General features: G+C 53.4%; 30 protein-coding genes. 3 read left to right on the top strand and 27 right to left on the bottom strand.

The genetic code is table 11. The annotated features are described in order from the left end of the window. Window positions 1–286: 286 nt before the first annotated feature. Window positions 287–2,533 (top strand): hypothetical protein, encoded by a 2,247-nt coding sequence (locus tag WC515_08465; protein MFA5147395.1) that lies wholly within the window; start codon window positions 287–289, stop codon window positions 2,531–2,533. Between the two features lie 21 nt (window positions 2,534–2,554). Here WC515_08465 and amrS read toward each other — a convergent pair whose 3' ends face one another. From amrS to WC515_08445, 4 genes are read right to left on the bottom strand one after another with little or no spacing between them, the layout of a single operon-like run. Further along, window positions 2,555–3,685 (bottom strand): AmmeMemoRadiSam system radical SAM enzyme, encoded by a 1,131-nt coding sequence (gene amrS / locus WC515_08460; GenBank protein ID MFA5147394.1) that lies wholly within the window; start codon window positions 3,683–3,685, stop codon window positions 2,555–2,557. Then, window positions 3,685–4,065, bottom strand: coding sequence for an OsmC family protein (locus tag WC515_08455; protein ID MFA5147393.1), 381 nt, complete (start codon window positions 4,063–4,065; stop codon window positions 3,685–3,687). Before WC515_08455 ends, amrS begins: the two co-directional genes overlap by 1 nt. Before the next feature lie 14 nt (window positions 4,066–4,079). Beyond that, window positions 4,080–4,298, bottom strand: a complete 219-nt coding sequence (locus WC515_08450) for a DUF167 domain-containing protein (protein MFA5147392.1) — start codon at window positions 4,296–4,298, stop codon at window positions 4,080–4,082. A gap of 8 nt (window positions 4,299–4,306) precedes the next feature. Beyond that, the gene (locus tag WC515_08445) at window positions 4,307–4,864 is read right to left on the bottom strand and encodes a DUF3786 domain-containing protein (GenBank protein MFA5147391.1); all 558 of its coding nucleotides are present in this window, start codon (window positions 4,862–4,864) and stop codon (window positions 4,307–4,309) included. Between the two features lie 94 nt (window positions 4,865–4,958). Between WC515_08445 and WC515_08440 the strand changes: the two genes are divergently transcribed. Both WC515_08440 and WC515_08435 read left to right on the top strand, forming a co-directional pair. Further along, a complete protein-coding gene (locus WC515_08440; protein ID MFA5147390.1) occupies window positions 4,959–5,318 on the top strand; it encodes a hypothetical protein in 360 nt (119 codons plus the stop codon). A gap of 41 nt (window positions 5,319–5,359) precedes the next feature. Continuing rightward, window positions 5,360–5,722: a hypothetical protein gene (locus tag WC515_08435; protein MFA5147389.1), complete on the top strand. Its 363-nt coding sequence runs from the start codon at window positions 5,360–5,362 to the stop codon at window positions 5,720–5,722. On the opposite strand, the gene WC515_08430 is transcribed toward WC515_08435, so the two are convergent. The 23 genes from WC515_08430 to WC515_08320 all read right to left on the bottom strand — a co-directional run bounded on the left by WC515_08430 (window position 5,709) and on the right by WC515_08320 (window position 40,576). Further along, entirely contained in the window at window positions 5,709–6,587 is an 879-nt protein-coding gene (locus WC515_08430) for a tetratricopeptide repeat protein (GenBank protein MFA5147388.1), read from the bottom strand. The genes WC515_08435 and WC515_08430 overlap by 14 nt on opposite strands. A gap of 21 nt (window positions 6,588–6,608) precedes the next feature. Then, window positions 6,609–7,019, bottom strand: a complete 411-nt coding sequence (locus tag WC515_08425; protein ID MFA5147387.1) for a hypothetical protein — start codon at window positions 7,017–7,019, stop codon at window positions 6,609–6,611. 19 nt (window positions 7,020–7,038) lie between these two features. After that, complete coding sequence (locus tag WC515_08420; protein ID MFA5147386.1) at window positions 7,039–7,521, bottom strand: hypothetical protein; 483 nt, start codon at window positions 7,519–7,521, stop codon at window positions 7,039–7,041. A gap of 21 nt (window positions 7,522–7,542) precedes the next feature. Continuing rightward, window positions 7,543–8,100, bottom strand: coding sequence for a type 4a pilus biogenesis protein PilO (pilO, locus tag WC515_08415; protein ID MFA5147385.1), 558 nt, complete (start codon window positions 8,098–8,100; stop codon window positions 7,543–7,545). Then, entirely contained in the window at window positions 8,097–9,569 is a 1,473-nt protein-coding gene (pilM, locus tag WC515_08410) for a pilus assembly protein PilM (protein MFA5147384.1), read from the bottom strand. The genes pilO and pilM overlap by 4 nt, the downstream gene beginning before the upstream one ends. Window positions 9,570–9,571: 2 nt before the next feature. Further along, the gene (locus WC515_08405) at window positions 9,572–10,621 is read right to left on the bottom strand and encodes a hypothetical protein (GenBank protein ID MFA5147383.1); all 1,050 of its coding nucleotides are present in this window, start codon (window positions 10,619–10,621) and stop codon (window positions 9,572–9,574) included. Beyond that, the gene (locus WC515_08400) at window positions 10,569–11,159 is read right to left on the bottom strand and encodes a type II secretion system protein GspJ (protein ID MFA5147382.1); all 591 of its coding nucleotides are present in this window, start codon (window positions 11,157–11,159) and stop codon (window positions 10,569–10,571) included. Before WC515_08400 ends, WC515_08405 begins: the two co-directional genes overlap by 53 nt. Next, complete coding sequence (locus WC515_08395; GenBank protein ID MFA5147381.1) at window positions 11,131–11,535, bottom strand: type II secretion system protein; 405 nt, start codon at window positions 11,533–11,535, stop codon at window positions 11,131–11,133. The genes WC515_08400 and WC515_08395 overlap by 29 nt, the downstream gene beginning before the upstream one ends. Beyond that, on the bottom strand, window positions 11,513–11,923 hold the full coding sequence (gene gspG / locus WC515_08390) for a type II secretion system major pseudopilin GspG (GenBank protein ID MFA5147380.1): 411 nt from the start codon (window positions 11,921–11,923) through the stop codon (window positions 11,513–11,515). The genes WC515_08395 and gspG overlap by 23 nt, the downstream gene beginning before the upstream one ends. A 118-nt stretch (window positions 11,924–12,041) precedes the next feature. Next, a complete protein-coding gene (locus tag WC515_08385) occupies window positions 12,042–12,911 on the bottom strand; it encodes a hypothetical protein (protein ID MFA5147379.1) in 870 nt (289 codons plus the stop codon). Continuing rightward, entirely contained in the window at window positions 12,901–15,456 is a 2,556-nt protein-coding gene (locus tag WC515_08380) for a PAS domain S-box protein (protein ID MFA5147378.1), read from the bottom strand. Before WC515_08380 ends, WC515_08385 begins: the two co-directional genes overlap by 11 nt. A gap of 18 nt (window positions 15,457–15,474) precedes the next feature. Next, on the bottom strand, window positions 15,475–17,007 hold the full coding sequence (locus WC515_08375) for a hypothetical protein (GenBank protein ID MFA5147377.1): 1,533 nt from the start codon (window positions 17,005–17,007) through the stop codon (window positions 15,475–15,477). Between the two features lie 20 nt (window positions 17,008–17,027). Continuing rightward, window positions 17,028–17,417, bottom strand: a complete 390-nt coding sequence (locus tag WC515_08370) for a response regulator (protein ID MFA5147376.1) — start codon at window positions 17,415–17,417, stop codon at window positions 17,028–17,030. A 4-nt stretch (window positions 17,418–17,421) separates the two neighbouring features. Further along, window positions 17,422–18,645 carry a type II secretion system F family protein gene (locus tag WC515_08365; protein MFA5147375.1) on the bottom strand — a complete coding sequence of 408 codons (1,224 nt, stop codon included), beginning with the start codon at window positions 18,643–18,645 and terminating at the stop codon, window positions 17,422–17,424. Window positions 18,646–18,665: 20 nt separating this feature from the next. Continuing rightward, window positions 18,666–20,828 carry an ATPase, T2SS/T4P/T4SS family gene (locus tag WC515_08360; GenBank protein MFA5147374.1) on the bottom strand — a complete coding sequence of 721 codons (2,163 nt, stop codon included), beginning with the start codon at window positions 20,826–20,828 and terminating at the stop codon, window positions 18,666–18,668. A 20-nt stretch (window positions 20,829–20,848) separates the two neighbouring features. Then, window positions 20,849–21,316 (bottom strand): hypothetical protein, encoded by a 468-nt coding sequence (locus WC515_08355; GenBank protein MFA5147373.1) that lies wholly within the window; start codon window positions 21,314–21,316, stop codon window positions 20,849–20,851. A gap of 2 nt (window positions 21,317–21,318) precedes the next feature. Further along, entirely contained in the window at window positions 21,319–22,728 is a 1,410-nt protein-coding gene (gene atpD, locus WC515_08350) for a F0F1 ATP synthase subunit beta (protein MFA5147372.1), read from the bottom strand. Next, window positions 22,712–23,566: a FoF1 ATP synthase subunit gamma gene (locus tag WC515_08345; protein ID MFA5147371.1), complete on the bottom strand. Its 855-nt coding sequence runs from the start codon at window positions 23,564–23,566 to the stop codon at window positions 22,712–22,714. The genes atpD and WC515_08345 overlap by 17 nt, the downstream gene beginning before the upstream one ends. Before the next feature lie 3 nt (window positions 23,567–23,569). Continuing rightward, window positions 23,570–25,057: a F0F1 ATP synthase subunit alpha gene (locus WC515_08340; GenBank protein MFA5147370.1), complete on the bottom strand. Its 1,488-nt coding sequence runs from the start codon at window positions 25,055–25,057 to the stop codon at window positions 23,570–23,572. Beyond that, window positions 25,032–25,766 (bottom strand): F0F1 ATP synthase subunit delta, encoded by a 735-nt coding sequence (locus WC515_08335; GenBank protein ID MFA5147369.1) that lies wholly within the window; start codon window positions 25,764–25,766, stop codon window positions 25,032–25,034. The genes WC515_08340 and WC515_08335 overlap by 26 nt, the downstream gene beginning before the upstream one ends. Window positions 25,767–25,866: 100 nt before the next feature. Beyond that, entirely contained in the window at window positions 25,867–26,085 is a 219-nt protein-coding gene (locus tag WC515_08330) for an ATP synthase F0 subunit C (GenBank protein MFA5147368.1), read from the bottom strand. Further along, window positions 26,082–26,318, bottom strand: coding sequence for a hypothetical protein (locus tag WC515_08325; protein ID MFA5147367.1), 237 nt, complete (start codon window positions 26,316–26,318; stop codon window positions 26,082–26,084). The genes WC515_08330 and WC515_08325 overlap by 4 nt, the downstream gene beginning before the upstream one ends. Continuing rightward, window positions 26,318–40,576, bottom strand: coding sequence for a hypothetical protein (locus tag WC515_08320; GenBank protein MFA5147366.1), 14,259 nt, complete (start codon window positions 40,574–40,576; stop codon window positions 26,318–26,320). Before WC515_08320 ends, WC515_08325 begins: the two co-directional genes overlap by 1 nt. Window positions 40,577–40,601 lie beyond the last annotated feature (25 nt).

The following is a 40,601-nucleotide window of genomic DNA, read 5'->3' as shown; positions in this document are numbered from 1 at the left end:
TGCGATACAGAACGGACGATGAAACTGGACAATCGCTTTCCTTGTAACCAGGTTCATCGGCCATCAAAATTTTGGGACAGCAAATTTGGATGCCTAATCCAAATTTTGACAAAGCAAAATTTGGATATGCTATCTGCTGGAAAAGTCCAAAATTTTCTCTGTAAAATTTTGGGCTAATCCAAATTTGCGGCAAGCGGAAGGCGGGCACAAAAGTAAACGCCTGAGGGGTGGAGACGAAAAATTTACATTACCATCGCGATTACGCAATGTGATAAAATAACGGCATATGAAGAAGCGGTTCATATTCGCCTTCCTCCTCATGGGCTTCACGTCCCTGGCGGCCGAGACACTGCTGATCCGGGAATTCTTCGTCTCCTTTAACGGGAACGAACTCACCATAGGCATCATACTGGCCAACTGGATAATGCTGGTGGCGCTCGGCAGCCTCCTGGGGGGCCGTCTTGCCGCCAAAATAAGCCGCCCTGTCCTGGCATATTCCATATTACAGCTCCTGATCGCCGCATATCTCCCCATATGCATCTTCACCATACGGGTCCTGAAAAATATGCTTGGCCTCGCTGTAGGCGAAGGTGCCGGGATATCCGCCGTATTCCTCTCCTCCCTGCTCATACCCGCCTGCGCCGGCATATTCACCGGGATGCAATTCCCTTTCGGCTGCAGGATGGCACACGAGGCGTCCGGGCGGGCTGAGGAGGCCGCCGGGACCGTATACGCCGTCGAGTCTGCCGGTTTCATGATAGGAGGCCCTGTCATCACCTATTATCTCATAACCTTCCTGAACTCATTCGCCGCCGTCTCTGTCGTGGGGATCGCCAATGCGGTTTCGGCCGCGTCGCTCCTGAAACATGAAACACGGCCGGGCGGCAGAGGGTCCTCGCCGCTCTGGATAGGAGCGGCTTGCTGTGCATCTCTCGCGATCTTCTCGCTATCCGGGCCCGCCTCGGCCCTCCACGATCTCTCTCTCGCCGGCCAGTGGAAAGGCCGGGAGCTGGTCGCGTACCGGAATTCCGTCTACGGCAACCTGGCCCTGACCAGAAACGCCGGTCAATACACGTTTTACGGTAACGGCATCCCTATCATAACGACGCCGCTTCCGGATATCGCCTCCACCGAAGCCCTGGCGCATTTCGGCATGCTGAGCCACGCCTCGCCAAAGGATGTCCTCATCATAGGCGGCGGGGCCGGCGGGATGATACACGAGATACTGAAATATCCCGTAGAAAAACTTTCATATGTCGAGCTCGACCCATCCCTCATACGCCTGGTGAATGACTTCCCCACGCCCCTTACCGCCGGAGAGCTGGACGAGGCCAGATTGGATATAAGATATACCGACGGCAGATACTTCATTAAGATAACGAAAGAAGATTACGACGTTATCATGGTCAACCTGCCCGCGCCATCCACGCTGGCCATGAACCGTTTTTACACGACGGAATTTTTCAAGGAGGCGGGCAGGGTGCTTGGCACGAACGGCATCATCGTATTTTCCCTGCCGGGGTCTCTCAGCTACCTGGGGCCGGAGCTTCGCGATCTTAACGCGTCCGTCCTGGCGGCATTGGAAGGTCAGTACAGCGTAAATGTCATACCCGGATATTCCAATATATTCATCGCGTCAAAAGGCGGGATAACCCTCACCCCGGATATCCTGTTTCAACGCCTGGAAGAGAGAAAGATATCGACAAAGACGTTCAATAAGGCCTATCTCGCGGACCGCCTCGACAGACAGTGGCAGGAGTGGTTCTACGGTTCCGTAGGAAAGGCGAAGCCCTTAATAAAGAATTCGGATAGATCCCCTGCTGCAGCGTATTACGCCGCCGCTTATCTGAACACCATGGCCTCCCCGCGCTTCCGGGCCGCGGAAGACCATCTCGGCAAGATAACCCTGCATAACTCGCTCTTTGCCGTATTGATCTGCGGCCTGATCGTCGTGGCGCTCGGCCGGTACGGGAGACACCGCAAGGCCGTTGCCTCCGGGGCCGCCATATTTACCGCCGGCTTTGTCGGCATGAGCCTGAACCTTATACTGATCTACGCCTACCAGTCCTCTTACGGATTTTTATTCTCGCACATCGCGATGCTCATGGCATCATTCATGGCCGGGCTTGCCTTCGGAGGATGGCTGATGACGCGTTCTTTATCCCGTATCAAGCGGGATATGGACTGCCTTGCCGCTACAGAGCTCTCCGCAGCTGCCTTCGTCCTTGTGGCTGGTCTCTTCATGGCCGGCCCGGGCACAGCCAAAACGCCGATCCTGTTCTTCGTCCTCTTGGCCGCGAGCGGCTTTTTCGTCGGGGCGGAGTTCCCGCTGGCCAACAGGATAGCGCTCCGCGGGAGAGGTGCAGCCGATACTGCAGGTATGCTCTATGCGCTCGACCTGGCCGGCTCGTGGCTTGCCGCACTGCTCGTCTCCGCGGCGCTCGTTCCTCTCGTCGGGATACCGGGTGTCTGCTCCATCCTTGTATGTGTAAAGATACCGAGCATTATTGCGGTGAGTATGAATAGAGGGTAATGGGGGAATTGCCGGAATATATCAATCCCAGACGCCCGGTATCTTTGTGCCGCACCATTCGCAGGCGCCGGACTTCATGTGCTTTTCCGTTATCGTGTAACCGCTCCTGCCGATTACCGTCTTACCGCAATTATGGCAATAGGTGTTCTCTGCGGCCAGCCCCGGAACATTCCCTATATAGACATAGCGCAAGCCGGAAGCGAGGGCTGTCTCTCTCGCCTTTTCGAGCGTCTCCTGCGGGGTCGGATAGAGGTGCGTCAACTTGTGGCTCGGCCAGAAACGCGATAGGTGCAGAGGCACATCCGGGCCGAGGGCATCGCATATCCAGGCGCACATATCTTTCATCTTCGCCATATCGTCATTCAGGGTAGGAACTACGAGGTTGGTTATCTCAAGCCACACCCTGTTCTTCTTTAAAATTTTGAGATTATCCAGCGTCCTGTCAAGGTAGCCGGCGGCGAAATCTGAATAAAAGTCCTGGGAAAACCCCTTCAGGTCGATATTGGCCGCATCTATGTAAAGAGAGAGCTCTTCGAGAGGTTTCGGGTTGAATGAACCGTTCGAGTGGCACATATTCCTAAGGCCCCTCCCCTTTGCCAGTTTCGAGGTGTCTAGCATGTACTCATAGAATATCACCGGCTCGGTATATGTATACGCGATCGTAGGGCATCCTGTCCGCACCGACTGCGCGACGATATCGGAGGGTTCGAGATAGTCATTGTAGACCGCCTCCGGCGCGAATTGCGATATCTGCCAGTTCTGGCAGCTCTTACAGCGGTAATTACAACCGGCCGTAGAAACGGAGAAGGCGTTCGTCCCGGGCAGAAAATGGAATAGCGGCTTCTTTTCGATAGGGTCTACGTGGGCTGAGCATACCTTGCCGTACGACATGGCATAGAGCACGCCGTCCTTCGGCTCACGGACCCTGCAGAAGCTCCTCTGCCCGGTCGATAGGGTACACCCCCTGGGGCAGAGCTCACACTGGACGGTCGAGTCGTCTATCTTTCGATAGAACATCGCTTCTTTCAGGCCCGCGGGGCCTGTCTTGTCTCCGGACGCCTTCGATCTAAACAGCGACTCTATAGCAGCCGATGAGAATACGGCCCCCGCGCAAAATAGAGACGCCTTTCTCAGAAATTCCCTCCTGGTCATCACTCTATCCTTATCTTTATTTCCGGGTCCGATCTCAATGTATTATGCACCGGGCAATTCTTTATGAATTCGATGAGCGCCTTTCTCCGGCGCTCATCCAGGGCGGAGCCCCTAAGGCCGACCGACACGTCTATCGTCTTAAAGCGGGCGGGCGCTTCCTTGCACAGTTCCCCGCTCACCTTCACGGTGAATTCATCTATGGCCAGCCTCGCCCCTTCCGCATATTTCCTTATGTAGACACCGACGCAACTACCCAGAGAGGCCAGGAGCGTATCCGGAGGGGTGGCTCCCCTGCCCTTCGCATCCACCTCGAACTCATAGTCATTCGCCTTCACCCGGAACAGGTAATCCCCCGCACTGGAGACCTCTACGCTGTACATATCTTTCTCCCTTTTTATATTATGTCTATCACTTTGTTCCTTCCGGAAAGGCCGCGGACGATCCTCACCCTGGATCTTGCGACTCCGAAATATCCGGCCAGGACCTCAAGGGCGGCCTCGTTCGCCCTGCCTTCTCTTGCCGGCGCCTTCACACGGACCATGAACTCCGCGCCGTTCACCTTTTCGACGCTATCTTCTTTTGAGCCCGGCTTGACCTTTACGGCTATCCTCATGGGAACGCTCACAATGAATGCGCGATGATCTCTGTCATCACCACGATATCTTCCGTGCAGAGTATGGACGTGATCCCCCTGTCAAAAAGTATGTTCGCCTCCGGGGCGAACTCCTCATCGCCTTTCCAGAAGACAAGCCCGACGGGGACACGCTGAAAGGCCTCTATAACGACCCCTATGTCGCCAAGTGCCGCCTCTTTACCGTTCAGGCGCTTTGCTGCCTCCATCAGCTGCTCGGGCCTTTCGCCATACTTACGCGCTATGACATCTATGGTCCTCTTCTTGAAAGACGCGTAATACCCCTCTCCGCCGTCGATCTGCCTGAAGTCGATCCACTCCCCGGCAGGAGGCGGCAGTTCCCCCATCCTCAGCTTATGTATCAGATAATGCAATATTATGATGGTGTAATGGTCTTTGGCAGAGACGTTGCATGATACGGAAAGCACGATCTTCGAGACAGGGTCTACCGCATATTCTCCGTTCAGGAACATTACCGTGGAGGCAGCGGGGAGACCGAGGCCCGACAGCTCTTTCCATGCCTTTTCCAACGCCGGCGCGTAGCCCATGTTGTTATTATAGCATTTCGATGTCAAATGACCAATTCTAAATTGGAAATTGCCACATAGTATGGTATATTTTATATATCAACAGGAGGAAGATATGACAAGATCTGTCTCTCTTATTCTTGCGGCAATAATGATCGCCTTCGCACCACCCGCAGGCGCGCAGGTGGATGATGAAGACGGCGCCTATAATACACAGGTGCCCGAAGGCATGGAACTACAGCAGGTCGGGAAGAAACCATCCTATAAAGTGGTCCTGCCTAAAGGTACCGCCATACGCAGGGAAGGAGATCTCAGGATCATTGAAGGCTCAGGCGAGTATGCGGCGCGTAAGTTCACGGAGTATGACGCGATACTGGCCAAGATGAATGACGATATAGAGTCCGTGCGCAAAGATATGGAGGACCTGAAAAAGACGATATCCGAGATGCAGAAACCCAGGCTGGCTTCGAAATAAGAGGAGGGGCTATCTCTCACGCGGCAAAGATATTGATATCCATGATGATCATCGCGGGATCTATGATGCCCGTCTCATCCCATTCCCAGGAACCGAAGGACCGTCCGATAAGATACGTCCGGGGCAAGATATGCGGGATAGATTTCGCCGGCTCGAAGCTGGCCCTGAAGTGGTACTACAGCACGGGCAAGATAGCGGAAGATAAGATGACTTTCTACGTCCCCGAGAATGTGGTCGTGGTCACGGGCAAAGGCAGGATATTCAGGGACCTGCGAAAGGCCGGGGTCGTAGATCTGATCGAGGGGGACCACATAATAGTGAAGTACTACGATGACAAAAAGAAAGGAAACCCGGAGGCGATAAGCATAACTGTGCTGGAACACGACAGGCCTATCGCTTTTTGACCGGCGCCTCCTTTCCGGCCTTCTTCTTTTTTGCCGCCTCCTCCCTTGCGGCCTTCTCCCTGGCCTCCTCTTTCTCCCTTTTTATCCTGTAGTACATGGAACGCATCACCTTTTTCGCTTCCGGGTCCGTCATATCCAGCTGCCTGGCGGTGGAGGCGCACCGGAATGCGTTCCTGTAATCCCCCCTGGAGGCGTAACACGCCGCAAGCGGCAGATAAGCTTTTCGTATGGTCGGGGTGAGCGATATGAATTTCTCATAATTGCTCACCGCCGGATCGATCCTGCCTGTCGCCTGGTACGCGCGGGCCAATTCAAAATAGGCGGTATTGAGATTGGGCGAGGCCTCTATGACCTTATTGAAGAGCGGGATGGCCTCGTCAAAACGTTTTTTATTGTTATATATAGTCCCCAGCGCCATATAAGGCGAGATGACGGCAGGGTCCATCTTTATCGCCTTCATAAAATATACGGCCGCTTCGTTCTCCTGCCCCAGACCCATGTAGACGCAGGCTATACCCCTTACGGCATCCGCATAGTCGGGCTTTAGAAACATGGCCTTCCTGAAGGATTCAAGGGCCGGCGTGAATTTCCCGGAATAGAAGCAGGCGTACCCGAGGGCGCTGTAGACAAGGTAATTATCCGGGGACAGCTCCAGCGCCCTGGAATATTCCTTTATGGCTTCGTCGCACCGCCCCTCCTTTATATAAGAGAGGCCCTTTGTGTACGGGCCGTAGGCCTCGGACTCTTCGAAGCTCACCTCTTTGGCCGCCGCCCCGCCGGCGTCTCTCTCTGCCGCGGCTGCGGGAGTGAGCGATACCGCGGCCAGCAGCAGAGATGCCGATATCACCGTATTAAATGGGTTCATAAACTTATTGGCGGAATTATCTTAATCGACGAGGACCTTCTCCAGGGCCGGCATCGTCTCATCCGCCATGGCCCTCTCCTGCATAACGACGTTATCGGCGACGTAGGTATCATTGATCGAGATACAGTCGACGGAGAGATAATCCCCTGGGTTTATCGTCTTTATGGAAGTTGTGCCGAAGTACGTGGTGTCGCTGTTCGCCATGATCGTGACCACCTTGCTGTCATAGCGCATATCCCTGATCGTCATGGTCTTTGAGGCGGGGTTGACCTTGACCACCTGCCCCACGATCCTGCCTCCCATCTCGACCTGCGCCATGCCTTCATCGAACATCATCTCGTCGTCCGCATCGGTATCGGCCCATACATATGGGACGGCGCAGGAAGCGATAAACACCGCTGCGGATAATGCGTATTTAAGATTTTTAGACATCTATTTCCGTCCTCCCGCTCTATCTCTTTTTAGCCGTTGCCTTAAGGGCCAGGACACCCTTCAGTTCCGTATCTATCCTCTTATTCAACCCCGTATAGAACTCCGTCATCCTCTGGACGTGAAGCCGCGTATTGTTCTCTATCTGCTTCGAGGACATTGCGTCCAGGTTCTTTATGGTCAGGGTGTTCGTCGTCTTCATGGTATTGAGCCAATCCGCTATATATTTGACCGCATCTTCGGTCACGCTCTCTTTCTTGATAGTGTTGAATATGCCCAGCATATTGAAATATGCGTCTATCTGCATCATGGTCGCTATGCAGGAATCCCACATGCTGTTCATGAATATGAGGTCCTTCCTGGAATTAGGCAAGAGCAGCTTTATCGCCCGCGACTCGTCAAAGATCTCGTTGCGCAGTTCCAGAAGCGTCGGCCCCTCGGCGGCGTAAGCGTTAAAACATGAAAAGAGCGTCAGGAACATCGTAACAAAAGCAATCTTCCTCATGGCATCCTCCTTGTGATTACTCTACATGCTTATCTTGGATATCGACATGCTGCACCGGGCCACGCTCGATTCCTTAGATTTCGGCCCTATCTGGTATTTCTCGATGGTCAAAAGCTTGCTGGAATTTTCGATATCGTACATGAACTGGGTCAGCTGCTCTATCTGCGCCTCGCAGCTCAGGTTTATGATATATTTCTTTGCCGAGCCGGCGCTCTTCGCGCCTCCCGGTTTCATGTCTATCAGGTAGACGGAGCTCTTGCTGGCCAGGTTCTCTATCTCTTTCAGGATCGAGGTCATCTCCTCCTCTTCGGAGTTGGCCTGGCTGAAGACGGACCCGTAGCTTTCGCTTTCGGACATTATCTTATCCTTCTGGGACAGTATGCGCATACTCTTCTTGATATTCGACTCCTTCTCCTTGATCTCCGATTCCAGCGAACTTATGCGGTTGAATATGGGAGATATCATCATCCTGTCCAGGAGCGTCAGGGATATGAAAAAGGCCGCCGCGTACAGGATCGTCTTCTCCCTTTTGGACATGCGCGATAATATAGCGTATAATTCCTGTATCTTCTTTATCATCGGTTCTTGTTCAGCGCGGCCGTTATTTCAAAATCGGCCATATCTTTGGTCCCCTCTTTCCTCTTCGAGGTGTATTTGGTCTTGGCGTCCTTAAAATACTTCGATTTCCCGATCGCCTCGACGAAAGAGAAGACGGTGGACATCGACTCGGCCGTCCCTTTTATCGATATCTTGCCCTGGTCATCGAACCTGATATCGTTCAGCTCCAGGTCGATGGGGGTTATAGAGTGCAATTCCGCCAGCACCTCCAGCGAATACCCGCGGCTCGAGAGGTAGTTCCTGACCATGCTGACCATCGTGAACTTATTCTCCAGCGTCTGGGCCTCCTTGTCAAAATCCCGGTATTTTACGGTCAGGTTCTTCAGGTATGCGGTCTTAAAGAAGATGTTGCTTACCAGTATAAGGCAGAGGATCATGAAGGCCGTGAAGACGAATATGCCCGTCTTTATCAGGTCCCTCCCCCGTTCTTCCAGGGATCTCCTGACCTTCACCTCTTCGGGTATAAGTATTATCTTGACCTGTTCCAGCGCGAAGAGCGACGCCATTATATTCAGGAACGACTGACGCCTGGCAGCAGGGTTCACCTTCAGCAGGTCACCCTTAACGGTCACATTCTTGAGATATGGTATGACCTTCAGCGGAAAATGCAGGGCGTCGTTCAATACCGGTTCCAGCCCGGTCATCTCTTCCGCCGCGCCGGTAAGGATAAGCGAATCCGGGCTTCTCTCGATATTTTCGCCCTGATATGTCTCGAGGGACCTCTTCAACTCTTCCGCAAACCTTATCCCGTTCTTCTCCCTGTCCTCCCAGAGCTGCTGTACGCCTATGGGGATCGACCTGACGAATAATAGCCTGTTCTTATAGACGACCGTAAAATCCGTAAAGCTTTCATCGATATTTATTATGCTGGCCGGGGAAACTTCGGTATTGAGCCCCATCACCCTGGCGGCGGACCTCCCCAGCGCCTCAGGCGCGAAGAGTATCTTCTCCAGCTTGAGCCCGGCCTTCCCTATGATATCGAACTGCTTCTTTATTACATTGCGCGATACGATGACGAGCAGGATCTTTGTGTAAGTGTTTTTATAAGTGCCCACATCTATATAATCTATGACTATCTCCTCCCGCGAATACGGGGTGTGGCGCCCCGCCTGCAGGTCTATTATCTCCTTTATCTCCTTAGGATCGATAGAGGGTATCTCGATATTCTTGGTTATCGCAAGGCCGGAGGTGATGACGCTCACAACGTACGGGTTCTTCGCGTTCAGCGTAAGGAATGAAGAGGCGATCGTCTTCGAGATATCGGCATCGGCCATACCCGATATATTGCGGACTACAAGGTTGACCGCCTCCGCCCTGCCGGGCGATATCCTCATATGGGCGATCTTCAGATTATTCCCGTCCAGCTCGATCCCCACGAGGTCGTGCCCGACCACGGCGGCAATAGGGTTCATCCTTTTTATCCAGAACATATTTACGACTCCTGCCAGGACAACACTTTTCCTTTTTTGTTTACCACCGCCGCGGCAACGTAAGTGGTCTTCCCGTCCTTTGACCTGCCGACGCTCCGTATGCTGAACGCGGTCGATATTACCGCCAGGTGCTGGTCGACTACGGCGTTCAGCATGCTTATATCAGAAGGGCTCAGGCTCGCAAACTGGCTGAGGCTCGGGACTATGTTTGAAGTCGCGTCGAATATACCGTCGTCCACGGTCCCCACCATCCTGTCTTTCCCCATGCGGAATGACATTATATCATCCGCTATCCTCTCATTCAACCCTACAGCCATAAGAACCTGTTTGGGTGCGGTGTTTACGTTTATCTTGCCGCTTCCGTAAACTGTAACAAAACCCCTGATCCTCTCCAGCATATCACGGTTGACATCCCTAACAAGGAGGAGCTCTTCCAGGGTGTCGAAATCGGCATTTTTGGACTCGTAAGGGGTGGAGAGACCCCGGTAATATAAGGACTCCGCGCTCCCGACAGGAACGGAGAGCTCCTCATCGCCATCCCTCCAGTCGACTATAGAGGCGGCCAGGCCCTGGGCCATATCCTCGTCCATATTGAGCACCAGCACGAGGAGATGCTTCAGCACTGTCCTGTCCGACTTATTTATATTTATCTTCCTCTCTTCGTCGACGAGACCGTACCTCAGCTCGGGGCCCTTCGATATATCGTATACATACTGGTAACATATATCAAAAGCCGCTTCGCCGCAATTCACGTTCTTAAAGGACTGCGGGTCATTGCTCCAAAGGTCTATCATGCTGTGATAACCGTTCTCTGCCTCCGTCGCAAGCTTTGCCGTAGCAAACCTTATCCCCGCCTCGGAGGCGAGACGCAATCCGGCCCTCTCTTCGAGGCGCTTTACCAGGGTCATCTTATACCTTGCCTGGGTGCCCAATATAACGGCAAATACGGAAAGGAGCGAGATGGCCCACAGGGCTATTATCAGTATGCTCCCGCCGGAGTTAATTGGCGACCGGGATCTCAGCCGTCCTCGTGAATCTGACCCTCTTATCATTATGCTCCGTCTCAAGTTCCGCCCTTATGGCAAGCGGCAGCGCCTTATCGGCCCACTCGTCCCGCCAGAGGTACTCCTTAACGCCCGGCTCATAGACGTAATACTGGAACCTCATCGACTTGATGCCGGAGATAAGCTCCTGCGCCGTCCCCGGGCTGCCGGAATATATATCCGAAAAGTCGGCAAAATGCCTCCTTATGACTTTCCTCTCCCTGTCGTATGAATACCTCACCCTGCCGGCGCTCCGCGAACCGAGCTTCTGGCTCGTAACAAGCGCGGGCAGCTCAAATACGTCGCCTTCGCCGGTAAAAACCGTGCCTTTGCAGATTATCACGTTCCTGAGGTCAGACGTGAACTTCTCAAAAAATATGTCGACGTCCTCTTCCGAGCTTTTCAGGTTTATCCTCTGCCATATCTTCAGGCCGCCGGAAAGGGTCATATACACCGCAAAGGCCACGACCACCAAAGCCACGCTCGCGACGACAAGCTCTATCAAGGTGAACCCTGTCCTATTTCTTCTCTTCCGAATAAAGCGCATATGCCGTTCTCGATATCACCATCTTCTTCCGCCCCTCCTGCCATGAGAGGGCCGAATCTATCCTGTAAAGGCCGTAGATGTCTCCTATGCCGCTGTATGACAGGGCCCATACGAAACTCTTGTTGTCCAATGTAAGGACCTCGTTCGTAGGCGTCTCCATCAGTGTGTTGAAACGGGTCAGTTCGTTTTGCGCCTGCCACATCCTCTCTTCGGCCCGGGACACGACCCCGAAATAATCGTAACAGTAATTTAAGAGGTCCAGCGACCGGAAGTACGTCTCATATACAAGGACTGCCGTAAGCGAAACGACGACCGTCGTGACCATTATCTCTATCAGGGTGAACGCCTTTTTCCTATTCCCAGTTCCTGACATCATCGGTGCTTTCGTTCCCGTCCTTTCCGAGGGAGTAAAGGTCGTAATCTGCCGGCCTGTGGTCCCCGGGACTCTTGTATTTATACTCTCTGCCCCACGGGTCGAGCGGTTTCTTCTCGAGATACGGCCCGGTCCAGTTGGAGGCGGTGGAGGGCTTTACCAGAAGCGCGCTCAGCCCCTCGTCCGTCGTCGGAAAATTCCCGTTATCGAGCTCATAAAGCTTGAGGGCGGTGGCTATATTCGCCTGGATGTCCGCCCTGGCAGCGGCCACCTTGGCCTGCTCGCCCCTCCCGGCGAACCTGGGCATCACCATGGCAACAAGCGCGCCTATTATTATGATGACGAGCATCAGCTCTATCAGCGTAAAACCAATCCTCTCTTTGATCCTCATGGCCGTTCTCCTCCCTTTCTAAATATCCCTATACCCTATACCCTAACTCCCTATCTCTTATCTAATACCCTATACCCTAACTCCCTATCCCTTAGCTAATACCCCATACCCTAACACGCTACCTATCTTCCGCAATATACTCCCGCCATCTCTTCTCGAGCTCGTTCAGGTTCTGTATACGCGTAGGGTACGCGAAACTCAGCGCATCCTGAAGCGACTTACCGTCGCGCAGCTGCCGGCAGAACTCGGCAAATGAGTCCGACCCGTACCTCTCTATCAAAAAACCTACCAGCGAGACGGACTGAAGATAATAGATCGTTATGAGATTGTCGGTGCCCAGGATAAGCGAGGCCCTCTCCCCCTTCTTTGTGATCGTAGAGAGTATATACGTCCTGCTCTGGTCCCTTATGTCCATAAGCCGCAGTTTCATCATGTCGCGCAGGGACAGGAGTGTGTCCTCCTCATACAACTGTTTGACTGACCTCTTCATATCGCCGCGTTTCGCCTCTTCGGCCCACTGGGCTACGCCCTCATCCAGCCACAGAGGCACCTCCCCTTTGAACCCGACAAAATCCCTGAAGATGAGGTGGGCCATCTCGTGCGGAAGGAGCGACTCCAGGAAACCGGTGCTCCATGTGAAGCTGACTATCTGTTTGGTCCGGTAATCGGCCATGCCGTGAGACCAGTTCGGCTGGTTTGTCGCTTTTATGAAAGAGGCGTGGTCCGGGTATATATATATCTTCACGCGCCTCTCCCACATCCAGAATTCGGAATATCTCGGGTAACCAAGCTCCCTGGCGATCCTCTCGTAATACACCTCCGCCTTATCCAGGACATCCTGCGCGAATTTTTTATCCTTCGTAAAATATACTACAAAATGGTCGCTCTTTGACTCCTGCCAGTTCTCGGCGAAAGAACCGCAGGGAACGGCAGCAACATAAAAGACCGCGAAGATAAGGCTCCGGAATACGGTTTTTTTATCCCACATATCTCTTACCTTCCAGGACGGCGGGTAGGGCTATGCTGAATTTCGTGCCGACGCCCACCTGGCTCTCTACCGCGAGCACGCCGTTGTGGCCTTTCACTATATTGTACGCTACCGATAACCCCAGCCCCGTCCCTTCCCCTACGGGTTTGGTCGTGAAGAAAGGATCGAATATCTTATTGATGTTCTCTTCAGGTATCCCCACGCCCGTATCGGAGATCGTCAGGACTACGCTCTTTCTCACGCTATCGTAGGTCGTCTCTATGCCTACAACACCGCCTTTGTCCGATTTCGTGCTTATAGCCCACATAGCATTGTTCACCAGGTCGAATACGACCTGTTGTAAAAGCTGGGAGTCCCCGATGACACCGGGTATCCCGGCCGTTAACCTCTTATCTATGGATATATTCTTGACCCTGACCTCATGCCCTACTATATTGAGCACCTCATCCGCTATATCATTCAGGGATACCTGCTTATACTCCCCTTTTGAGACGTGTGAGAAATTGAGCAGTGACTGCGTTATCTTCTTGCATCTGAAGACATCCGCTTCGATAGCCATCAACACTTCTGCCAGATCGTTCGAATCCGGATATCCCTTACTCTCCAGGATCATCTTCACCAGGTGGACGTTATTCATGACCCCGGCCAGGGGGTTATTGATCTCGTGCGCGATACCCCCGGCGAGCGTGCCCATCGACGCCATCTTGGAGGCCTGGACCAGCTGCAGTTGTGTATATTTAAGCTTTTCATAAGCGCTCTTCAGCTCCGTCTCCCTCCTCTTGGACTCTGTGATGTCACGGACCGTGGCCTGCAAAAATACCTTGCCTTCCAGCTCCACCCTCGTCAGTAATACGGTGGCAAAGAACTCCCTCCCCCTGGCCGTCTTATGAAGCCATTCAAAGAAATGCGAGCCATGCTCCATGGCCATGGCCATCATCTCCCGGGCCTTTTCGGCGGAAGGCCTGCCGTCGGGCTGGTATTCAGGAGACAGGATGGCCGGGGTATAGCTGGTGAAGTCATCCTCGTCAACACACTCGTACATCTTTACGGCAGAAGGGTTCCCTCTGAAAAACCCCTCTCCCGGCGTTAAGAGCATTATAGCGTCCGCCGAGGTCTCATAGATCGTCCTGTACCTTATCTCGCTGTCTCTGAGCTGGTCCAGCATACGTTTCTGCTCCGTTATATCCTTTATTATGGCCCACATGCCTGCGGGCCTGCCGTCTTCGCCTCTGACCAGCCATGTATTTAACAGTATCGGGAAGACCGTCCCGTCTTTTCTGGTATACTCTTTCTCATAATCGCCGGAGAACCCTTTTGCCAGCACCCTCTGTCTTATTATCTCCGCCTCCATCTTGTGCCACTTCGCCGGAGTCACTTGAATATATGTCAATCTTTTGACTTCATCCATCGTATAACCGAGCATATCGAGATAGGCCTGGTTACAATCGAGAATATCACCCGAAATATTCACCAGGACGATACCGTCCCTGATCGAATTATATAGGCCCCGGTACCTCTCTTCCGACTCCTCCAGTTTCGCGACCGCTATCTTGCGCTCGGACATCTCCTTTACAAGCGCCTCTCTCTGCGTAAAAAATAACCGGATCAACCTGGCTATGCCGCCGAATTCCGTCTTCCGTCTCCCCAGGTCCTCTATGCGGCCGGTATCTCCGGTCTTCAGTGTGGTAGTTATGAGGCCGAGCGGTATCGTTATCCAATGACCGATAAGCAGAGTCAGAACGACAAGGCACACCGCGGCCAGGGTTGAGATTATGACCATATCCCTCCTGGACGTAGCGGCCATATCTCTGATGAACGGGACTTCTATCCAGACCATCGCCTTCATCATCTCTCTCCCGGACCAATCACTTAACGACTTTGAGAAGACGATGGCATCCGATTCCGACTTTGCGGCGCTCACCAGCAATTCGCCTTCATCGAAAGGGACGATCGCCACCGGCCCGCCTATCAGCCGCGACAGCTCTTTTATATAAACGTCGTCCCACAGGCGCCCCGCAAAGAAGTACCCGAGCGGCGCGGTCTCCCTTTTACTGTCGGCGCTCGGGTGTATCGTGGCGGCGCAGAATTCCATCAAACCGGCCGGCGTATCAGCGAAAAAACCGAGCAGAAGCTTCTCTTTCGCCAGCTTGCCGAAGACCTCTTTGGGGATAGGGAGATCCCACAACCTGCCGTCTTCTTTGCTGTTGGTATAATAGACGAGCGAGCCGGCGACATCGTATACCCATATAAAATCCACCTTATAGGTAGAGAGGGAGACGTCGATATTCTCGGCGGCCCACTTTTCGCTTTTCGTAGAGATGAAGGCAACCATCTCATCCCAGAAAGTGTAATCCGAGGCCAGCGTCTCTACTGAAGACCCTTTGAGTTTAAGTATATTACCGAACGTCGCGTTCATTATCTTCGTCTGGTTCTTTATATACGATTTTAACCGTTCGCTGTTAGAATGCTGGTTCACGATAAAGACACCGATGAACATACACATGATAAAAGCCAATAAGAACATTATCTTTATACGGATATTCATACGTTGACCTATTGCCGTTTAAAATGTCAGGGCAAGGCAAGCCTCAAGCTGGTACGCCGGGTCGGCCTTTCCGTCACCGCGCACGAACGGCGTGAATAGACTGCCCCCCGTATCGTCCCTCACCTTTTTATACGCCCGGCCGGGGAGAAATATCGCGCCGTAGACTTCCAGAGTGAGATTGTCATTGAAGGCGCAGATGAGCGAAAGGTCGAATTCATTGCCCAGGTCCGGCGATATACGTTCCGCTACGAAGTTATACATCCCGACGCCCCTCTCCACGGACCTCAGGTACCACCAGTCAAAGGTGAACGATACCTTATCCGTGAACGAATAGTCGAACCCGACGTCGATCGTGATGAGGTTCTCTATGGTCCGCGGGTCCAGAAAAGTCGACGGCCTCGGGACACCGTAGTTCAGGCCGTACCCGTTACCCATCGCCAAGATCGGTACGGTCTCTATCGGGGAGTAGAGCGAGTCGGCGAGGCCGACGTTCAACGGGGAATATACGCTGAAGGCATTATTCTTGCTGCTTTCGAAAGACGTATCGCCGTTCTCTATCATCTCGGGCGTCAGCTTGTTCCCTGAGGCGAATATGAACCTTGAATGGGGGCTGAGCTTATCGAAAGTGTACGAGGCATCCGCGTAGAAGAAGTATCCCATGTGCTCTACATCCTGGGAATCGGAATCATACCTCTCCGCCCGGCCGAAGTTCCTTGCGGTCTCGAAGCTCAGGGCGAGCCTTTCTATGATGAAGTCGACCGAAACGCCGCATGTCCCCAGGAGCTCCTGCCGCGTGGGAGTGAGGAAATAGTCGATCCGCTTCTCATCCGTCTTGTCAAAAAGCGCGCCGAGATAGGGCTGGACCGTCCACTTTGTAATATCGCGCTCTGTAGATAAGGTCATATCTGTGGCAAAGAAATAGGCCTTGCTCCGTTCGTAATTTATCCCCTGCTCCTTCTCCTGTTTTATCTGCGGGCCCATTATGTTCTTATTGGCTACGTCGGGCCAGCAATAGTAGAAACGCCATTCGAAACCCTCGCCTTCCATAGATAAAGTGACACCGTAATTTTCGTACTCCCCCCCGAGGCTTATGCCGTGGCCGACCGAGTAAACGTAAAGGCCGCCCATCACCCGGACGGTATCTCCGTAGATAGGCAGGTCGAGCCACAACTCTTTGACCTTCGGCAGGAGGTCTGACCCGTGGTATGGCCTTATCTTACCCGTGAACGTCATAAGGGTATTGTCGATAAAGAGCGGCACATCATAATCGTAGGGGCCGGTGCGTTCAAGCTTCAGGAACAGCTCCGGACCGGTGTCCTTGTACTTCAGGTCGAAACCGAGGCTGTAGTCCATGCCTATGTACGTCGTAAGGTCGTCCCTCTTCCTGGTATCGAGGTCGACGGTGTTCGTGAGCGTGATGGAATCCATGCGCAGATAAGGGATCACGCCGAACGTGAAATCTTCGTTCTCGCTTATCTTCAGTTCCGCCGAGGCGGGGAACGCTACGGCAAAGAGCATGACGAACAATAGCGAACCGGTCTTATGGCGCACGTATATCCTTTATAAAGCGTTCAGGTCCTTGTCTCTTTATAAGCGATGGCCTTATTCACCTCGTACAACAGCTTCTGGTAATCGAACGGCTTTGTAAAGTACCCGACCACCCCCATCTTGAACGCCTTCTTTATATCCACGTCGTCTGCCAGGGCCGATATGATTATGATCGGCACCTTCTGCGTATCTTCGTCCTTATTCAACAGTTCGCATATCTCAAAGCCTCCCATGCCCGGCATGAGGAGATCGAGAAGGATGACATGCGGCTTGAAGGCCTTCACCATAGCCAGGACATTCTTCGACTCCCTTGACGTATCCACCTCAAAACCGGACAGCTCAAAGAGCTTCTTTAAACTCGTAAGTATCGTCTCCTCATCGTCAGCAATGAATATCCTCTTCTTTTCGCTCATATCTCTACCTCACCATTACGTTTATTTCGAAAATAGGAAGGAGCATGGCCACGACGATAAAACCGACCACCAGCCCCATTATCAGGATCATCAGAGGTTCCAGGAGGCTTGCCATGATCTTCATCGCCTCATCCGTCTCCTTCTCATAAGAATTCGCCACTTCCGCCAGCGCCTCTCCCAGCTTGCCGGACTCTTCCCCGACGATTATGAGGTTCGTCATGAAGAGCGGGAAGAGCCTGGAGCTCTTGAGGCTCCTGCCGAAGGAACCGCCCTGTTCCAATTCCCTGTAACTCACCGCCAGCTGGCTTTTTATGACCTCGTTCTCCAACACAGGGATCGATATCTCGATCGCCTTCAGGATGGGTATCCCGCTCTCCACCAGGAGGGAGAGCGTCCTGCTGAAACGGGATAACTCCGACTTGAGCGTAAGTTTCCCGAATATCGGAACGGTCAGTGCCAGGACGCTGAAATAGACCCTGCCGGCCTTGGTCCTCGCCTGCGCCTTTACAAGGAACGCCGCCAGGGCCGCGGCTATTGCTATCGCCCACCACCACTTGCGTAAACCCCCGCTTATCGCTATCAGGATCCTGGTGGGGAGCGGCAGGGCCTGCCCCATATTGACGAATATCCCTGTAAGGCGCGGTATGACAAAGGCCAGCATGAAGGTGACCGTCCCGATCCCTACGACTCCCATGAGGATAGGATACGCCAGGGCCATGCGGAGCCGGGAGTACATCTCGTCCTCTTTCGTCCTGTAATCCGATATCCTGAGAAGCGCCTCGGGCAATGCCCCGCTGTTCTCGCCTGTCCGCACCAAAGCTATATATAACGGTGAGAATGCCCTTGGATACCGCGAGAGCCCGTCCGAAAAGTTTTCGCCCTCCTTTACCGCGTCATGTATATCGCAGAGCGCGCTCTTGAACCCGGGATTCTCGGTCTGCTCGGCTATTATATTGATGGCGCTCAGGATCGGCACGCCTGCCGCAAGGAGACTGGCGAGCTGGCGGCTGAAGACGGTTATCTCGCGGGACTTGACCCGCCCGAGCGGTCTCTTCGGGACGGTACGCCCGGGACCCGGGGAGGGCTCGTCCCGCACCTCTTCCAACTTTATGGGGAGATATCCCATCTGGCTGAGCCGTTCGATCGCCTCGGCCTCTGAAGGCGCCTCGGTCTTCCCTTCAACGATCTCTCTTGGCCCTTTCTTGGCGCGGTATTTATAGGTAGGCATGATCTCCTCTTTCCCTATCGTTATAACTCATTGCTTATGTAATTATCGAGCCTTGCCTTCTGGGCGCTCGTCATATCCAGGAAACAGACCGCTATCTCGAAACTCTTTCCGCCCCGCAGCTCTTCGACCCTGACCACCCTCGCCAGGCACTCCACCGGTCCCTTCCCGTCATGCGGCTCCACGGCCATCTCCAATATGGTCCCTACCGGCAGGGGTTCGTCCGACGTAAAGAGCGACCCGCCTGCGGAGATGTTCTTCGTAACGCTCAACTGTTCGGCGGCTGCGCCTTTTTTTCCGGAGATATCCTGCCCCTTGAAGACCTTATAGCGCACATTGATCTTGTTGTCCAATCTCCTGTATATCCTCCTGTCCGATTCCGTAGAGGCCTGGCCCGCTACGTCCGGCAGGATGGGAGATGATGCCATGGTACCCCTCCCGGAAGAACCCGCTTCATCCTCGGCGCTCGTCACATTGATGACCTCTTCGGGCGTCGTCATTCCGGCTATGACCTTGTTCCAGCCGTCCTGGCGCAGCGTCCTCATACCCCGCGAGATGGAGAGTTTCTTTATCTGGCTCGCCGAGGCCTTCTTGAAGATCATGTCTTTAATGGTATCGTCCACCAGGAGTATCTCGTATATGGCGGTCCTGCCCCAGAAACCGGTGTGGTTACAATTCGCGCATCCTTTGCCCCTGAAGACCTTTACTTCCGATGCCTTTATATTGAGCTCCCTGGCGATCGACTCTTTAAGCTCCGGGGGGACCGCCTTATCCTCATGCTTACAGTCGGGGCATATGAGCCGTATAAGGCGCTGGGCTATGAACGCCTCGACGCTCGATGCCACAAGGTACGGCTCCACGCCTATATCGACGAGCCGCGTTATGCCGCTTGCCGCGTCATTCGTGTGGAGCGTGGAAAATACGAGGTGGCCTGTCAGGGCGACCCTTATGGCTATATCCGCGGTCTCCCGGTCCCTCACCTCACCGACCATTATGACATCGGGGTCGTGCCTCAATATGCTCCTGAGGCCCCTTGCGAAATCGAGCCCTATCTCGGACATGACCTGTATCTGTATGACCCCCGACATCTCATATTCTATCGGGTCTTCGATCGTTATGATCTTCCGTTCTTTCGTATTTATCCTGCTTAGGCACGTATATAGCGTCGTCGTCTTGCCGCTCCCCGTAGGGCCGGTCACGAATATTATACCGTGCGGTTTCTGGATAAGTTTTTCGAATAATACCATATCGGGCTTCGCGAGCCCCAATTTGGCCAGGCTGAATAACATCTGCGTAGGCAATATCCTTATAACCACGCTCTCGCCGTAAGGCGTGGGCATCGTGGATATCCTCAGGTCCAGCACCTGGTCCTGCACCTTCACGACCGCCCTCCCGTCCTGTGGGAGCCGATGCTCCACTATATTAAGATTAGACATTATCTTGATGCGCGAGATTATGGCGTTTATGAAATTCTTTATCTCGGGCGGTACGTTGGCGTCATACAGTATCCCGTCTATCCTGTAGCGTAAACTCACCTCCTGCCTGAACGGCTCGATATGTATATCGGTGGCGCGTTTCTTATACGCCTCGAGTATTATCTGGTTGACCAGTTTTATGATCGAGGCATCCTCTGCAAGCTCTGTGAGCTTCTCGATATCCTCAACCTTGCCCTGGGACGTCTCCCGGGCCGACGCCGGGGGCGTCTTCCCCGTCGATGCGCCGGACGTTATCCTGCCCAGCGTGTCGGCCGCGAAGCCATAATTCTTCTTCATGGCTTCAAGTATCTCGTCTTCGCATGCGAGGGCGATCTCTATATCGTATCCCAGCTGGGTCCGTATCTCATCCTGTATCTTTATATCCATGGGCCACGACACGGCAGCGGTCATCGTCTTGTCCTTGATGGCTATGGGGATGAAGCGGTAATAAGTGGCTATCTTAACGGGTATCCTGTCGATGACCTTCCTGTCTATCGGTGTATCCCTCAGGGTAAGAAAAGGCATCTTTAACTTTTCCGCCAGGAGCATCAGTATGTCCCTCTCCGGGAATATTCCGCGTTTTATGAGTATCTGCCCCAGGTTGGACTGCGTCGTCTCCACCTCTTTGATGAACGGTTCCAGGGCCTCTTTTGAGACGAGCCCTTTATCCATGAGCGCCTCGTATAAGACGACGTCATTCTTCTTCAGCATATCCTCACCCTTATGACCGCCTATTCCAGCATGCCGGAGGCGGTGCTACGCATGAACTGTTTATATCTCTGTATGACATCTTCCATATCCGGGGGTGAGACGAGGACGAATTTGGGCTTCAACCCCCTCGTCTCCATCTCCGCATTCTTAAGGGCCCAGGCATCCAGCGGGTTTATTATGGCTATGGTCAGAGACCAGTCGTCCTTCCTGACCGGGAAACATTTGTTCTCCAATATCACAGACGGCCTGAACTCTTTCGCGAGGTCCCAGTTTATGTAAGCATCTTTCATGCTCAAGAGCGGTATCCCGAACTGTTCGGACAGGGCCTTCAGGAAGCTGGCCTCGCTCACATAACCCTTCCTCACCACTATGGCGCCGAGGAACTCCTTTGTCAGCTTCTGTTCCTTAAGGGCATCCTCGAGCTCGGCACCCCTTATGACGCCCTTTTCGATCAGGATCTCCCCCAGTTTCTTTTCTGACCGCTTCATCTTTATGTTATCCTGCCTATGAGGTAAAAATCCCCTTCCGGTCTCTGGTCGACCCTGCCGGCCATGATCATCTCGCACCCGACAAGCGTCTCTTCTATGGTGACGTATTCGCCCTTTTTCCCGGTGTACGCCTCCGCGACGAAGAACGGCTGTGTCAGAAAGTTCTGCAGTTTTCTGGCGCGTTCATATATCGTGCGGTCTGCCGCGGAGAGCTCGTCTATGCCTATGACGAGGACTATGCGCCTCAGCTCTTCGTACCTCTGGAATATCCTTATCGTCTCCTGCGCTATGTCGAAATGGCGCCGGCCTACGATATCTATATCGAGGTTGGCCGAAGAGGATGAGAGCGGATCTATCGCCGGATATAGCCCCAGCTGTATCTTCTCCCTGGAGAGTACCATTATTGAATCGAGGAAGCTGAATATCGCGACGACGGCCGGGTCCGTCAGGTCGTCGGCAGGGACATATACCGCCTCGAAAGAGGTAACGGAACCGCCCGATTCTTTGGATGACCGTATCCTCTCATGGAACTCACTCGCCTCCGATATCAGCGTCGGCTGATAGCCCGTCTCCGATGGTACCCTGCCGAGGAGGGTCGATATCTCGGCGCCCGCCTGCACAAACCTGAATATATTGTCCACGAAGAGGAGGACGTCCTGGTTCTTCCTCTGTATCGACTCGGCCATAGTGATGCCTGTCATCGCCACGCCGAAACGCGCGCCCGGCGGCTCGTTCATCTGGCCGAAGACCATCATCGTCTTCGGGAGGACGCCGTGCTTCAGGAGCTCGAAGTAGAGCTCGTTACCTTCGCGGATACGCTCGCCTACGCCGGTGAACACGCAGCTTCCCTCATAGCGCTTCACTATATGCTGTATTATCTCGAGCGTCAGTATGCTCTTGCCGAGGGCTGCGCCTCCGAGTATGCCGGTCTTGCTGCCTTTCGTCACGGGGAAGAGAAGGTCTATTATCTTTATGCCCGTCTCGAATACTTCGAAACTGCGTTTCGAGTCCTTGCCCATCCTGACCTGGCTGCCCATTTCCTTCTTCCGGATCGGGAGGTATTCCGATGTGACTATATCGCCCTTCTTGTCTATCGGCTCTCCCGTCATATTTATGATCCTGCCGTAAAGCGCCTCCCCGAGAGGTATCTGGATCGACTCGCCTCCGACTACGGCCCCGGCGTTACGCTGTATATTTATCGTGGAATTTATGGATATGCAGCGGGCGATGTTCCCGGGCAGGTGTTCGGCGACCTCCAGCACGACCTTCTCCTTGTCGATGGTAGAGGTGTTTATGACGCTGAAGATATTGGGGACGTCTTCCGAGCTATCGAACATCACGTCCACTACCGGCCCCTGGACGGCGACCACCCGGCCCGCGGCGCCCTTCGTATTTTTAGTGGGTGCTGACATATAATAGCCTCGCGCTGAACAGTTCGCGCATGTTACGGTCGATCAATTCATGCCTGACGCGGAAGTACTGCTGCTGCAACTTCTCGTCCATATCCTTCAGCTTCTGGGCGCTCTCTTCGAGGTGCACAAAACGCGCCGCGAATTCTGCCAGGCGGCTCAGCCCGAATACCTCGTACATCTTATGGCCTATCCAGAGGAAGAGTATATATTCGAGCATATCCCCGACGTTCGACTCCATTATTATGTCGGAGAGGGCCCACTTCGCATCGGCCGCCCCGGCGTCTCCCGCGCTGTACGGCAGGAACTGCACGGTCTCGACGCGCTGGACCGTGAATGAAACCGGCCTGGGGTATACGACCTTGAGGTAACCTATCGACTCCTTTATTATCTTCGAGACGACGTAATCCCTGAGCTGGACCGACTGCTCATAGCGTTCCTCTTCCCTTATGCCGCCGAACGCCACGAACGGGATACCGCTCTCCCGGGCGTAGAGCTTGCCGCGTTCACCTATGACTATCAGTTTGCCCGGCACCTCGGCCAGTTCGTTAAGGGCGGCGGTGACGACATGCCGGTTCAACCCTCCCAGGAGCCCGCTGTCGGACGTGATCGCTATTACTATCTGCTTCTTCTCTCTCGGGTTAAGGAAAGGGTGGTCTATCCCCTTTATATCTATAAACTCAAAGAATGTCTTGAGCGCCTCCGAAAACTTCTCATATGTCTTCAGCTTCTGCTCCAGTATCCTGTACTGGGCGACCGATATATTCTTCAGCACCTCCAGGAGGGACAGGAGTCCCTTATCGAACTCCAGGTCCTTCTTTATGCTGACGAGGGTCCTCATGCTTTACTTTATCGCCATCTTTAGGTACATCTTCAGGGACTCTTCCACTTTCATCTTCAGGTCGTCAGGCATCTCCTTCGTCTCCCGGACCTTGGCGCAGAATTCCGGGGAACGCTTGCTGACGAATTCGAGTATATCTCTCTTGAACTGGTTTATCTGCGTGGTCGAGAGGGCGTCGAGGATGCCGGAGTTGAGCGCGTAAAGATAAAGGATCTCCCCCTCCATCGATACGGGCTTATTCTTGTCCTGGACGATGAGCTGGTTTATGGCATCGCCCCGCCGGAGTTTCGCCTCCGCCTCCTTCGAGAGCCCCGTAGCGTGCAGCTGCGTCATCTGGACAAGCTCTTTGTACTGCAAGTACTCGAGACGTAACGATTTGCTGAGCCCCTTCATGACCGGCCACTGCGCCTTATTTCCGATACGCGACACCGACAGGCCGAAGTCGATGGCCGGTTTGATGCCTTTATTGAAGAGCGTCGTCGAAAAATAGAGCTGGCCGTCCGTCATCGATATCAGGTTCGTCGGGATATAGCCGGTGACGTCGCCCTGGAGTATCTCGACTATAGGGAAGAAGGTCATGGAGCCGCCGCCCAGTTCCGGTTTAAGGTATCCGGCGCGCTCGACCAGCTGCGAGTGTATGTAGAAGATATCCCCGGGATATGCCTCCCTGCCGGGCGCCCTCTCAAGGAGGAGCGATATCTGCCTGTATATCCAGGCATGTTTCGTCAGGTCGTCGAATATAACGAGGACATCCCTGCCTTTATTCATAAAATACTCGCCGATCGCGCAGGCGGTATAAGGGGCAAGGTACTGTTCCCCTACCGGGACTGACGCCACGCCGCTTACGACTACGGTGAAGTCGAAGGCGTTATTTTCCCGGAAGGTATCCATTATCTTGAGGAGGGATGAATACGGTTTGCCTATACAGCAGTAGATACAGACGACATTCTTCCCCTTCTGGTTCAGTATGGCGTCTACGGCGACGGTCGTCTTGCCGGTGAGGCGGTCCCCTATGAGGAGCTGGCGCTGTCCCTTGGCTATAGGTATGATGGCGTCGAGTATAAGGGTGCCTGTCTCGAGCGTCTCCTTGACGGGGACGCGCTCCATGACGCCGGGCGCCACCTTGAAGAGAGGATAATAATCCTTCGCCTCTATCGGGCTTCCGCCGTCAAGCGGCTGGCAGAGCGCGTTCACTATACGCCCTACAAAACCGTCCGATACCGGTATATTCAGGGATTTGCCTTTATTGTAGATCTCCTCCCCCGCGCGTATCCTGGAGGCGTCCCCGAGGACGAGTATCTGGACCTTATCCTCGGTGAAGCCCATGACCAGCCCGAGCGTGCCGTTCGAGAATTCGACTATCTGGCCGTTTATGCAGGAGGGGAGCCCCCTGGCTATGACAATGAACTTCTTTACGGATTGGACCTCGCCTACTTCCCTTATCTCGAAAGTAGTTGCCGGCCCTTTATTCACCGACTGCGTGTTTGGCATTCTTGGCCTGTTCCTGGATCTTGTTCTTTAAGCTCCCGTCCAAAACAAGGTTTCCTATGCGGATCACGATCCCGGCGACTATCTTCGGGTCGACCTCTTCCTTCATTTCGGCCTCGCGGCCCAGTATGCTCTTTATCTTCTTTACGAGGTCCCTGCGCTCGTCGCTCTCTATCTCAAAAGCTGAGACGATCCTGACGTCCTTGATATCCTTCTGGATATTAAGGCGTTCCACGCTGCTGAATCCGTTATCTATAAGGTCCCTGACCCACTGGGAATGTATACCCTTACGGAACTTATCGGGGAGGGTGCGGTGTATCAGTTCCGCCGCCTTGTCTATGGCGCTTTTGGCCACCCTGTCGTCGATCTCAAGTATCAGGTGCTCCCGCGTCTTGTCTGCCTGGCTTATGATCTCGCTGCTCTTTTTGCGCGCCTCGTTTATGGCCTTCTCGCTCTCGGCGCTGGCGTCATTCACTATCTTCGACTTCATCGTCTCCGCTTCCTGCCTGGCCTTGTTTATCATGCTTTGCGACTCTTCTTTTGCCTCTTCAAGCTGCCTCGCAACGAGCTCCTCTTTCTTCACGTACTCCTGGTTCATCTCCTCAAGGTGTTTCGTTGCCAGGACTACGTTCTGGGTCATTATACGCTTCAGGACGAATATCATACCGACGAATATGAGCACCTGGAAAAATATGAGCGAGATAACGAGCATAGTCACACCCCTTCTTAATTATATGCTATTATGATAATTATATCATATCTTTAAGCAAATTTGGTCAAATAAGATGAAAAAGAGGCGTTTGGGACGACGGTCATACGGCGCTGAAGAGCTGGAATACTACCAGTATGGCGATTATCGCGAGGGCTTCGGAGAAGACGAGGGCAAGGATCATAGCTGTGAATATCTTTGGGGCGCTCGACGGATTCCTCCCGAGAGCGTTTATGCTGGCGTAACTGCTGGCGGCAAAGACCGCGCACGGACCCAGCATGCACAGGCCGAATATTATTATGAGGGCTATATTACGGCTCAATACTCCTCCTCCGCGATTATAGTCACGCTGTTCTGGTTGACCTTTATTATGCCCCTGTGTACGGGAAAACTCGCCTCATCTATAAAAAGCCGCCCGGAAACGAGGCGGCTCAATATTCGCTTGTGGAACGGCATCACTTCAAATGTGCCCTGTTCCCCCGGGACTATGACGCTCTTCGCCTTCCCTTCGAAGACGACACCCTTCGGGCTTAACATGGTGACGTCGAGGAACATTATCCATCCCGCTCTTTTCCCTTTGGCCCGGATTCATCCGGCCCCGCCTCCGGGAACGCGGCCTTCCTGGCTGCCGATATGGTATCCTTTGTGAGCTGGACCTGCCGCTGCCACGTGAAGAAGAGTATCGCCGCCATGAAACCTACGAAGGTTATTATGATGAATATCACCATCCATGTCATCGTCTTCGTCGGCTCATCCGCTTTTACCCTCGTCTTCGCGAGCATATCCGGGGACGGGGGTCCGCCTGCCGTCACCAGTATCTTCTCCATCTTGGCGATATCCTCTTTTATGCCCTGCAGTGTCAGCAGGTTCTGCCGGTAGATACCTATATGCTGCGACCGGCTTACCGACTCGTCGACCTGGTCCCTGGCTATGGTGTCGAGGTTCGAGTATATGGGATCGGCTATCTCCTTCGCCTTCTCATAGTACTCGGTCTTTTCCAGTTTGGACATTATCGTGCTGACACGATTCTTAAGATCGTTCAGTTTGTTATCCGGCACGACCCAGACGTCTTCCACCTCCACCTCGAAGGTGCGTATCTCGCCCGGCGCGAGCTCGATATTCGGTTTATAGACATAGTATATCGACTTTTCCGCGTCGTACTCCAGGTCAAGCCCGCCGGAGTCGAGGACGTCTTTCGGCTTTATCTCCTCGGGCATATAATTCTTTATATCCACCTTCTGCCTCTTGACCTTCGACGGGTTCGCGACTATGATCCTGAACCTCACGCTTCCGGTCTGGAGCGACGTCGACACGATCGGCGAATCGACCCCGCCGAACTTAGCCTCGAATACCTTGAGCAGGAGGTCCACGATGCTGTTTATGGAGTCGGTCTTCTTCCGCACCTCTTTTATCGTCGGGGATTCGCCCAGCGCCTCGCCCAGCATCTGTTTCAGGTCATACCCCTCTTCGCCCACCAGCTTCTTTAACCTCTCCGATATCTGGTTGACGGCAAGGGAGACATCCTTGGTCGAGGACCCTTCTTTGGCGGCCTGCATCGGGAGCGACTCGACCGACTCTTTCAGGTTCTTCAGTGTCATCGCTATATTGATATTATCGTTACTCACCACGACGGCCTCTACCGCCTTGATGGCGTCGAGCGCCTTCTTGGCGACGCGTTCCGCTTCGGGCGCGGCGGCTGCCAGGCCCGCTATCGCGGAGAGCGACGTCGACTCCACCATACCTGAGCCGGTGACCATACCGCCCGTGATCGGTTCGCTAACTATATAGGTGTACGCCTTACCGGCCGTGAAGCGCGAGTCGGCTATGAACTGGTAGGTATAGACGGCCGAACTCGATACCCTGATCACGCCGCTTATATTCGCCTCGGTAAGAGTGATCGTTATATTATTTGCGAGCGCCGATTGGATTATGTACTTATTATCCCAACTGTATATATCGAGAAGAGGGACCAGGGTTAAATTATCCGCCTCGGCAGGCCCCTGGATAGAGAGCGTCACGTTGTCACCGACCAGCGCCGGGTCAGGGGATAGGGCCCCTTTCCAGGAGAACTTCTCCGCGGTCGACTGCAGCTGGGCGGAGGCGGTCAACGCTTCCGCGCTGGCGTTCGTTATATTGAGCGCGCCTGATTCGAGCGATGTTATGGCCGCGTATGTGCGGTTCTCAAAAGAACCCAGGGTGGTATTTATCGAGTCCTGCATCTCTTCGGTCTTATTCTCGATGATCCCCGTCTGGTTCTCCATCATATCCTGTATCGTGATCGTCTGGTTCTGCATCGCGCCCATGAGGCTGGCATTTATATCACGGAGCGGGACGTCGATCTTGTCCATGATATTTTCGCTCACGTTATAGAGGGTGTAGGTTGGTATTATGTTCAGCATGAACGGCGTCCTGAACCTGCCGCCCGTCTCTGTCATTATCTGGGTGATGGCGCTGTAGGTATCGTTGACGCTCAGGTTCGTATCTTCCCATGTGATACTGAAGAATCCGGCGTCGCTCACGTCGGAGGTATTCAATTCCTTTATGAGCGTACCGTTGGCATAGTATATCTCAACCGTGCAGTTTGTCGCGATCGTATGGAATGTGCCGTTCTCGTCGCGCGCTCCGGCGATCGAACCGTCACGCACAAGATAGCTCCTGAAACTCACCTTGTCCGTCTCAGGTTCATATGAATACTCGGTCGTCGCCGACCATACGTGGACTATCTTCGATTCGAGGTATATGGTGTTGTTAGTATCGGTCGACACGGTGTAGTTGACTGTCGCCTCGCCGTAATCCTTATGAGTCCACGACGCCTCATGCGTACCATAGGGCGTCTTATGGAGTATCGGGTGGTCCACCGTGCAGCCGAGCTCCGTATCGTTCCAACCGATGGAGTCGTCCCTTACGGCAAGGCCGCCCGCTATAGGAAGACCCGTCAGGAAGTCCCGCAACGTCCAGTTGACATTGTAATAATCCATATCCAGATCGGGTGTATCCGTGTATACGGCAGAGTCGTTATAGTCGAGTATCCTGACCTTTATGGCTACCGGGATGGCGCTGTCATTTATGCCATAGACCACGAGCGGATCGGGGATCGTCCAGCTATACTCGTTGTAGCCGGGAGAACAGTTGATAGAGGCGCACGCGATGTCGCTGGTGTTGAAGTCATCCCTCGAGTATATTATCTTCGCCTTGCCTATCGACCCTGTGGTGTTCCATGCTATGGTGTGGGACTCCGACGTGACCCACCGCTCTCCTCCGACGGGCGCGGCGATGACGAACCCGCCCCTTATCTTGAACCCGGCGTCGGAGGTGTCATTTACCGTAGGGTCATTCGGGTCCTCCGCCCTTATGAATGTGCTGAATCCCGCGGTTATATTGTCCGGGACGATCCATTGACAGCTCCCGTTATTGTTGACGATACCGTCGACTACGGAGATCGTCACGTTCTGCGTGGCGTTGGTCCTGATCGTGACGGGGCCGCTCGTTATGCGTGTCCAGTTCGTCCCGTTATTCAGGGAATATAACGTCCTGAGGGACCCGACCGAGCTCCCGACAGGGTAGCCGGTTATGCTCTCCGTTTCGTTCTCTAGGAGCGTGATGATGCCGCCCGAATTGACCGAGATGTTGCCTTTTTCAAGATAGGTATTGTTATAGGTTTCGTTTATAGGGTCCCAGGTGCTGCCGTTATTTATGGAATACAATATCTTTGCCTCTGTGATGGAGCTTCCCGTAGGCACCCAGTTTATAGAGTAGGTAGACCATGCGGTGAGATTTTCGGCCCCGTTGGGCTGTACGACGGCGAACGACCCGATGAAGCTGAAGTTGCCGGACGACTCCGCGTAGACGGTAGAATCGTTGTAATCGACGATGCGTATCTTTGCCGTGGTCGTGCCGTTATCGGGCACTATCCAGCTGTAATTCGTCTGTCCGTTCGGTATGCTTGTATTATAGTCCGACTCGATCACATACGGGTCTGCCACCGTATATTTGAACCTCATATCATCCATCCCGGCCGTCGAGTAGGCGATCACCTTGACCCTGGAGATATTTCCCGTAGTGTTCCACACTATGGTGGAGTTATACCCGATCGGCCACCTGTTACCATCGACCGGAGCGCCGACGCTGAACGCGCCGCGGATCTTGAAGTAAGTATCGGAGGAGTCGGATGCGTCGGTATCGGCCGTGTCGGTCACCCTCACCTTCACGGTATCGGATATGTAGTCGGGTATCTGGGTATCGTACCTACCGACGTAGTTGGATGTGGAGTTGTTCAGGATGACGATGGAATTGTTGAAATCGTCCCTGGATATATCGACCTTGACGTTCGGGACGCTTCCGTTGTGGTCCCAGAAGATCGTGAAGTTATCGTTCACGGTATACGTCTCGTTGCCGTTAGGTGAGGTCACATTGATGAACCCGATTATCTTTGAGTTGTAGGGAGATACGTTGAATATGTCGCTGTGGTTCGTATTCGAGTCCTGTACCTTCACCCGGAACCCGGCGGTGATCGTATTATTTACGGACCAGTTATAGGTGCGCGTACCGTTAGCGGGACCTGAGTTATCGGCGCTCGAATTTATTACGTAGGTATAGTTGCCGCCCGAATCGATCGAATACGATATCTTCACATTGGCGAGATTCGCGCTTGTGCAGTTCCACTTTATCTGCTTTATCGTTGCGACCTGCCACTTGTCAAATTCTGAGCTGTACGGCGATATGACCTCCAGGCCCGGTATGATACTGAATTCGCCGGAGGTGTTATATGCCGCCATTTCGTCCTCAGGATATGTGATGCGCACCTTCACCGTCTCCGACAGGTCGTCCGGGACCATCCAGGTATAGTTACCGTCATTGGTGACGTTGTACTCTACCGAGTGGGTGCCGTTGGTACCGTTGAAGTCATTGGTAGAATAGTAGAGGTGCACCTTGCCGGTCGTATTGAGGCCCATCGAATCCCACAATATGTATGTTTCTCTATTCGCCAGGTACTTCTGTCCGGCCACGGGCGCGTTGACGATGAATTTCGGTATTATGCTGAAGGTGTCAGACGTATCGTTGACGGTCGAATCGGAGGTGTCCGATACCCTTATCTGGGCCTGGGCGCTCGCTATGCCCTGCTGGTTCGGGACGGTCCATGAGATACCGGTGTCGCCTGAGCCGCCTGAGGCATACGTTATGAACGTCCAGGAGGAACCATTATTGGTGGAATAACTGATGGTGACATTCGCTATAGACCCCTGCCGCTGCCATTTCACGGTATAAGATTCGTTGACAAGCCACTTATCCACTTCTGTGGGCTGCGTTATGGTGAGGTTACCGACGATCCTTACCTGCGGCGATATGGCGACGGGCACATTGACGGGGTCCGCGTTACGCGTTATCCTCACCTTCACGTTGGACGACAGGTCGTCCGGCACCGTCATCGGGAACGAGAGCTCGGAGGCCTCTATCGCATCACCCGTACTGTTCAGGATCGCGCTCCACGTGGACTTATACGTGCCGTCGTTCGTATTATACTCTATCTTCACCTTGTCGCTGGGCTGGTAGACGCCGGTCTTCGTCCAGTTGACGTAGTAAGTGCTGTTGACGACGAGCCGGTCATCGACGACCGCCGGATGCGTCATCGTTACGTTGCCCCTGATGAGGAATACGTTGTCATTGGTGTCGTTGACCGTGGGCTCCGAGATATCGGTGATCCTCACATACGCCTGCTTATTGTTCTTAACCGCGCTCTCCGGGACGGTCCAGTTGCTGAAACTCGTATTACTGGCGTCGGTTGAATTTATGACACTGAACCAGTTCGTCCCGGCATCCGGCGAATATTCGATACTGATATTGGCTATCGAGCCCGACCTCACCCACTGGACGGGCGAATTGGTGGGCTGTGTCCCGGCGACCCATACCTCGCTGCCGGAGTTCGGGTTTATGATCTCGAGCTTCCCTTTGATCTTGAACGACTCTGTCGAGGTATCGGTGACATCGGCCGACCTCGCGGGATCGGCGTCGGATATCCTTATCTTGGCGGTTGCGGTGAGGTTATCCCCGACCGTGATATTATGCGAGTGCGAATCACCGCTTGAGCCGGTATCGACCGTCGCGATGGTCCAGGTCGTCGATTCGTTGATGAAGGCGTTCTTCGAGCCTTCTATCTTTACCGACGTCCAGGTGCCGGTAGGCTTCCACCTTATCTCCTTCTGCGTGCCGTAGATCCAGTCGGGTTCGCCAACGTCCGGTTTTTCGAGGACGAGTTTACCCAGGATCGTAAAATTATGGGCCGAGATGTTATAGACGTTGTTCGGGTTCCCGGCGTCCACGATCTTGACCCTGACATTGGAACCGATCGAGTCGTTGACCTGCCAGGAGTATATGGACGGGGTCGATGAGATATTCATCGTTATGTTGTTCCACGGCCCGTTATCCCCTTCGGTCGAATAGTACAGGTTCACGAATTGGACGGCTCCGAACTTAGTCCAGGTTATATTATACGGCTCCCCTACCCTCATCGTGATATTGGCCGCCGAGGGCGTATTGAGGACGACGGCGCCCTTTATCGTAAAGTTGAAGTCATTAGTGTCTTCGGTGAGCGGCTGGTCAGGATCATATACCATTATCCTGGCGCCCGTCGAGAGCTGTGTGCTGTTATTTATGAACCATGACCACGAACCGGTGCCGTTCGTATAGTTCCCGGCCGGGACACGGCTGACCACCTCTGTCCAGTTGGTGCCGCCGTTCGCTGAGTACATTATGGTAATGTTCTGTATGGGGCCTACGAATGACCATGAGATATTGTAACTCTGGCCCACCTCCCATGATTCGGTGCCGTTATTAGGCGCGGTTATAGTCACATTGCCCCTTATGGCGAATTCCGGAGTCGATTCGTTGGAGTTATTGGCATTTATCGGGCTCTCGATCTTTATCTTACAGACGTCCGATATGACGTCGTCCGGGACGTGCCATCCCGTATATCGCTGGTTATTCGACACGTTGTACGCTATGATCGAGTAGTCCGTCCCGTTATAGAACCAGAGGTTGACCTGCGGTATGGCCGACGGGCTCTTCCTCGTCCAGTTGATATCTATGGTAGAATTGGCGACAAGCGTTATCCCGTTCTCCGGATATGTGATATCGAACTTTTCGACGAACCTGAAGTCGGTGTCCGACATGGCGCTCGTCACATTCTCATTGGTCGAGTCGGTCACCTTTATCCTGGCCGCGTTCGTCGCGATAGCGGGAACGTCAAAACTCGTCGAGGTGACATTCGAGGCATCGCTCACCGACTTGCTGAAGTTCCACGGTCCGGCCGACCCGTTGACGGAATAGTAGATATTTATCGTCTCCACGGCCTTGGCGGTCCATACAACGTTGGAGCTCGAGTTAGACAGTATCTCCCAGTTCTGCGTCCCGCCGTTGGGCTGACCCAGCGCGAGCTTACCGACGATATTGAACGTGCCGGACATATTGGTGATGTTGGAGTTCGTGCTGTCATAGATCCTGATCTTGGCGCTGGAGGTCCTTACAACCGGCACCTGAGGCCAGGTGTAGGAACCGTTGCCGCCCGAGCCGGCGGTTATATTGGTATTTATATTGGTCCAGTTGGCCCCGCCGTTGGTGGAATAATCTATATTGACCTTGTTGAGCTGATTTCCCGTGTAAGTCCAGTTTATTGAAGTGTTGCCGGATTCAACTTCAACGTTCTGTCCGGTATGAGGTTCGGTTACAACAATAACGGGATTTATATGGAACGTCTGGTTCGACGTATCTGTCACTTCGCCGGTGAACGCAACCCTCGCGTCGGATACCTTCACGAGGCAGAGTTCGCTCTTCTTGTCCGGTATCGGTGTCCAGTTGAATGAGTTGGTGCCGTCCGTGCCGTTGTGGCTGTTCGGTATATCGGTCCAGTTGCCGCCATTATCAGTGGAATATTCTATCTTGACCGGGTTGACCGTGCCTGTAGCGCTCCATATGATCTGCCTGTTGGTGTCGCCTACGTACCATGTTTCGTTACCGTCCGGCTGAGTAACGAGAATACCGCCCTTTATCTTGAAGAGATCGTCGGATGTATCATTCACCTCGATAGAGGCATTGCCCGTCTGTGTGATGACGCGCACCATGGCGGTGGACGTTATATCGTCGGGTATCGTCCAATTGGCATTCTGCGTCGTGTTATCGGTGCCTGCCGACTTAAGGGCAAATTCCGACCAGTTGGCGCCGCTATTGTTGGAGTACTCCAGTTTCACATTGCCCGGATAGGTGCCGGTCGGCTTCCACTGGGCGACCTGCTGGGTGCCTTTAAGCCACGACTCATTCCCGTTCGGCGCCAGGAGCTGCATGGCGCCCTTTATCGCGAACGTATTATTGGACGTGTCGTTCACGACGACGTTATCCTGGTCCTCCACCTTGACGCTCAGGTTATAACCTATGGAGTTTGGTATCGTCCATTGATGTGTGCCGGCGCCTGCGCTCAGGTTATCCTGTATGATATACGGGTCCGGGAACGTCTGGCCGCCGTCGGTGGAGTATCTCAGGCGCACCTTCGTCATACCGCCGAACTTCTCCCAGGTTATATTATAGACGGATGAACCGTTATAGCTGAGGACCAACCCAGAGCTTGACGGCGTGAGCAGATTGAGGCGGCCTCTCAGCTCAAAGGTATTGTTCGAGATGTCGCTAACATTATTCTCATTACCGTACTCCGCTACCTTTATAAGGGCGGTGGTGCTTGTGGTCGTGCTCAGGTTTATGGGCCATGTCCATGTCTGGTTCGAGGCGTTGACCGGTGAAGGCGTCACCTTCGTCCAGTTTGAACCGTTATTGTGCGAATAGTAGACGTCGACGAGAGATATATTCCCTTTTATCGTCCAATTCACGTTCTCGTTATCGCCTACCTGCCAGCCCTCCGATCCCGTATTAGGCCTCGTCACGCTTATATTACCGCGTATTATGAAGGAGCTGTTACTCGTATTATAACCATTGGGATTGTTCGTATCCGTGATACGTATCAGGCAGCCATTAGACAGTACGCCGCCCGGGACAGGGTCCCACGTGTAATTACCGCTATTGACCGTCGTATTATTACCTCCCGGGACGACATAGCTCCAGTTCGAACCGTTATTGGTCGAATACTGCAGTATCACGTAATCGGTTGTGTTCAACCCTTTGGAGGTCCAGGTGATGTAATAGCTCTCGTTCGCTATGACCACGTCGTTATACTCCGGATGAGTTATATCGAAATCTGCGGTCAGGTTGAACTGGTTCGAGGTCGAGTATACTATAGACGGATTGGCCATATCCTGGACGCGCACTATGACGGTATTGTTGGCTATGGTGGCGTTCGGGATGGTCCAGTTGTAGGACGATGAATTTGCCGCGTAATTGTTGGTTATATTCGTCCAGCTCGAGCCGTTATTCTTCGAGTAGCTTATATTGAGGAGGTTTATGGCGTAAGATGTCCATGTGATTATATTCGACGTCGAACCTATCCTCCAGTTCTCGCCGCCGGCCGGGTCATTTACCTGGAGGCCGCCGACTATATTGAATGTGGCCGTGGAGCATGTGACATTGTTGTTGACGGTATCGAAAGCCCTTATTATGGTGTCGTTATCGCAGGTGACATCGGGGACCCTCGGCTGCCATGTGTAATTGGCGCCGTACTCGACCGGCACGGTCTCTATATTAGTCCAGTTCACTCCGCGGTTCGTCGTGTACTGTATGCTGACATTGTCTATCTTCGTGCCGGTAGATGTCCAGCGTATGGCGGTATTAGCCGAGTGCGCTATGACGTTCTGGCCGGAGACCGGCTGTGTCATATTTATATACGGCCTTATCTTGAATACGGCGTTGGAATCGTCGGTGACAAGGTCTTTGTATATGGTCCTGTTGTCGGAGACCCTGATAAGGCACGTCTCGCTGTTCTCGTCGGGTACGGTCCACGAATAGTTATTTAGGCCTGTCGAGCCGGTGACGGTGTTATTGATGAGCGTCCAACCCGAACCGTTATTGACGGAGTAGGATATGTTGACCGGCGTTACGGTACCTTTGGCGAGCCACTGTATGTTATTCGTTTCGTTGTAATACCACGTCTCGTTGCCGTCTGGCGACTGGACCGTGACATTACCTATTATGCTGAAGTTGGCGTCGGATGAATCAGTCACGTCTATGGAAGAGGCATTCTCCTGGGTGGAGATCCTGACCTTCACCGTATTGGCGATGTCGTCGGGCACGGACCAGTTGTACGTCTTCGTCTCATTATCCACGCCTGCCAGGACGCTATAGTTTCCTTTCCACGTCGCGTTATCGGCAGAATACTGTATCAGGAGCGGCTGTATATAGGAGCCTTTCGTCTTCCATTGTACGGCGTAAGAGGTATTGACCGTCCAATTCTCGCTCCCGTTCGGCTGGAGCACCTGCATGCTCCCCTTTATGGCGAAAGGATTATCCGATATGTCGGTGACGTTGGCGTTACCGGTATCCATGACCCTCACTATGAGGTTGGTCCCTATGTCGTCGGGGATCGTCCACATATACTTCGGCGCGGCGGCGGAGGTGCTTGAATTTATGATCTTCGTCACACCGCTCGAGTTATCATAGGTGAGGTTCACGTTCACTATGCCGCCGTATTTGGTCCAGGTGATATTCGTAGTATTGGTCCCCGTATATGTCCAGACGATGTCGCTCGCGCTAGGATAGGTGAGGATGAGCTTGCCCAGCATCGTAAAGGTATTATTCGACGCGTCCCATGTATTCGCCTCGTTATTGGCGTCGGTGATGTTGACCAGCCCCAACCCTTCGCATATCGTCACGTTATTGAGGTCTATATCCCACTGCCATGAACCTGTCGCGGCGTTAACGCCCGCCTGGAGCTGGGTCCAGTTCGTACCGTTATTGTAGGAATAGTAGATGTTGACGGTCGTTATATTGCCCTTCTTCGTCCAGGTTATATTGGTGGAGTTACCGAGCTGGAGGTTCTCAAAACCGTTCGGTGAAGTCACCGTTATATTGCCCCGTATGTAGAAGCTTGAGTTCGAGTCATCCGTCGCGTTGGCGTTATTGAGGCTCGTTATCCGTACATAGCAATCTTCCGACAGGACATCTCCGGGCACGCTCGTCCAGGAGTACGGCGAGTTGCTCGATGTCGAATTATTTATCGGCAGCCACGTGGCGTTCCCGTCGGTCGAATATTCCAGTTTCACGTTGCCTGTATAATTGCCGACCTTGGTCCATGTTATGCTGGACGAGGACTCCGCTATCAGAGGGTCGCCGTTCTGCGGATGGATTATCGTGAAGTTCGGTATCAGGGCGTATGTGGCGTTCGAGGTGTCGTTTATGGTGGTATTGGACACATCCTCTATCAGTATGAGGGCGCTATTCGACGTGACAGTGTTATTGGCGATAGTCCAGTTAAAGGACTGGTTCGAAGCGCTTATATTCTGCGCGCCCGGTATGCCTATCCAGCTCGACCCGTTATTTATGGAGTAGGATACGTTGACCTTGTTTATGGACGAAGCGTTCCATGTTATTTCATATGTATCCCCCGCCTTCCAGTTCTCGGTGCCCAGGTTGGGGGTCGTGATCATCAGTTTGCTGACCTTGAACGGATTGTCGGAGTAACCGGATACATTCGCTTCGTCGGCCGTATAATTGACGCTTATCCTGGCCGCTTCCGATGCGGCGGTCGAGGCGTTCAATGTCCATGTATAGCTACCGCCGGAACAGTTGACGGGACTCGGGTTTATCTTCGTCCAGTTCGTACCGTTATTCGTCGAATAGTATATATTGACGGCGGACATATTGCCCTGTTTCGTCCACGTTATCGACTGGTTGGTGCCCACCTTCCAGTTCTCGGCGGCCTCTACGGGCCTGGTAAGTATGATCTTCCCTTTTATGGAGAAACTTGAGTTGGAGGTGGAATTGACCTCCGGCTTACCGGGATCGCTTATCCTGATAAGACACGTATCGGAGAGGATAGTGCCGTCCACCGAGACCCATGTGTAGTTGGCATTATTATCCACCGTGGCATTGGCGTCCACGTTACTCCAGCTGCCTCCGCCGTTAGTCGAATACTCCAGCTTCACGTAACTGAGATTGGTGCCCGTCTTTGACCATGTGATGTAGTGGGTATCTTCCGCCCTGAAGATATCTCCGTATTCGGGATGGAGTATGTTGAGATCGGGCGTTATATTGAATGTGGCGTTGGATGCATCGCTTACGTTATCCGGATTTGACGTATCCTGTATCCTTATGAGGGTCAGGTTGGACACCGAGAGGTCCGTCGGTATATCCCAGGTGCATGTCGTATTGGTGCTCGTATCGAAACTGTTATTTATATTGAACCAGGTGGAAGCATTATTCAGGGAGTAGCTTATGTTCAGTGTCGAAACGGCGTACCTGGTCCAGATGATCTGCCTCGACGAGCCGGCGGTCCAGTTCTCTCCGCCGTTCGGCGAACTTATCATAAGGGAACCTACGATGTTGAAACCGTCGGAAGTGTTCGTTACGTTCGCGTTGTCGACATCATACACGCGTATCTTGGTGGTCGTGGAGGTGGTGGTGGGGACCTCCGGCCATATGTAGTTGGAGCCGTTCGATACGTTAACCGTGGCTATATCGGTCCACGGGGCGGTGCCCGTCAGGGAGTATTGCACCTTAACGTTGGCGATAGTACTGCCTGTGTAGTTCCACCGTATGGGCGTATTGCCGGAGTGGGCAACAACGTTCTGGCCTGAGACCGGCTGGGTGACGCTTATCACGGGACGGATAGAGAACGTGGCGTTCGACTGGCTCGTGACGAGCGACTGGAATATCGTCCTGTTATCGGATACCTTTACTATGCAGAGCTCGGAGTTATCGTCCGGGACGGTCCAGTTGTATATATTGAGTCCGGGGTAGCTCGTGACCGTATTATTGACTACTGCCCAGTTCGATACGCCCGAATCATTCGAGTATTCGATCCTGACAGGGAAGGTACCTTTAGAGTTCCATCTTATCTCTCGTGACTCGTTCACATACCAGGTCTGGCCTCCGTTCGGCTGCGTAAGAGAGATATTGCCTATTATCTTGAACGTGCCGTTGGAGCCGTCCAATACGTCTATGGTGGAAGCGTTCTCCTGCGTCACCGCCCGCACCCTCGCCTCGCTCGATATGTTATTGGGTATCGTCCAGGAGAGGTTCTTCACCTCGGCGTCGCCGCCAGGCATGACCGTATCTATGTCGGTCCAGTTGGTCCCGTTATTGTCGGAGTACTGGAGTAATATCGGCTGTATATAGGTACCGGTCGTCTTCCACTGTATCGTCTGGGATGTGTTGACCGTCCAGTTCTCGTTGCCATTGGGTGCGATCAGGAGTATGCCGCCCTTTATGGAGAAGGTATTATTGGAGTCGTCGGTGACGTTGGCGTTACCGGTATCGATGACCTTCACTTTGAGCTGGGCGCTTATGTCGTTCGGTATCGTCCAGTTGAGCGGGCTGGCTGTGGCCGATATGTTCGGCGCTATGATCTTACCGTCGGGCCACGTCTCGCCGGAGTCGTTGGAGTACCTCACCTGGACGTACGATATGCCGCCGTACCTGGTCCAGCTTATGTTGGTGTAACCCGGATAGCTCAGGACGATGCTCGCGTTAGTAGGATTGTCCAGCTCGAGCCGCCCTATGACGCTGAACGTCTGGTTCGAGATGTCCCACGTATTGGCCTCGTTATTCGGGTCGGTGATATTTATCCGGCACTGCGTCGAGGTGGTCGTGTTGAGCTGCATGTCCCATTGCCAGCTGCCGGTGGCGTTCGGCGATGAGGCACCCGCCTTAAGCTGGGTCCAGTTGGCTCCGTCATTCGAAGAGTAGTAGATATTGACTGTGGTGATATTTCCTTTGCGCGTCCAGGTTATATTAGAGGAGTTACCGACCTGCAGGTTCTCGTCACCGTTGGGGCTTGTGACGGTGATGTTACCTCTTATATAGAACCCTGCGTTCGACTCATCGGTGGCGTTGGCATTGGCCAAGCTCGTTATGCGGACGTAACAATCCTCGGAGAGTATGTCCCCCGGTACGGCCGTCCAGGTGTAGGGCGAGTTGCTCGATGAAGAATTATTTATGGCAACCCATGTACCGTTGCCGTTCACGGAATACTCCAGCTTAACGTTACCGGTATAGTTACCTGTCTTAGTCCAGGTCATATTGTACGGGTCCTCGGCTATGAGGGCTATTCCGTTCTGCGGGTTGGTGATGGTGAGGTTAGGTATTATGGCGAATGTGGCGTTCGATGTGTCGTTGACCGAGGTGTTCCCCGTGTCCTCGGCGAGCACGAGGACGTTGTTAGAGGTCATGATGTTGTTGGCTATCGACCAGTTGAATTCGCTATCGCCTGCCGTCAGGTTGTCGGCTCCGGGTATCATCGTATAGGACGAGCCGTTATTGAGAGAGTAGTATAGATTCACGTAATCGATATTGGCGGAGGTCCATGTTATCTTGTACGTGGAGTTCGCCTTCCAGTTCTCGGTGCCGTTATTGGGGCTCGTTACGGTGAGGCGTATGACCTTGAACGGGTTCTCGGACGAGTCGGATACGTTCGCTTCATCGGCGGTGTAGTTGACGCTTATCTTCGCCTGGGTCGAGGCGTTGGTGCTCGAGTTGAGGTTCCAGGTGTAGTTGCCGCCCGCGGCGTCAACGGGGTTCTCATTTACCTTCGTCCAGTTCGTCCCGTTATTGGTCGAGTAGTATACGTTGACCGTGGACATATTCCCCTGCTTCGTCCAGGTGATCGACTGGTTCGTATTGATCCTCCATATCTCCGATGCGTCATTGGGACGGGTGAGGGTCACCTTACCCTTGATCGGGAATGTGGCG

This window comes from Candidatus Omnitrophota bacterium, assembly GCA_041650805.1.
In the GTDB taxonomy this organism is placed as follows: domain Bacteria; phylum Omnitrophota; class Gorgyraeia; order 2-01-FULL-45-10; family 2-01-FULL-45-10; genus JBAZKM01.
This window is presented reverse-complemented; position numbering and strand designations above follow the sequence as displayed.

Excerpts from the sequence above, each read along its gene's own strand:
- WC515_08465 (MFA5147395.1), top strand. The coding sequence starts at position 287 with ATGAAGAAGCGGTTCATATTCGCCTTCCTCCTCATGGGCTTCACGTCC.
- amrS (MFA5147394.1), bottom strand. The coding sequence starts at position 3,685 with ATGACCAGGAGGGAATTTCTGAGAAAGGCGTCTCTATTTTGCGCGGGG.
- WC515_08455 (MFA5147393.1), bottom strand. The coding sequence starts at position 4,065 with ATGTACAGCGTAGAGGTCTCCAGTGCGGGGGATTACCTGTTCCGGGTG.
- WC515_08450 (MFA5147392.1), bottom strand. The coding sequence starts at position 4,298 with ATGAGGATAGCCGTAAAGGTCAAGCCGGGCTCAAAAGAAGATAGCGTC.
- WC515_08445 (MFA5147391.1), bottom strand. The coding sequence starts at position 4,864 with ATGGGCTACGCGCCGGCGTTGGAAAAGGCATGGAAAGAGCTGTCGGGC.
- WC515_08440 (MFA5147390.1), top strand. The coding sequence starts at position 4,959 with ATGACAAGATCTGTCTCTCTTATTCTTGCGGCAATAATGATCGCCTTC.
- WC515_08435 (MFA5147389.1), top strand. The coding sequence starts at position 5,360 with ATGATGATCATCGCGGGATCTATGATGCCCGTCTCATCCCATTCCCAG.
- WC515_08430 (MFA5147388.1), bottom strand. The coding sequence starts at position 6,587 with ATGAACCCATTTAATACGGTGATATCGGCATCTCTGCTGCTGGCCGCG.
- WC515_08425 (MFA5147387.1), bottom strand. The coding sequence starts at position 7,019 with ATGTCTAAAAATCTTAAATACGCATTATCCGCAGCGGTGTTTATCGCT.
- WC515_08420 (MFA5147386.1), bottom strand. The coding sequence starts at position 7,521 with ATGAGGAAGATTGCTTTTGTTACGATGTTCCTGACGCTCTTTTCATGT.
- pilO (MFA5147385.1), bottom strand. The coding sequence starts at position 8,100 with ATGATAAAGAAGATACAGGAATTATACGCTATATTATCGCGCATGTCC.
- pilM (MFA5147384.1), bottom strand. The coding sequence starts at position 9,569 with ATGTTCTGGATAAAAAGGATGAACCCTATTGCCGCCGTGGTCGGGCAC.
- WC515_08405 (MFA5147383.1), bottom strand. The coding sequence starts at position 10,621 with ATGATAAGAGGGTCAGATTCACGAGGACGGCTGAGATCCCGGTCGCCA.
- WC515_08400 (MFA5147382.1), bottom strand. The coding sequence starts at position 11,159 with ATGCGCTTTATTCGGAAGAGAAGAAATAGGACAGGGTTCACCTTGATA.
- WC515_08395 (MFA5147381.1), bottom strand. The coding sequence starts at position 11,535 with ATGATGTCAGGAACTGGGAATAGGAAAAAGGCGTTCACCCTGATAGAG.
- gspG (MFA5147380.1), bottom strand. The coding sequence starts at position 11,923 with ATGAGGATCAAAGAGAGGATTGGTTTTACGCTGATAGAGCTGATGCTC.
- WC515_08385 (MFA5147379.1), bottom strand. The coding sequence starts at position 12,911 with ATGTGGGATAAAAAAACCGTATTCCGGAGCCTTATCTTCGCGGTCTTT.
- WC515_08380 (MFA5147378.1), bottom strand. The coding sequence starts at position 15,456 with ATGAATATCCGTATAAAGATAATGTTCTTATTGGCTTTTATCATGTGT.
- WC515_08370 (MFA5147376.1), bottom strand. The coding sequence starts at position 17,417 with ATGAGCGAAAAGAAGAGGATATTCATTGCTGACGATGAGGAGACGATA.
- WC515_08365 (MFA5147375.1), bottom strand. The coding sequence starts at position 18,645 with ATGCCTACCTATAAATACCGCGCCAAGAAAGGGCCAAGAGAGATCGTT.
- WC515_08360 (MFA5147374.1), bottom strand. The coding sequence starts at position 20,828 with ATGCTGAAGAAGAATGACGTCGTCTTATACGAGGCGCTCATGGATAAA.
- WC515_08355 (MFA5147373.1), bottom strand. The coding sequence starts at position 21,316 with ATGAAGCGGTCAGAAAAGAAACTGGGGGAGATCCTGATCGAAAAGGGC.
- atpD (MFA5147372.1), bottom strand. The coding sequence starts at position 22,728 with ATGTCAGCACCCACTAAAAATACGAAGGGCGCCGCGGGCCGGGTGGTC.
- WC515_08345 (MFA5147371.1), bottom strand. The coding sequence starts at position 23,566 with ATGAGGACCCTCGTCAGCATAAAGAAGGACCTGGAGTTCGATAAGGGA.
- WC515_08340 (MFA5147370.1), bottom strand. The coding sequence starts at position 25,057 with ATGCCAAACACGCAGTCGGTGAATAAAGGGCCGGCAACTACTTTCGAG.
- WC515_08335 (MFA5147369.1), bottom strand. The coding sequence starts at position 25,766 with ATGCTCGTTATCTCGCTCATATTTTTCCAGGTGCTCATATTCGTCGGT.
- WC515_08325 (MFA5147367.1), bottom strand. The coding sequence starts at position 26,318 with ATGTTCCTCGACGTCACCATGTTAAGCCCGAAGGGTGTCGTCTTCGAA.